The sequence below is a fragment of the Psychrosphaera aestuarii genome, assembly GCF_017948405.1.
GTDB lineage: Bacteria > Pseudomonadota > Gammaproteobacteria > Enterobacterales > Alteromonadaceae > Psychrosphaera > Psychrosphaera aestuarii.
Map to the genome: position 1 here is coordinate 2,191,519 of NZ_CP072844.1, position 57,671 is coordinate 2,249,189.

Below are 57,671 nucleotides of genomic sequence, written 5' to 3' on the forward strand. Positions count from 1 at the left end.
AAGATTCAAATTGCGCAAATGGATTTGAGTTTACATCTGACTCGCTGAGCTTGCCTTGACAATACTCGCGTCGAAGGTTGGATAATTCCACCTGTAATTCCCCTATAACAATAACTTAGCTACAGTATACGAATATTTTTCGAATAAACGTCAGCGAATTTTAACTTTTATCCAAAAACAGCCACTACTTGTCGGCACAACGCGACTAACCTGCCGTTCTGATCCCAAAAATTTGCTTCTTCATGACCATATCCCTGATTCACATGTGATGCTTTAACAACGCAAGCCAGCCAATCGGTTGGAGATATTTCACTAATTGGGTGTAAAAACTCAATGTCCCAACTCATTGTACTTGCTGGCGCTGGTAGTTTCATCATTTGAAACATGGTTGGTGGCCAAGCATCCATCAACGCTATTAAATAGGCCATACGCATTTTCTCAGGCGCTTGGCTTAATCTGCACCAACCGTGCATTTCAGGATCTTTGCGTGTCCCAACTGAAAAGCTACCTTTATCCAACGCTAAATCAAAGTGACGAATAAACTTAGGTACAATTTTTGGAATTTGTGGAATATATTTGGCTTTTTTAGGTACTTCCATGTCATGACGCGGATGATCTACATGATTGAGTTTTGAGTCGCGACTAATTCCAAAACAAACTTGTGCCATGACGCCGACTTGTCCATTTTGAACTACTTTTGCCAAAATTTGAGTAACATTTTTACCGGTCCTTAATACTTCTGCAGTCACCTCAATCGGCTCTTCCACATTAACCGGACCAATAAAGTTACAATGGAACGCTCTAAGTTCTCGTTGATCTTCAATCAAGTTTTCTGCTGCCTGATATGCTAACGCAGCCGATAAACCGCCGAACACCGTTCGTCCTTGAGACCAATGATCGGGAATAACTAATTGATAGTTTTCTTTTTTGTTTTGAAAGACTTCAAATATTTTATCGATATTCATTATTAACTATCCTTAATGACACTACACTGGTCGGATCTCAAATCTTAATGAGACAAGTCTAGCCAATAATATTGGCATTGAAAACAAAACTTTATTGCTATTTGTTTATTAATCGGCCAAAATAGACAAAACACTGTTATTTGTACTTAGGGGTTAATAGTGAAAAACTTTATCAAAAATAGCGCTAAAAACTGTGCTATCGCAACAACACTTTTGCTATCTAGCACCGCATTTGCAGGACCAATTACCTACGAATTCGATATAAGCTATACTGGCGACACACTGATAAATGGTGAAGAGTACCAAGTAAGTGGTACTGGTTTTTTCAGCCTTTTTGGCGAATTAGATTTCGGCATAAATACAATTAATGCCACTAACTTTTCTAATTTTAATTACCAAGTAAGCTTTGATTTTTTTAACATAAACTCACCAGGCAATAATCTGCTGAACTTCGCTTCAATCTCATTAGATACTTTTTCACCACAAATGCTTGATTTTAGTCTTTTTGTTGAAAACAATTTAAATACCGCGTTTTGGGGCAATGGTGGTGCTGGAGAAGGTTCTTTTGTAGTAAGTGGCGCCAACAATTCAGGTAGCAATAACTTAGTCACTATATACCATGAGCCAACGACGGATTTAGATAACGCCGGAGCTTTCTTACTTATTTCGATATTTGATGGCCTTATAATTGATGGGAATAATCGTAATTATGCAATGACGATGCGAAATAGCTCGTTAGGCAATCCACTTCCAGCTCCGTCAAATGACGTTCCAGAACCATCTTCATGGATGTTGTTAATGGCTGGCTTAGCCCTGAGTGCTCGTAGATTTAAGTCAAAGTAAAACGACTCAATCCTAAAAGAGAACCGTAATAGTCTCTGTTCTTTTAATAAAAAAAACGCCTAAATAGGCGTTTTTTTTATTATTAATTAACCTTGTAAATCTTTAAAAACCAAAGTCTTTGAGCTTGCCTTTTAACTTATCTTTTAACTTATCTTTTACGCTGTCTTCGTATTGCGACTTTTTCTCATCAATGAATTTATCAAGTTGTTGTTGACCAAACTTTTTCAAATTTGACTCGGCATTTTCATATTGAGCTTTTATCTCATTAAACTTTTGCAGTTGATCATTATTCAAATTCAATTCGGTTTGAACCCGCTCGTTTAGTTTTTCTTTTGTCTCTGCTTTAACGCTAACCCAACGATCTGACACTTGCTGTTTAAATGCCGTATTAATTTGATTATCAAGATCAGACTTGATGGACACATCAGGTGAAGTAATATTGCCATCCACACCAACGTTAAGATTAAACGTAGATACCTTGCTTAACGTATCTAACGTTAATTTTGCTAGGTTTGTATTTGCATCACCAGAAAGACTGACGTCATTGAACTTGATGCTGTGTGAGCTGCTGAGTTGTTCTTGCCACTTAAACTGACCACCGCCCTTTAACTCGGCGTTACTCATAACAATAGACAAGTCATCGCTATTTGATAAAGACTTATTTTTAATAGCAATGCCATTCGCAACCCAGTCACCCTCTGTCGTTATTTCAGCTTGATTATTGATAAAGTATTGGCCATTTAAAGTAAATGACTCACCTTGTAGCTCCGATACTAAATCCACTGCATAACGGCTTGCGATATTACGAACATAGTTTTCACTCGTTATTTCTTCGCCAGTTACTTTATAAGTCTGCTGATTCGGCGCGATAACATTTAACATTAATTGCTTTATCATCCAGCTCGGCCACTGTTCATCGAGCTTAAACTCAACAAATACACCCGTTTCATTCTCGTTTGCTTTGAGTTTATCCTGGGCTTTTACTTCTTTGTTGGCATCAATAATGGGTTTGATTATTTGATACAACTCTTCTGCTTTAACAAGGTAAGCAGTGACTTCATCACCAAATATCAACTTTGATATTGCAACGGCACTTGGATCATCAATCGGTAATGTCGATTTAATTTTGTCCCAGTCTTGATCGGGCGCTGCTTTTAATTCTGAATATGCTTGATCAACATTATTCTTGCTTAATTTGTATTGTGACTTTAACTCGTCAACTGCGCTTTTATCTTTCTTAATGTCTGCTTTAAGTTGATTAACCTTTTGCTTAAGCGCTTCAAAGTCTTCTAACGACGTTATTTTCGTATTTTCTATTTCTTTCCAGCGCTGCTCGTAACTTTTTAATGAGTCTTTGCTTGGCAGTGCTGCCAACTTCGTTTTTAACGCCTCATTTTCTTCGCCCCAAACGGCTTTAAGTTGCTGCGCTTTTTTCTCAGTAATGAGGTCCGCTTTTGCCAATAGCTCTTTTGCCGAAGGAACTTCTAATCCGCCTTCCGCTGACGGCTCATCCCCCGCTTTTTCATCGTCAGGGCCATCAGACGCAATTGCCTCACCCATTTGTGCTCGTTTGGTATTAAACGCCAATTTGTCGACTGTAAGCTCATCAACTAGCACATTGCCTAACAATAACTCCCACAAATTCACACTGGCTGATGCCGTGTTAAATTCAAATAAATTTTGTGATAGTTTGTCTGGATCAGCTTGTTGTAACTGGTTGATTGCAATACCAAATGGTTGCCAGTTTAAATCAACCGATTCAATATTTGTTTCCGCGCCAAAGGCCTCTTCCATACTGCTCGTAATAATACTCTTAGCAAATGGCTCTGCCAAAAAGTAACCCAAAGCCCCAAGCGTACCTGCTGTTATAAATAACGCGGCAATACCACCTGTACGAATAGGTCCAGGAGCTTTTTTAGTTGTGTTATTTTCCATAAACTTTATCTCTCCTTAGCTTTGCGTTGCCGCATAAATACGATAGAACTTCGATGCTTTTAAAGTTTGCACAACCTTAAATTTATTAACAAATTGCATCAGTGAATTACGATATTTAATTACTAAAAATAGGCTAAGTAGGTACACCGGAATAAACAAAACAATAGAAAGTGCAAACTCTCCCATTTGAACCGTATTATTAAGCTCATCTAATCTGAACCAATATGTTTGGTAAAGCGCTGTTAACGTATCTTGTAAGGCACCACTATTAAGGATTGCAGAGCCTAAGCGGTGAGAAATAGAACTCAACAATACGGATACAACACCGAATACTGCAGAAAATGCTAAAAATATCGTTAAATTACATCGAATGATAAATAACAATAAAATAACTACCAAACCAACTACACTAATAAAGCCGTTAAATCCTACAAGCATAGCCAGAGCGATAGCCAGCGCAATCTGACTGGGTTTTGTATCTGAATTTAATACATTGAGCAATTTAGCCAATAAACTGATCACATAAACTCCTTGTTTACTTTAAATTTTGCTTACTTTCTTAATATTACTTAACAAGATCATCAACTTGAGATTCCAGCTTGTCGTCATCTACATTGCCAAGCAACAAGCCAAGCCATTTACTATCGTCATTTGCTTCCAATGCAATCTTAACAATCATAGTCAATGGAACCGACAATAACATACCTACGGTACCTAATAACCAACCCCAGAATATTAACGACAAAAACACAACTAACGTAGACAAGCCTAATCCGCGGCCCATAAACTTCGGCTCTACAATATTACCCATTACGGTATTGATGCCGATATAACCAATTGCAACTAAGCCAGCAACAGCCGGGCTTTGAACCACAACAGCCAGTAATACGGCCGGAACCGCTGCTATTATCGAACCTATGTTAGGAATAAAATTAAATAGGAAAGCAAGTACAGCCCAAAGCAATACATAATCGACATCAAGTACCCATAACAATAGTGCAACCAGTAAGGCAGTACCTAAACTAACTAACGCTTTAATCGCCAAATAGCTGTTTACCGAGTCTAAAAAGCGATCAATATGGTGTAATTTCATCTTTGGATCGTGCAAGGCTATATGAATCTTTTTGTTAACATCCGGTGCCTCAAACAACATAAATACAACCGTTAAAACAATCAAAAACAGATTGGCCATAACGCCACCAAATCCGCTTAATAGATTGCCAACCATTTGCATAGCAACACCAGGATTAAAGTATTCGGTTAACTGCGACTTATCGACATTGATATCGAATAAGGCCAACTGCCCTACTAACCAATGTAATTCTGAAGCTAGTTTTTCTTGATATTCAGGTAATGACTTCGAAAAATCGTTAAATGATTGACCAACTACGCCAGCTAGACTTAAGCCAGCCACGAGTAGCAAAGAAAGTACGATTAAAACAGCAACAACTCTTGGGACTCGCCATGAAACAAGTCTGGTTACAATTGGGTTAGTGATAATTGCGATGAAAATAGAGAGTAAAAACGGGACTAATATCGCACTCGAAGCTTTAATTCCGGCTAACAAAATGACCAAACAGGCCATTACGAACAGAAATTTTGTCGCAAAATTAATTTCTAGCTTTGGCATCTAAAATCCTTTAAATCTTTTTAATAATTAATGACCGTTTTTCAGCTAAATACCGTAAAAGAACTATGATTAATTAACAAGTTAAATCCTTTTAATACGGCATTTTATTATGAATTATTTTATCTCGGGCGGTACAGGTTTGATTGGTCGTTCATTTATCGAACAACATCACGAAAAACACCCTGACGATCAGTTTACTGTGCTTACTCGAAATAAGGAATCTGCAAAAAACATTTTGCCGCCTTACGTCACCATAATTGAGGATTTAGCGGAGGTAAGCTTCTGTGATTTTGACGTTATTTTAAATCTTGCAGGCGAACCGATCGTTGCTAAGCGTTGGAGTGACAATCAAAAACAGAAACTTTGCAACAGTCGTTGGACATTAACGGACCAAATAGTTAACAAAATCAGTAAAGAGCGCAGCGAGGATAATCCTATCCGTTTTATTAGCGGCAGCGCCGTTGGTATTTACGGCCGACAAGGTAACGCGGTTGTAACAGAGCAATTCACTCGTTATTTCCCAGAGTTTAGTCACAAACTTTGCCAACACTGGGAAGACATTGCGATGAATGCTAAATATGCCAATGTTGCTCTGTTACGAACCGGCATCGTATTAAGTCATCGCGGTGGCGCACTTGATAAAATGTTATTACCTTTCAAATTGGGACTTGGCGGTCACATTGCATCAGGTGCGCAGTACATGCCTTGGATTCACATTGAAGACATGGTGGCAGGAATCGAATTTTTAATCGAACATCCCGTACTTACTGGGCCATTTAACTTCACCGCACCAAATCCTGTTACGAATAAAACGTTTAGTAAAACTTTGGCGAAAACATTGAACCGCCCCTGTTTGTTCCCCGTACCAGAGTTTGTAATTCGAACTTTAATGGGTGAAATGGCTGACTTAGTTATTTACGGTCAAAATGCCGTACCACAAGCGTTGCTCGATGCTGGTTTTTCATTTAAGTACAACGAGTTAAATGAAGCTCTCGACGAGGTCGTTAATCAACATTAATGCACTGTTAAACTGTTATTTTCGGCGGTTCATGTTGTTAGCCGTTTACGTAAAGTAGCTTCATTTAGGTTTAGGTTAATCAGAGGTGTAATGTGAAAAAACAGACAAATAGTAATAAATTTCTGCTGTTTTACGATGGCTGTTGTCCTTTGTGCGTTGCTGAAATGAGCAAATTAGCTAAAGTTGATCACAATAAAAAAATCGAATTTATAAACACTCAAAACTCATCTCAAATGGAGTTATACCCTCAAGTTGATGTTGCGCAGGCCAATAAGATCCTCCACGCTATTGATCAAAGTGGAAGATTACTACTAGGTTTAGACGTAACTTATAAAGCGTGGGAAATCGTCGGCAAGGGTTGGTTATTCAAACCTCTAACTTGGCGATGGTTGCGATTTTTTGCTGATCCTATATACCTTTGGTTTGCTAAAAATCGCTATTCCATCTCTGCGTTTCTAACTGGAAATGCTCGATGCGAGTCTTGCCAAATCGGCCGACCTGGAGAAAAATAAGTATGTCAAAGGCTCACTCGTGTTATTTAATATTTGGCGCATCCAGCGCAATTGCGAACGCTGTAATCCAAAAGCTGATTGAACAACCAAACAACGACGTTTACACATTTAGTCGCAATGCCATCGACGTTTCATCAAATCAAGTTCATTCAATTACGGTTGAGGACTACTCTGCAATAAATCTTAAAGCAGCTCTGAAACCATTAGAAATTAGCAAAAAAAATATTGCTGGTGTTTATATTTTTAACGGCATACTCCACTCAGATAAATTCAGGCCTGAAAAAGCGCTAAGCCAATTTGACCCTGACACTTTTTCCGCTGTTATTGCAGCAAATACAATCACACCAATATCAATTATTCAGGCAGTTTTAAGCCTTTGCGATAAATCTCAACGGTTTAAAATAGCAGCATTATCAGCACGCATTGGCAGCATATCTGACAATGGACTCGGCGGATGGCATAGCTATCGCGCCAGCAAAGCCGCATTAAATATGTTATTGCAAAACATTACCATCGAATGTGCCAGAAGCTACAAAGGTATAAAGTTAATTAGCTATCACCCTGGTACAACGGACAGCCCGTTATCAAAGCCTTTTCAAGCAAATGTGCCTAACGAGCAGTTGTTCTCCGCCGAAAAATCGGCTGACTTTTTTATAAATGTGGTTGAAAAACAACCTTATAATAATCAATTAAGCTATGTTGATTGGCAAGGCAACACTATTAAATGGTAATGACATAAAAACGCCAATTTACCGTCGCAATATTAGACGCAATTAGCTGTAAAAAGGATTCAAGATGAAAATAGCAATTATAGGCGCAGGTCTAACCGGGGCCGTTGTCGCAGATAAGTTATCAAGGCTAGGACACAATGTCACTGTGATTGAAAAATCTCGTGGTCGCGGAGGCCGTATGAATACCAAACGGCTGTCGTGGGCAAATTGTGACATGGGCGCACAATATTTTACCGCCAGAGATCCCCAATTTATTAATGAAATAGAACAGTGGCAAACTGATGGACTTGTTGAACCATGGGCGTTCTCACCATCACTTTTAAGGGCAAAGGTACTTGCCGCCTCCCCTGACGCCGAGCTTAGATATGTTGCCACGCCTGAGATGAATTCAATTGCTAAGCATCTTTTAAAAGATAAAAAGTTAGAACTTAATACAAAAATAAACCACATTACTAATGACGACGGTAAGTGGCTGTTGTGGCGAGATAACATGGAGTTAGTGGGTATCTATGACTGGCTGATTTCTACAATTCCTGCCGAACAAGCCTTTGAACTTTTTGCCGATATTCCTTCAATCCAAAATCAAATTCCACACGATGTTCACGAGCCGTGTTGGGCCGTCACGCTAGCAACCCAAGGTGAGGTGAGTGATGTATTGCAAGGGGTGTTTAGTCGAGAAAAGGTATCTTGGCTAGCAAGGCAAAACCACAAACCACAACGACAAATAGAAAAACGATTAACTTCTGAAGATAAATCAGGTGCAAAACCTCAACAAAAAATAGACGATCTTTGGAATATTCACTTTGATGCCGCATTTACCAAACAACACATTGGTGTCGATTCCAAAAACATACAAAACATTGCTCTAGATTGGCTTAATGAGCTAATAATCAATAATAATCTTGGTGATGGCGTTCGTCTTGTTGATGGTTACGCTCATTTCTGGCGATATGCTCGTCCTGCAGAAAGTTATATAGCAGAGTATGAGAAAAACAAGCCGACAATAATATTTGACGCCGAACAACAATACGCAATAATCGGAGACTGGGCAAAAGGTGGGCGCGTAGAAGGCGCGTATCTGAGTGCTGTTGAGTGTGTTGATGCTTTTAAATCGAACAGCTGGACATAACTTTACTGCATCGGCCGCTCAAGTTCTTCCCAAATTGCAGATACAAAAAAGCCCAGTCAAATGACTGGGCTTCGTTGTTTGGCGGAAAGCGAGGGATTCGAACCCCCGGAAGGTTTAACCCTTCGCCTGATTTCAAGTCAGGTGCATTCGACCGAACTCTGCCAGCTTTCCTAAGTCGATCTCATTAAGTTTTAAATAATAAAACTCAATGTTTGTATAAGTGGCGGAGAGGGAGGGATTCGAACCCCCGGAAGGTTTAACCCTTCGCCTGATTTCAAGTCAGGTGCATTCGACCGAACTCTGCCACCTCTCCACTTGATGAAGCGCATATTAGAGACCTTGATTCGCCTTGTAAAGTCTAAACGTTAAAAAAAACCAGTTTTTTAGTTTGTATGGCTATTTTTAAAACAAAGTGGGGCTTTTTTAATTCGAAATTTCAAAAAATATTAAAATTTAGAGCAAACCTTCAATATTAAATTGAACCTTTGCAAACTTAATTTATCAAATAAACATAAAGCGAAGTAGAGAAGTAGCCAAGAATAATAGTAGTTAACTTCAATTGTGGTAATAATTAGCACAAAGCCCTAACGCAAAACATTTGGGCGTTTATAAGAAGATTGATTTAATCGCTTTTAATTTAATCAAAATGCGTATTAATGTCGTATAAATATCTTGAAACTAAATTGTTTACCTATATATATTGACCAGTAATACAATTTAATGAAAACTATCGAAAGTTTTTAAACAACGTTTTATTTTATGAAACAACAGGAGTTCAAAATGGACAGCAGAATGGCGTATCAAGGTACTCAAACCTCTGTATTAGCGCAGAACAAGGTACTAAGAAACACTTATTCATTATTAGCTATGACTTTAGCGTTTGCCGCTATGGTTGCTGGCGGTGCAATGGCATTAAACTTACCTCACCCGGGGTTAATTGTGACGTTGGTTGGTTTTTATGGCTTACTATTCTTTGTCCATAAAGCTGCTAACTCATCAATGGGTTTAGTTGCAGTGTTTGCATTCACAGGTTTCCTTGGTTACACACTAGGGCCTATTTTAAATATGGTAATTGGCGCAGGTGGCGGTGAAATCGTAATGATGGCACTTGGTGGCACAGCGTTAACGTTCTTTGGTGTTTCTGCTTATGCATTAACAACTAAGCGTGACATGTCATTCCTAGGTGGAATGATGGTAGCTGGTTTCTGGGTATTAATTGTTGCGGTTGTAGCAAACATCTTCCTACAATTACCTGCACTGTCACTGGCTATTAGTGCAATGTTTATCTTGTTCTCGTCTGGTGCAATCCTTATGCAAACGCAAGCGATTGTTAAAGGCGGCGAGACTAACTACATTCTTGCAACGGTGACGTTATTTGTATCTATATACAATATTTTCATCAGCTTGATTAATATCTTAATGGCATTCGCCGGCAACGACGATTAATTGCCAATATTACTAAGAGCGCTGCCTTGTGCGGCGCTTTTTTTTGCCTCGACTTTTTACTTTAATTCTTACAAAGCTTTACTTTAGCCCATACAAAACGTTACTTAAATCCATAGTGGTAGCTTAAATACTAAGTACAGTTTCATCTTTGATGTTATTTATTCTTTTCATTTTTATAAATTTTCTGATGCTTACGTGGGTTATCTAGTTAATATGTTTTAAACTATACCTATCGGAATACAAAAATGAGAAATTCATGCGTTACTTATTGATGTTGCAAGGCAAAGCGTGGTCGGAACAATCTGTCTTATCAGCTTGCCAATTTTGTGAAGCTGCCATCGCTCAGGGACACACAATTGATGCGATTTTTTTGTATCAAGATGGAATAACGAATGCCCTTCCAAACTTAGACATTAGTTCAGATGAGCTTAATGGTCAGCAAGCCTTATCTGATCTTCACATTACCTATGGAGTACCACTTTGGTTGTGCGTAACTGCTGCAGTAAAACGAGGCGTAAATGAAGATAATGTGATGCCAGGCTTTAAGATAGCTGGTCTTGCTGAGTTTGCTGAGCGCTGTACCCTTGCCGATAAAGTTATCCAATTTAAGTAGAACGATTATGAATATTAAATCAGTGTTAGTCATTCACACTACACCTACCTTTAATGACTTGCAGGGTAAAGAGGCGCTCGATTTGAGCTTGATACTTGGCTCTTATGAGCAAGATGTTGCGGTCGTTTTCTATAAGCAAGGTGTATTTCAAACACTCGCTCATCAAGATGCTGAGTCTATATCGCAAAAAGACTACATAAGTACGATTAAAGCATTGGATATTTACGATATTGATAAGGTTTATGCTCATAGTGACAGTTTGAATCAGTTTGGCTTAACCGATAATGAGCGATTATCAAATATAGAGACTATTGAACATAGCGATTTTATAAAACTAAAAAGCAACGCTGACCATATTTTTGTAATTTAACCAGGAGTCTAATATGCCTTTTTCATCACATAGTTATAGTCTCCACTTGATTTTCAGTCCAAACGGCTGGCAACAAGCACAACCTATGATTGAACCCAATGATCGGGTTCTATTTCTACAAGACGCTGTGTATTTGTTGCAAAGCGACCTTAATAGCCCTTCTCCGCTACTTTATGCCCGAGCCTTAGACATCAACGCTAGACACATAAACTTATCGGCACAAGCTGACAAGGGCGTTGATATTGAGGCTATTGAAGATGAGCTTTGGATTCAGCTCACTGAACATGCTAAGAATATAATATCTTGGTAATAAGAATTAAGAATTAAGAATTAAGAATTAAGAATTAAGAATAATGATTGAATTTAACGGTACACAGTACGCAACAGATAAACACGAATATTTAGCGAATATTGACGACTGGAGTATGCCACTCGCTGAACATATTGCTGAACTAGAAAATATAACAATGACCGAAAATCATTGGGAAGTTGTCAACTTTGTTCGTGACTTTTATAAAGAATACAAAACATCACCTGCTATCAGAATGTTAGTGAAAGCAATGGCAAAACAGCTTGGAGCAGACAAAGGCAACAGCATCTATTTATACAAGCTATTTCCAAAAGGCCCAGCAAAACAAGCAACTCGTATCGCCGGCTTGCCAAAGCCCGCGAAGTGTATATAACAGGCACAAAAAAGCCCGCTCAGGTAAACAAAAATATCACCTGTCGGGCTTAACTTTTTACTTAGTTAATAACTTTCACTTTCGAGGCTTAAGGGTATTTTTTAAACCAAGCTAAGATATTTTCAATTTTCGCCACCATTCTTGATGGACGACCGGCAATACCGTGCGGTGAGCCAGGTACGCGAACCATTATCGTATCAACTTTACGAAGCTTTAGCGCTTGATAAAATTGCTCGGTTTCGGACATTGGCGTGCGACGATCGTTCTCACCGGTAATTAACATAGTTGGCGTAGTCACGTTGCCCACCAACGACAGTGGCGAACGCTCCCAATAGTGTTCAAAGTTATCCCACGGCATACCTGGAAATTGAAATGGTATCTGACCTAAATAACTATCAGCGGTCAATACTTTTGATATCCAGTTTATCACTGGCTTTGCAACTACAGCAGCTTTAAATCTGTCGGTTAAACCAATTGCATAAGCAGAGGCAATACCACCAGCTGAACCACCCGTTATATATAGTTTGTCTGGATCAACAAAACCTTTGTTAATCATCGCATCAACGCCCGACATATGGTCTGCAAAGTCCCATTTACTCGAGTACTTATTTTGTAATAACAACGCAAAGCGTTCACCATAACCGGTTGAACCACGGTGATTATCATAAAAAACAACATAACCTTCTGCAGCAAAACGTTGCATCTCAGCTGAGAAGTGAGGACCGTATGCTAAATGAGGACCACCGTGGATCTCAAGAATTAATGGGTACTTCTTAGCTGGATCAAAGTTTGGAGGCAACAAATACCAACCTTGAATTTCCTCGCCATCAATAGACGAGTTGTATACGACTTCCTTTACTTCAGCTAAGTTTTTGTGCCCAAGTAAGTCTTCATTCAATTGTGTGATCTGAAAGTCTTTGCCCTTTCTTCGCACAAAAATATCTGCCGGACGTTGAGCGCTGCCTTTTGTGTAAGCTATAACATCGTTATCAACATCAAAATTTGCAAATGCATAAGGACGACCAATCGTGGTTCCGCCTAAACCTTCAACAATTTTCATATGACGGCTTTCTAATGTCGAAAAACCAACCGTAATAAGTCCGCGTTCGGTCATTTGATAATACAAGCCTGTGTTGTTTTCACTCCACTTTATGCCACTTACAGAGTTATCTATGTCAGCAGTCACCGCACTTACTTTTTTACTCGATAAGTCCATCACTTCTAATATTCTATTTCGATATGCAAGTGGTTTATTATCAATTGAAACAAACGCTAATTTTTTCCCGTCTGGAGATACTACTGGCGAGTATTCACCACCTGGCCTATCAGTAACTTGAGTGAGCTCACCTGCCTGTTCGCCATTAACTACAACGGAGTAAATATCTGATTCACGTGTTTGGTATTCCCAGTCTGCATTGCGATAAGCTGAAAAATATATTCGACTGCCATCTTGAGCCCAAGATAAGCTGCCACCGTGATTATAATTACCACTAGTAAGTTGTCGAGGTGTGCCCCCGTCGGCAGGTATAACAAAAATATGACTGAATTTTGGATCTAAAATACCCGCGCCATCAGCTTGATATCGAGCTTTTGTTACATAGGTAACTGGTTCCGACCATTTTGCGCCCTTAGGACGTTTTGGCATTTTGACCGATAAAGGTTTAGTGGTGTCGTCAACTGACATAGTAAACGCAATTTGCTGGCCATTAGGTGACCACGAAACATTACTGATACCCGATTGCACATTAGTTACTAGCGCAGTTTGCCCAGTATCCATCCAACGAACATAAAGCTGTGTGCGCCCCTCTTCGTTCGATAAATAAGCAACTCTATCGCCTTTGGGTGACCATGATGCTCCAAAGTAGGCTTTTTTCCCAGATAAGAGTGGACGATGCAATGAACCGTCTGTTCTAGATATCCAAAGATTAGAACGAGTCCCGTCGGTCATAACATCATGACTACGTCTGGTATAAATAACCCACTTGCCGTCAGGAGAGACTTGCGGCGCACTGGCATATTCGAGCTCAAATATATCTTCAGCTTCAAACTTTTTACTCGTTACTGCCTCTTCAGTTGTCAATGAATCTACGGTTGGCTTTTTACTTTCCAGCGCATGGCTGTAAGCAGAAAGTTGAGTACCGAGAAAAAGCAGCGCTAAAGAAACGTACGTTCGTTTCATGTTAGTTCGTTTCATGGTCGTTCCTATCATTCTAATTTCTTTTATTTATCCGTTTATAACACCAGTGTAATCACTTTTATGGCGGAAAAACAAACAAGTAAGTATTTTTATCGGCCATAAAACAAAAAAGCGCGACAGAGTTAACTGCCACGCTTCGTTATATAAACGCAATGTCACATATAGTCTTTAAACTATTTGTTAACTTTAGCCCAGTCACCAGCAGCAAAGATATTTAACTCTTGCTGTGCAATGTACTTGGCAAAAGCCGCATTCACCTGTTCAACCGTTACCGTTGGTAATTTTTCTTGGTAATCAGAGAACCATTTGATATCACGGCCCATTTGCTTGTTTTCGTTTAGCATACGAGCAATATACGCTTCACTTGACCATGTTACTCGAAGTGATTTAAGTGCACCGTTAATAGCGTCAGTCACCTCTTTATCAGAGAAACCTTCGTCTAATACTTTTTGCACTTCTTCTTTATAAGCTTCAACTACTTTTTTCATGTTCTCAGGAGCCGCAATTGCAGACATGATGAACATACCCTTCTCTTCATCAAACTCCATTTGTAACCAAGAGCCCGTACCGTAGCTGTAACCCTCTTTAACACGGATACGCTGCATTAAACGAGAAGCGAAACCACTGCCACCAAAGATTTGGTTTGCAATGTAAGTCGCATAGTAATCATCTTCTTGTGGGTTTAGGTCAACTACATGCGCAATATATAACTGAGCATTTGCTTTGTCTGGCGTTTCAATCCAATTCTCTTGACCCGTTACCGCGTTGATTTCATCTTCAAGTTTTGCGTACTTTGCCTTACCAGCTAATTCGCTTAAGCGCATTTCTAATTGAGTAGAAACAATCTTAGGCTCTACATCACCAACAACGGCTACGTAGCCATTACTTACATTGAAGTGTGTTGAATGCAGCTTTTTAAGACGCTCAGATGATACCGCTTTTAAACCGGCAATTTGCTCATCAATCGTTTGAAACGCTGATGGGTGACCGGCTTCATGACCATTAAAAGTTTTACTTAGAACTGAAACCGCGACTGCTTGAGGCTCACTACGGTTCATCTCAAGACCTGTGATCATTGCTTTACGATCAATTTCAACTTCAGACTGTTTAAACGTTGGGTTAACTAATAGCTCTTGAATAAAGTCTAACGTTTTATCTAAGTTTTCTTTTACAGCTTTAACTGAAACATTGATTTCACCTAAAGTACGCGTAGAAATATTAATGCTCGCTTTTAATTCATCTAACTTAGAAGCAATTTGCTCTTTGCTATACTTTTCAGTACCGCTCATGATCAAACCACCTAACATCTTAAAGTCAGCCTCATAACCTTTTAGTGATTTTTCAGAGCCAACAGGGAAAGTCATTGCCATGTTCACTTCGCCAGCGCGCAACTTCTTAGGGTAAATACTGACTTGTGTGCCGGTTGCCCAAGTAAACTCCTGCAAACGAGCTAATACATTCTCTACGTTGTTGTCATAAACTTCGCCATTAGCAACCGCTTTACGGCCTTTATAGTCTGCTAATAGTTCTGAAATGTCTTTGGCTTCAGAAATTTCCGCACGCACTGGCTCTTTAGTTGGGATAAAGCGTCCTAGCGTACGGTTACTTTCTACAAAATATTGCTCTGCTACTCGCTGAACGTCAGCCGCTGTTACTTTTTCTACTAAGTCACGGAAATAGAAAATATAACGATAGTCACCCATCGCAATGTATTCTGATAATTCCATACCTACCGACGTTACATTACGTAACGCTTCTTCTGTTTCTTTTAAAATAGCAGCTTTCGCAACCGCTACTTCCGACTCTGAAATTGTATTATTTTTAATACCTTCAACCATCGCCAATAATGCTTTTTCCATCTCAGCAGTATCTTTACCCTTTGAACCTTGAGCTAATATGGTAAATGTTGATGGATCTTTTAGTAGGTAAGAGTAGGCATAGGCACCTGTTGCTAAACCAGGCTCAACCATTTTCTTCTGCATTCGACCACGAGCATTATCAGATAAGATCTGCGCTAACACTTGTACCGCTGGCGTATCTTCATGAAGTGCTGATGGAACATGATATACAGCCGCAATCATTGGTACGTCACCTGTACGACGAAGATTCACTTCACGTTCGCCGTCTTGAGTCGGTTCAACGGTATACAGCTTTTCAATTGGTGTTTCTGGTTGCTTTAACTTACCAAAGGTCTTTTCAATCATTTCGATTGTTTTTTCTTTATCAAAACGACCTGCTACTGTTAACACGGCGTTATCAGGACGGTAATGACGCTTATAAAAATCACGTAAAACTTGGAAAGGAAAGTTTTCAACGTCTGAACGTGCGCCAATCGTTGAGTTTGCATAGTTATGCCATAAATATGCGGTTGATGCTAAGCGCGAAGATAACATGCGGAACGGGCTATTTTCACCGCGTTCCATCTCGTTACGTACAACGGTCATTTCTGACTCAAGCTGGTCTTTGGTAAAGGTAGCGTTCACCATACGGTCCGCTTCCATGCCTAAAGCCCACTCTAAGTTAGCTTCATCATATTCAAACAATTCAAAATAGTTGGTACGATCTAACCACGTTGTCGCATTTACGCGCATACCGCGTTTATTAAATTCGGTGTCGATTGCTTTGTAGCTTGTAGAGCCTTTAAATAACATGTGCTCCAAAAGGTGGGCCATACCAGTCTCACCATATTTTTCGTGAACTGAACCTACTTTATAAGTGATGTTAACCAGAGTTTTTGGTTGCGCTTCGTCTGGGTACATCAGTACTTTCATACCATTTGACAAGGTATACTCATTGATACCTTCTACATTACGAACGAATTCCATTTTAGCGTTAGTCGCAACAACTTCTGGCGCGACACTTTGCTGAGTCGCTGAACACCCTGCTAGAGCAAAAAAGACGGCAGATGCCAGAACCGTTTTTGTAAACTTTGACTTGTTACTGCTGTTAAAAATCTTCATTCAATGAAGCTCCCTGAATTTATTATAATATGTCGACTTTCTATTACGCGTTTTATACCAAATATGGCGGCTAAAACTAACTTTTAACTTGTAACACTTTGTTAACAATTTAGGACCATATAAGTGTTTAGACGTCTAGGCGTAAAAAGTAATATGCAAAACCGAAAAACTTAGCTAAAATTACCGCAAAATTTACGTAATAAAAGAGATAGGTTAAATGGCACAACATTTATTCACATCGGAATCAGTATCTGAAGGTCACCCAGATAAAATCGCAGATCAGATTTCTGACGCAGTATTAGACGCTATTTTAGAGCAAGACCCAAAGGCTCGTGTTGCGTGTGAGACATACGTTAAGACAGGTATGGTTATGGTTGGTGGTGAAATCACCACTTCAGCTTGGGTTGATATTGAAGAGTTAACTCGTAGCACTGTACGTGAAATTGGTTACACTCATTCAGATATGGGCTTTGATGCTGACTCTTGTGCAATTTTAAATACAATTGGCAAACAGTCTCCAGACATCAACCAAGGTGTTGATCGTAAAGACCCTAGCGAACAGGGTGCCGGCGACCAAGGTCTAATGTTTGGTTATGCATGTAACGAAACTGAAGTACTAATGCCAGCTCCAATTGAGTACTCGCACCGTTTAGTTAAACGTCAAGCGCAAGTGCGCAAAGATGGTACATTACCTTGGTTACGTCCAGACGCTAAGTCTCAGGTTACTTTTGCCTACGAAAATGGCAAGCCAGTTGGCATCGATGCAGTAGTACTTTCTACTCAACACTGTGACACTATAAGTCAAAAAGACTTAGTTGAAGCGGTAATGGAAACGATTGTTAAGCCTACTCTGCCTGCAGAATGGTTATCAGCGAATACTAAATACTTTATCAACCCAACAGGTCGCTTTGTAATTGGTGGACCAATGGGTGACTGTGGTTTAACAGGCCGTAAGATCATCGTTGATACATATGGCGGCATGGCTCGTCACGGTGGCGGTGCGTTCTCTGGTAAAGATCCTTCAAAAGTTGACCGTTCAGGCGCATACGCTGCACGTTACGTAGCTAAAAACCTAGTAGCTGCTGGTCTTGCTGACAAAGCTGAACTTCAAGTTTCTTATGCGATTGGTGTTGCTGAACCAACGTCTATCAGCGTTGAAACATTTGGCACAGGCAAGCTTGAAGAAGACAAACTAATCGAATTAGTACGTCGTCACTTCGATCTACGTCCATACGGCCTAACACAAATGTTAGACCTAGAACGCCCTATTTATAAAGGCACAGCTGCATACGGTCACTTTGGTCGCGAAGAGTTCCCATGGGAACGTACTGACAAAGTTGAAGCATTGCGCGCTGACGCTGGATTGTAAAAAAGCTTTTGCAGCAAATGAGTTGAGACAAGCGCTGCTATAAAAAAAGGACCTTCGGGTCCTTTTTTTATGTCTACTGCATCGGCCGCTCAAGTTCTTCCCTGAAACGCTCAACCAAGGCATCCATGCCTTGGAGGTCTCTTGTGTAAAGTAATGTTCATCTGTTCTTTAGCGGAGTGAGTCTATGCGGTATGAACGGCGCTGGCATTTGATTATCAGCGACGGCGAAACAAAAAAAGGACCCGAAGGTCCTCTTAAATAATGTCGCCTTGCGGCGGCGGTCGAGCTCGTCTGATTTAAGCCTTAGAAGTTAAACTTTCAAAATTCAACCGCTAAAACTCGACTATTAAAGTTTTATAACATTGTCAGAACTGTCTCGGTCAATCAACTTAACGAATGGATCAACACCAGCATATTTAGGTTTTGAGTCCACTGTAAGCGTGAAGGTATTTTCACCCTCAATGACTAGATGTTTGTTTTCATACAAAACAATGTTGTCCGCATTTAAATCTTCTGGATCTTCGCTAAATAGCACAATATCAACATACTCTTTAAGCTCAGCAGGTGTTTCAGCACCCTTTCCATCTGCAGTATAACGTCTGCCTTCTACGATGAAGGTCACTTCAAACTTGCCGTTATCTAGTTCAACAATATCGGCTGTTTTTGCTTGTAGGTCATAAAGTGTAATTTCCTCAAACAAGTCTTTGATAAACGACTGTTCTTCGCTATTACTTACCCCGTTTAAACTAGCAATCAGATCCAAAGTCGTTGGATACGGATCGCTCTTAAACTTAAACTTCTGCAGTAAGTTTCTCAACGCTTGATTTAAACGTTCTTCGCCTAGCCTATCTTTAATCGCCATCATAACCACAGAACCTTTTTGGTAATGAATATACCCTTGGTTTTCAGCTCGCATTAGTGGCATCTCTTCAAGCGATTCTGCAGCTCGACCACGCAAGTAACGGTCTAGTTCATACTTTAAGAAACTACGTAATTTATTATCTCCGTACTTTTTCGCCATGACCATAATCGCACTGTATTGTGACAACGACTCAGATAGTATTGCACTACCCTGTACGTCTGCACTGCCAACCTGATGTGCCCACCATTGGTGTGCCAGTTCATGCGCCGTTACATAATAAACAGGGTCAATATTGTCCTGATCACGTAGGTCTGTAGTGAAACCAATGTTTTCCGAGTAAGGCACAGTATTAGCAAAGCTTTGAGCAAAACTTCGATATCCAGGAAACTCAATGATGCGCATTTGTTTATGCTGATATGGGCCAAATGCTTCAGTGAAGTAGTCAATAGAATCTTTAGTCGACTCAATCATGACACCCACATTCATAAAGTGTTTAGGATGGTAGTAAACCTCAATGTTAATACCTTTGTGAACGTCTTTTTTCACATCTAATCGAGCTGATAAAATCGAATAGAAGTTAATCATCGGCGAGTCCATTTTATAATGGAAATAGCGCTTATCACCTTCCACCCACTCTTTCTGTAAGTAACCAGGCGCTATAGCCACTTGGTCTAGCTCAGTAGAAATCGTCGTTTCAAAATCTATAAAGTCGTTTCCTTTACCAAAGAAGCTTTGATTATAAAACTCTTCATCCTCTAACTTGTTCGCCCTTTTCGGCGGCGGCAAATCTCGTTTTCTGCGCTCATGTCGATCGGATAAATAACCTTGTGTATTTACACCAAAAATTGGGAATAACTCAAAGTTATTAATGAAGGTACCATTTTTAACTAACTGCACATCAAAGCCTTTATCTTTAAAGCCTTTAACCGTTCGAGTTACGGTAATTTCACCTTCCAAAGTCTCGCCAGGCTGTAAAGGCTGATCAAATACAAACCAAGCTGCGCCTAAACGCGAATCCACTTCCTGCATTGAGCCATTTGGAAGCTGCACACCCCAAGTCTCTGCGAAACGAGGTGCGTTCACTAAGAAACGAGATATTGGCTTATCAAACTTATTTTTAACCGTTATTTCAGCGGTAGCAACAATCGTTCTTTCACTTGGCGTGATATCAACTTTTGCATTAACGCGAGTAATAACAGGAATTGGATCGTTTACATACTGATCAAACTGCTTCTCATAGTCAGTACGGATTTCCATCATCTCATCACTAGAGTAATACTCGTTAACAACCGTAGTGTTGTAGTAAATGTAACTACCCGAAAGTACAAACACCAAAGCCGCTGAAGCAATTGTAATTTTTCCACCGGTCTGCATTTGATAACCCATTTGCTTGAAACGATGTTTTAATGCAACTTGAGGGCCTCGCTGCCAAAGGGCATAGCTAATTGTACTTAAAATGACACACATAGCGCCCCAATAAATGAGATACCAAGCCTGTGTTTCTAAGTACCACCCGTAACCATTTAAGTCCGAATACTGCATCATTGGATGTGAAGCAAAGTTGAGTAAATTATGCTCTAGTCCTAATTGGTAAAAGCTTAAGCTGGCTAAAAAATAGCTAAGGAATAAAAGCATTCCAACAAACTTGTTTGGACTTAATACTTGAAGGAAAAATGCTAAAACCACCATCATCAACAAGCTTGGTGCTTGAAAAAAGAACAGACTGATAAAATACTGGCCTAGTTCAATATCATTCACACCAGCAATCAATTGATAAGTAATAGTGACACACATACCTATAACAAATAGTGATAAAAGAGTTAGCCAAACCGCAATCAGTTTAGACAACCAAAATGTCATATTAAAAACAGGCATGCTATCAACAATATCGCCCATTCCAGAACTACGTTCACGCCAAACTACTTCACCACTGTAATAAGTGATGATGACAATCATCATTAAACTAAAGCTACCAGATATTTGAGTGACCATGGATTTAGTTAATGCCCACTCGGAGGTGCCGTAGAAAGGACCGTTTCCGAAAAACGAAGAGATAATAGTAAAACCAGAGAATATCAATAGGATATAAAACGGTGGGCTAAACATAATTTGTTTGATTTCAAACAAGGTTCTCGTTTTGAATTTTGTCCAAGTACCTGACGCTGCACTTTTATATTTGATATTTGCGTTAACCGGTGCAACTTCTTCTTTTTTAGCTTTTTTCTTCTTAGGATTTGGTTTTGGCGCTAATGTTAATGGTGAAGCAATCTTTCCAAATAGAGCAATAATAGCAACACTAATACCAATCCAAATTAGGCGGTTATATAACAATACGCCCTCTAAATAGATTACTTGGCTGTCTCGTTCAACCGGCGTCCAGTAACGAGTAATATCGGCAAAGGTTCTAATACCAAACGGATCAGTTAACGCTCCGATATATCGATATTCGGGTTCACTAATGAAGTTGCCGCTAACGATGTACAAGATAAACATTGCCACTGCAGCCAAGTAAACCGACATCATCGATTTAAACTTTTGCGCGACCGAATAAAATATAGCCGAGAAAACAAATAACGTTGGTACAGAAAAATAGAAGTACGTTGTTAAATAGAAAGTAAGATCCGTTGGGCCTAGTCGTTCTGAATCCAGCCAAGGCATCCAAGAGCCTATCAGAATGCCAAGTGGCACCATGGCAAACACGACCAAGATCACTAGGTAAGTCCCACAAAAGCGACCCAATTGATATGTTAACGGGTTCATCGGTTTGGTATAAAGTAACTCAGCCATGTGAGACGAGTCATTTTTAGTCGCGGTAGTGGCCATAAAATTAACCACTAAAAACATGGAGAAAATCCCTAAGATCAACATGGTTTGTGCAACTGCGTAAGAGCCGTTAAACGTGGTATTCTGACCACCTATTATGACCGAATCGCTAACCATCGCTAAAAATGGCAATAAGAAAAACGTTAAGCAGGTTACATAAAACGACGGTTGACGAACGTAATATCGCCACTCAAATTTAAGCATATTTAAAAACATACGACGCCCCTAAGCTGCAGTGCTGTTAGATGGAGCTGATTGACGAGAATTATAAAGTGTCGAGAAATAGACATCTTCTAAATTCGCTGGCGCCGCTTCAAAACCTTCAGGTTGAGTATCGGCATATACATGCACAATAGTTTTACCGGCAAACAGTCGCTGCGAAATCACTGGCAGATTAGCTTCAATCTCAGCAAACTCTTGCTGTGAAACTGTTTTTCTCCAAATCTTTTGGCCTAGCTGATTAGTTAACTCTATCGGATTTCCTTCCAACAGAATTTGACCTGCGCCTAATACCGCCATGTTTGGACACAATTCAGTGACGTCATCAACAATATGCGTAGAAAGAATAATGGCTTTTTCTTCACCTAAACTAACTAACAAATTGTGAAAACGATTGCGTTCCTCTGGATCTAGTCCAGCAGTTGGCTCATCAACAATTAATAAATCTGGGTCGCCTAATAAAGCTTGAGCAATACCAAAACGTTGACGCATACCGCCTGAAAATCCGCTTACTGCATTGTCTTTATGTTGGAATAAGTTCGTATGAGCTAACAAGCCCTCTACCGCCTCTTTACGTTCAGCTTTATTTTCAAGACCTTTCAAAATAGCTAAATGATCCAACAGGTCATATGCGCTAACACGCGGATAAACACCAAAATCTTGCGGTAAATAACCTAAGCGCTTACGCAGCTCATTTGGGTTATTTAAGACGTCGATACCATCAAAAGTAATGCTACCTGAGTCTGGCATTTGTAATGTAGAGATGGTTCTCATTAAAGATGATTTGCCCGCACCGTTTGGTCCAAGTAGTCCGTACATACCTTTAGGTACCGTCAAGTTGACGTTGTTTAGTGCTTTCACGCCATTGTTGTAAGTTTTTGAAAGATTTGAAATTGATAACATTGGAATTCCGTTTAGTTATTTTGCCTTTTCCTAGAATGGCATAACTTGACTAATAAAAACACACCCCGGATTAACTATTAGTCTCTAATTTGTAACAAGATTTTGGGATTTTTAATAGCTGAATGTAATTTTACTGCGTCAGGGGGCGTCGGGGCACCGGGGCATAGAACCGCTGAACATAACTTTACTGCATCGGCCGCTCAAGTTCTTCCATGAAACGCTTAACCAAGGCATCCATGCCTTGGAGACCTATTGCGTAAAGTTATGTTCAGCGGTTCTTTGGCGAAGTGAGTCTTGCGGTATGAGCGGCGCTGGCATTTGATTATCAGCGACGGGGGCGCGATTCAGGGATGAATCGCTATCGTCCATCCCCTTCCCATCTAAACATCACAGTCCCAGCCGTTAAAAACACGACTATCATGCCTATTAGCGTCAACACATGATGTTTTATGTCCATCAGGCTAGCGCCTTCAGTCATAATAGCTCGAGCCCCTTCCACCAAATGCGTCAACGGAAGGAACTGGGAAATTGTTTGAATAAACTCTGGGCTGCCTTCAAGTGAGAACCACACTCCAGACAAAATCATCATCGGCCAGGTCGCTAGGTTTAGAAGGCCCCCGGTGAGCTCTTCACTTCTCGATCGAGAGGCGATCATTAGGCCCAAAGATATAAGTGAAAATGCGCCAAGTGCAGCAACAACAATAAGGTCTAAATAGCTACCCAACATATAAAAGTCGAACAATAGGTCGCAACCAATAAATACCATCGAGGACAAAAACATGACAATCATTAAACGAGAAACGACTTGCGCTGTTAAAAACTCTAGCGCCGTGACCGGCGTTGCATTTAAACGTTTTAATACCATGTTTTTACGATAACGAACAATGACATAGCCAACTCCGAACAAGCAGCTGAACATCATATTCATACCTAAAATACCAGGTAAAACCCAATCTAAATAACGAATTTGTCGCCCATCAACCGTTTGTTGCTGCCAGTTCGTGTTGGTTTGTTGATTCGAAGCCAAGCCGTTTTTATCAAATTGACCTTCAACCGTAGCGTCAGAGTTACTTTCTTGCACATTAAGCGACGATGCCAACAGCAACTTCTCGACAAAATAGCCATTTGGTGATGACTCATTTAACCAGTATTGCTTCTTTTTAAAATCTACTAAAAGATCAAGTCTATGCTGATGGAGCTTTGATAATGCCTTTTTAGAGTCTTTATAATCGACAAATTCAATGTATTTTGTTTGTAAAAACGGATGAGGTTGCAGCTGAACAGACGATGCTGATTCAGAAGGTAACAAAGACTCTGAGTTTAAAACCCCCACCTTGTATACATCTTTACCATCACCAGAAAAAACTACGGCAAAACCGACCAACAAAAGAACAGGAAAGATCACACTCCAAGCGAGCGATGAGCGATCTCGAAAAAACTCTAAATTACGAGCTTTTAAGATGGCATAAAATCGAGTGAAAAAGACCTTCATGGCTTCTGAGCCTCCGTTAATTGGTGTCCGGTCAACTTAATGAATAAATCATCAAGGTTTGCTGATTTAACCTGCAAGCCGTCTAATTTAACGCCTTTTTTGAGTAAATCTGAGATAGAAAGCTCAACATCTTGTGCATCAATATCAACATGATGGTGGCCAAATGGTCGGCCAATTTGCTCAACGTCATAGTCGCCCAAGTTCTCTACCGGCAAACGAATTATCGCACCGGAAAAATGCTGATTTAATAAGCGCGATGGCGTGTCTTGCGCAATAATAGCGCCTTGGTCCATGATCACGATGTCATCACATAAATATTCAGCCTCATCCATATAATGTGTTGTTAAGATCACCGTTTTGCCTTGCTGTTTAATCTTGGTGATCAAATCCCAGAAATTTCGGCGAGCATGCGGATCTAAACCTGTCGTCGGTTCATCCAAGAACAAAATTTTAGGATCGTTTATAAGTGCAAGAGCCAATAGCAAACGTTGTTTTTGACCTCCTGATAATTTTTGATGACGGCGTTTTTCAATTTCGACAAGATTGCACATCTCCATCACCGCTTGTTTGCTGGCTGCATTTGGATAAAACGCACCAAACAGATCTAACGTTTCCCCAACGGTTAAAAAATCTTGCAATGCGGTATGCTGAAACTGAATACCGATTTCTTTCAGTGATTCCTTATCAAGCGGCTGTCCGAAAAACGAGATTTCACCACTAGAAGGTTGAATCAAGCCTTCCATCATTTCAATAGTCGTTGTTTTACCAGCGCCGTTTGGGCCTAACAAACCAAAACATCGCCCTTGCTCAACGCTAAATGACACACCTTTAACGGCTTCAACGTCATCGTATTTTTTACTGAGGCTTTTGACCTCGACCACTGCTGGCATGTTAATTTCTCCACATGGCGTGATTAATTTTATTTGTTAGCGACTTGCCAACATCATTAACACGATTAGACACCAATTCTTCATTTCTATCTAGCGCTTTGATTGCTAGAATAAAGCGATTAAAACTCAACTATTTGCAAAAGTATGCGGATCCCAAGAATATATCACCCTTCTCAAATTGAATTAGACACGCCTTTTGAACTCGACGCCGATGCGGCGAATCATGTTGGTCGTGTACTGCGAATGACAGCCGAACAAGAGCTGGCCTTGTTTTGTGGCGATGGTTTTGATTATCAAACCGTTATTACCAACGTGACCAAAAAGCATGTGGAAGTCGTTGCAAAAAACAAAATATCCGTACAAAACGAAAGTCCTCTTTCAATTCATCTTGCCCAAGGTATTTCACGCGGTGACAAAATGGACTTTACCATTCAAAAGTCAGTAGAACTTGGAATTACCGACATCACACCTATCTTTACGGAGCGATGTGGCGTTAAGCTCAAAGGTGAGCGACTAGATAAAAAACATCAGCAGTGGCAAAAAATAGCTATTGCAGCCTGTGAGCAGTCAGGTCGAGCGTTTGTGCCTACCATCCATAGGCCAATTGAGTTTAAAGAATTTATTGAACAAAAAACTGAACAGCTAAAGTTGAATTTGCACCCTCGTGCCTCCATTTCCGTATCATCACTTACAATGCCTGAAACCGGTGTAAGATTTGTAATCGGTCCGGAAGGCGGTCTTAACGACCAAGAAATTGAAGCTGCAAACAGCGCAGGATATCAAGACATTCTAATGGGGCCTCGAATTCTGCGTACAGAAACAGCCGCATTAACTTTGTTAACCGCGCTGCAAGTTAAGTTTGGTGACTTGGCTTAGGTAAAACTCGGTGACTTAGCTTAGGTAAGCTTGGTGACTTGACTTAGGTAAAACTCGGTGACTTAACATCGATGAAGTTTGACGACGTGTTACATCGGTACAATACGCATTTCAAAATGAACTAAAAACGGAACAACTATGACAATTAAACTCGGTATCGTGATGGATCCCATCAAAGACATTAACATCAAAAAAGACTCTAGTTTTGCGATGTTACTTGAAGCTCAATCTCGGGGTTATGAGTTGTTCTATTTAGAAATGAAAGACTTATATCTGCGTGACGGGCGTGCGTTTGGTAAATGTAAACCGTTAACCGTTCGTTACGACTTTGACGACTATTACTCTCTTGGTGATGTTAAAACGATGCCACTGGGCGATCTTGACGTCATTTTAATGCGCAAAGATCCTCCGTTTGATACAGAGTTTGTTTATGCAACCTACATGTTAGAGCGAGCAGAAGACGAAGGCACGTTAGTTGTCAACAAACCACAAAGCCTGCGTGATGCCAACGAAAAGTTATACACCAGCTGGTTTGCCGAGTTTATTCCACCAACACTAGTTACTCGCGATGCCAGTTTAATAAAAGATTTTTATCAAGAGCACGGCGATATTATCTTAAAGCCATTAGATGGTATGGGCGGCGCATCAATATTTAGAGTTAAAAAAGGCGATCCTAATCTCTCTGTGATCATAGAGACGTTAACCGCGCACAGTGAACAATATGCCATGATACAGGCCTTCATTCCTGATATTAGCAATGGCGACAAACGTATTTTAATTGTTGATGGCGAACCGATGCCATATACCCTCGCCCGCATTCCGGCCAAAGGTGAAACCCGCGGTAATTTAGCTGCAGGAGGCCGCGGTGAAGCGCGACCATTAAGCGATACCGATTGGAAAATTGCCAATGCTATTGGACCTAAATTAAAAGAAAAAGGGTTGATTTTTGTTGGTCTTGACGTGATTGGTGACTGCGTTACTGAAATTAACGTCACTAGCCCTACGTGTATCCGAGAAATTGAAGGCGCGTTTGATATAAGCATTACCGGCCACTTATTTGATGCAATAGAAAAGCGCATCACCGAAAAATAGTCACACAATTAACAGTGAATTAAATATAGGCGTATTGAATTTCAATGAGTTTAAAAATTAACAGTAGTCTTAGTCTTACTAATCAATTTCTTATCGCCATGCCGTCGATGGACGATGGTTACTTTGAGCGTACACTAACTTACATTTGTGAGCATGACGAAAATGGCGCAATGGGTTTGGTGGTTAATAAGCAAACCGACATGTCGGTTCGACACCTACTATCCGAGATTCAAATTGATTTACCAGAGTCTTCACCACTACAAGAGCAAAAAGTCCTTTCTGGCGGACCTGTGCAAGTAGACCGTGGTTTTGTATTACATAACGGCAACCGCCTTTGGTCATCCAGCCTACAACTCAAGAATAACTTTGTGGTCACTACCTCAAAGGACATATTAGAGAACTTGGGTACAGATGAAGGGCCGCTGGACTTTGTTGTCACCCTTGGTTATGCCGGTTGGGGTGCAGGCCAGCTAGAAGATGAAATCGCCAACAACTCATGGCTTACTGTTAATGCCGATCCTGAACTTATCTTTAATGCACCAATCGAACAGCGTTGGGAATTGGCGGTACAAAAGCTTGGTATCGACAGCAGTCAATTATCCCACTTTGCAGGGCACGCATAATGTCAGAGCAATCAACTCAGCCACAAACGATTATGGGTATCGACTTTGGTACAGGTAGTATCGGTTTTGCCATTGGCCAGTCATTAACCGGCACCGGCTCACCAATCAAAGCGCTAAAAGCCAAAGAAGGCGTTCCAAACTGGGACGAAGTAGAAAAGCTGCTGAAAGAGTGGCAACCCGACTTAGTGGTAGTGGGATTGCCTTTGAATATGGACGGTACAGAGCAGTTGGTGACGCAGAAGGCGAAAAAATTTGCCAACCGCGTTCATGGCCGATTTGGTGTTCAAATACATATGCACGACGAACGCCTTAGCACCACAGATGCCAAGGCCAGCTTATTTGCCAGTGGCGGCTATAAAAACCTTAAAAAAGGTAATGTCGATGCTCAATCTGCCGTTGTTATTTTAGAAAGCTATTTCGAGTCGCTTTATTAACAACTAATCTATCTCGTCCAGTAATGCATCGTCTAACTGAAACTCTTCTTTGATTGGCGGATTACCATCGTAAATTTTGTAGTTCACGTTTTGAAAATAGGCCTCTTTCACGAAGATGTAAGAGTCTGTTGAGTTATTGATCATTTGCTCTTGTTGGATCAAGTCAGCACGAGTGTAAACTGCTTTAATACCCGTCTTCACCAAGTTCCAAGGCCAATCAATTAAATACATCGGGAAAATTTGGCCGTCAACAAAGTCACCTACACCATCTCGAACGGTTGTTGGACCATAACCAGGCAACATCAAAAATGGACCATCGCCTACGTTAGCCGTCACCGCTAATGTTTGGCCAAAATCCTCTTTGTGCTGAACTAAGCCCATATGATTAGCAACATCAAAAAATCCAAGTAAGCCAACGGTCGAATTAATTAAAAAGCGCCCTGTTGCAACGCCTGTCTTTTTAAGTTTTCCCTGCAATAAGCTATTCAATGCGTAACCCGGCTCTTCTAGGTTAGTCACGAAACTACGAACGCTTGTTTGCGCACCTTGAGGTAGAGATGTGTATCCAACCGCTAGTGGTCGAAGTAAATATTTATCAAGTATTTCCCAGTTAAAGTGCCATAAATCACGGTTAATACTCTCTAGCGGGTCTCGCTCATCGGCATAAGTCGGGATCGACGCCGTTAGTGGCGCATCTTCTATTTGCGCATCTACAGGCACAGCCGCTATTTTAGGTGACTCATTGACAGTAGATTGCGCATCTTGCTGGGCTTGGGTGTTAGTCGGTTGTTGTGCACATGCTGTTGTTAGCGCCAATAAGGCTGCTATAAAAAAACCTTTTAAAGAGGTACTCATTTACCTTCCTTTTTAATATTCAGTACTACTGTGTCATCGCTTGGTAACATCAAATTAGCAAGTGTCGCTTCTAAGTCGCCGGTTTGAAGAGGCGCTTCATCATCTATCGACAAACGAGCAAATAGCTCGACGCTAGGCTGGTTTGCTAAGGACATTGACGGCACCATTACATCACTTTCAGTCAACGTAATGTTGAATGTGTTATTTGTAAACATGTCCTTTGTAACAGGAATTTTCTTAACCGCTAAAGGCATAGGCAAACCTGGCTTTTTAGCAAAAACAAACAAAGTCTTAAACTCGTTCAAATTAACACTAGCGGAAATAACAACGTCTATATTGATAGACACATCAATTCGGTTTGCAACGTCAACAGGGGTCGTATCTGCATTGTTTGTATCCACCGCGTTTAACGACAAATAGTCGATTCGTTGCTGAACGGCTTGATATCGATTGTCATTTGGCGACATCACTCGCGAGACCAGCTTAAATCCGGTTAGCGACTCAGTAAACTGCTCGTCTAACATTTGCCCTTCTGCAACGAGTATCAACGCAGTTAGATTTTGTGGATCAAGCGTTAACACATTATTTAACACACGAATTGAGCGCTTATAATCGCCCGGTTCACCGTTTTGCTGCAATGCCGTCGCTAAGCTAACCATATTGCCAATACTGTTTGGATCCATCCGATAAGACTTATCAAACGCATCAATGGCGCCATTTAAATCACCTAACAGTTGCAAATTTCGACCGAGTAACATCCAGCCGATAGCTTTTGGATCATGTTGCAATTTAGTTCGTAAACCTAGCGCAAAATCACGTAAATCCTCATCAGACGGTGTTGCGTTTTGGTCGTTTAATACTTGAGACGTTAACACTGGCATACGCTCTAACGCGGCTTGCCATTGTACTAGCTTATCTTGCTCACCGTAGTAGTGATAAGCAGGAAAAACGACTGCAGCAACAATAACAATCGCTGCAATTAAGTACGTACGCATTAAACCTGCGCTCGACGCCTCTGATGGAACGGAATGTTTATCGCCGGCATCATCGTCGGCAACACCATCACTGGTTTGTTCTAGCTTTAATTCTGCTGTGGCCGTTAATTTAAGTTCAGTTACCGCAGCATCAAACTCCTGTTGGCTAAATTGACCGCGCTGTAACTCGCCTTCAAGTTCAGTTAAGCGACTTTTATACCAGTCAGACTTTAAGCCTTTCGCGCTTTGTGCACGGTTAAACTTCACAAATGGGATCACAACAAACAAACACGCGACCGCAAACATTAAAATAGTTAAGGTCCAAAACATCGAAAAATTTAAACTCATGATTTAACGGTTCTCTTGACGGTCAGAAGATTGATTTGATTTGCTCGCATCATCTAACAATTGTTCTAATTCAGCATCAATTGCACTTTTATTGACTGCAGATACGTTGTTCGACGTCTCACTGGCAGAATGCAGATCAGTTGAAGAATGACGATAATTTTCATCGGCGTCGTTTTGTGTCATCCCTTCGTTTTGTGTACGACGTAATAACACCACAACACCAAATAAAATAAATGCAGCAGGCACCAACCACAGCATACTGGTTGCCAGCGTCATTGGCGGTTGATAGTGGGCAAATTGGCCATAACGGTCCACCATATAACCTATCACTTCATCTTTAGTGTAACCTTGATCGAGCAATTCTTTGGTTTTTACTCGCATATCACGAGCAATCACGGCATTACTATCAGCAATATTCTGGTTTTGGCATTTAGGACAACGTAATTCGACAATCAGCTCCTGATATTGCGCTTTTTGAACATCATCTTTAAACACAATCGTTTCTTCAGCATGTGCATTCAAACTAGCACCAAGTAACAAAACAAACGCCATAGCTGCGCTAATTACTTTAATCATAGTGACACCTCGTTCCAAGCTGGCGCTATTTTATCTCGCCAAACACGCTCGTTTATATCCCCCATGTGATGCAGAACAATCACACCATTGGCATCAATAACAAAAGATTCAGGCGCACCACTTATACCTAAATTTAACGACAAGCTGCGATCCAAATCTAAAATATTAAACTCGTACGGATTACCTAACTGGCCCACCATGTTAGTTACATCTCGACGAATTTCGTTTACATCGGCAAACTCACCAAACGCAGGAGCATGATTTTGATCGTAATAAACACCAACGATGCGGACACCGTATTCTTGACGTAACTTGGTTAAATAAGGCAACTCGTATTTACAAGTTGTACACCAGGTACCCCAAACATTAATAATCATCGGCTTACCAATGACACTCTGGCGAGTATGAATTAAGGATTCATCGTACAAGTCTGGTAACGAAAACTCAGGCATAGGTCGATTAATTAAGGCCGACTCACGCTCATTAGGATCGCTAAATAAGCCTTTTAATAAAAACACACATAGCACTGCAAAAATGGCCAAAGGTAAAAACGCGAGCTTGTTTTTAAACAAACCGGAAGACTGCTTATCCGACATGATTATGCTCCTTTTACTTTGCCGCGATAACGACGATCAAACAAAGTTAAAAAGCCGCCAAGCGCCACTAGAATACCGCCAAGCCATAACCAGCGAACGTAAGGTTTTACATGAATACGAATTGCCCACGCATCATCTGGTAATAACTCACCTAACGACACATACAAATCGCGAGTAAAGCCATCATCAATCGCTGCCTCTGTCATAGTATTGCGTTGCACCGGATAATAACGTTTCTCGGCCAACAAATTTGCCTCTAAATAATTACCTTTGTATACCGACATATCCGCGGCCCACCCTTCGTAATTTGGGCCAATCACGTCGGTAATTGCATTAAACTTATAGGTATAACCCATCAACTCAGCTGAATCACCTGGCCACAACTTCACGTCTTTTTCTTGCGTGTATTGTGACGTTAAACCAGCACCCGCAATTACAAAGGCAATACCAATATGACCTAGCGACATCGCATAATGACTAAGCGGAACATTACCAAAACCAAGTTTTAAGCGAGTATTGTTATATTCAACAAGCGTAAACATGACAATCCACAAACCTAAAACGGCGCCCAACCAGCCATAAAATAGCACTTCACCAAATTCTGCATATAACCAAACCGCAGACAACAACATAGCAATTAGCGCGATGACGATAGGCTGCTTAACAAATTTATTAAGCTTGTCTTGTTTCCAACGCACCAGCGGCGCAATACCAAGAAGTAACGCAAATGGCACAGTTATATAGGTAAACATTTGGTTAAAGAATGGCGCACCAATCGAAATAGAACCTAAACCAATTTCTTTGTGAACCAAAGGCAGTAACGTTCCAAGCAGAACAATAATTGTAGCGGCCACTAAAAAGATATTGTTCGCCCACAACATAGTCTCACGAGAGAAAGCAGAAAAGCGTCCAACACTTTTAATTGAGCCCGAACGAACAGCGTACAGAGTTAAACTGCCACCAATCACCAAGGCTAATAAAATAAGAATAAACACACCACGCGATGGGTCGGTCGCAAAAGCGTGAACCGATACGATAACGCCCGAACGCACCAAAAACGTACCCAATAAACTCAAAGAAAAACCAGCGATAGCTAAAAATACCGTCCAACTTTTAAAAGCATTACGCTTTTCAGATACCGCTAAACTATGCAGCAACGCGGTGGCAACTAACCAAGGCATAAAAGAAGCGTTTTCTACTGGATCCCAGAACCACCAGCCGCCCCAGCCTAATTCTGAATAAGCCCACCAGCTACCAATTGTGATGCCTAACGTTAAAAAGGCCCACGCAGCAGCCGTCCACGGGCGCGACCATTTAGCCCAAGTAGAATCTAATTTTCCACTTAACAAAGCCGCAATAGCAAAAGCAAAACTTATAGATAAGCCAACATAACCCATATATAGCAAAGGTGGATGAATGATCATACCCACGTCTTGCAGTAACGGATTTAAGTCGCGGCCATCAACAGGAAAGTAAGGTAAAGTGCGCTCAAACGGATTTGAAGCAGTGATAATGTAAGCGTAAAAACCGACGCATATCCATCCTAGTACCATTAGAACTCGTGTTCGCATTTCCGCCGGTAACGTTTTAGACTTTAATACAACGGCAAAAGCCCAACCGGACTGCATCACCAGCCACAACAAAAATGAGCCTTCGTGACTGCCAAAACTGGCAGCAAACTTATATTGAACAGGAAGTAAGGAATTAGAGTTTTGCGCGACATTTAATACGCTAAAGTCGTCGGTTAAAAAGGCAAATACCAAACAACCAAAAGAGAATAACGTAAAGGCAAACAAGCCAATTGTTAAGTTGGGCGCTAACTGCATCAATTTTAGATTATTTGTTCTTAAGCCAATCGCAGGAAAGATTGACAGCAACAAACTAAATGCAAACGCAATAAATAGAGCAAAATTACCAAGTTCAGGGATCATACTTCTTCTTATCCAAAATTTAAGCGGCAAAATTGTAACATAGCGAAAACAGCTTGCCTATTTACCAAGGGCGCTCTAGCATTGTTTTTATTATGGAATCTAAAACTTTTCCGATTGTCTCGACACAGGCAAACGCCAACAGCAATTCAAGCACTAGTCAGCAAGCTTCGGTGCTGTTTACCTATTTGGTCCAACACTTACAATCTAAATCGAATCAGACGACACAGCAAGCCTTTGTTATTCCTAGCGATCTTAAAGCATCGTTAAGTCAATGGCTTAGTCTAAAGCCGCAACCCAATGTTGATACCATGCCAGCCGCAATCAAAAACTGGTTAGTGACATCGCTTAATAAATTCCAAAACCAACAAGGGCTAACAACACTTACGGCCTCTCAGTGGTTGCCACTCATTAGCAAAATGCAATTGTTGTCAGGAACCATTAACAATGCAAACCACACCGTACCCGACGCATTACGCCTATCCTGGCTAATTGGTTCATCTAGCCTTGCAAGTAAAAGCAGCGCAATTCAACAGTCTGGACAAGCCATGATTGGTGGATTGTTAAAGTTACTAATCCCTATAGCCATGCAAGATAAAGCCAGCCTCATTATAAGAGAACTGCCCGGTAGCGACACTTCTAGAAATGCCCAGAGCGAACAAACCTCAGTAAATCCTCTCCACCAGGAGGATAAACATGCAAAACAACAAAAAGTCTCGGAAAAACAGCATGAGCAACAATCTAATAACAAAGTGCAACACGGCATTTCACAAACTTTACGTTTTACTCTTACCTTTGACCTTGATCAGCAAGGAATACTTTCAATCGACGTTGACTTAAATGAGCTCAATTTAACCTCGGTTTGTCATTGCAGCCATCCATCACTCGTTACTAGTGTTGACAAGCACTGGCCATTATTAGCGAGTCGACTTGAAATGTTTGGTTTCAAAATAGAAAACAGTGTGCAATTAGATGAGCAGCTTACTGAAACGCAAAACAGTAGCAGCCACCGACTGATTGATATAAAAGTTTAACCAATTAACAATTAAAAGGAGGGAACATGGAAAATGAATTAGGTGCCTTATCGTTATTATACGATGGTAAAAATGCACCGAACGTCGCAATTAAAGGCTATCATCATTTAGCCGAACAAATTATCGCAAACGCAAAACAAAACGATTTGCTCGTTCACCAAGACCCTGAACTTTTTAAACGCCTTGAACACTTACAAGCTGGCCAGTCTATTCCACCTAATCTTTATGTGGTCATCGCCGAATTGATCGCCTTTAGTTACGTCTTACGCGGTAAGTTTCCAGAAAGTTGGAAATAAGCCTTTTTTCACTGCACTCGCTCGTTTAGAATACAAAACAACTGCTCAATGAAGAGCCCGTATTTTGCCAGGAATTTTCAATACTATGACGCGAAACTTGTTACGTGCAGCCTCTGCCTTTATCGCTTTCTCTAGTTTTGCCACGACAGCCGCAAGCGTGTCGGGCTACACTCCTTTAAATCAAGACCCTTTGCTCGAATCTCATATCGATCGCATTATGATAGCCGCAGAACGTGGCACAGTAAAAAAGCCCCTAGCAATAAACTCGCTAAAGCCGGCTTATCATAAAGTCTGTAATGTACAACAGCGACGCGCCCCAGCAGTACTTCGAGCATGTTTAGAAGTCAAAAAATACCTAAAAAAGGTCGACAGTGGCCGTTATATTAATCATGCAAGTATCGATTTAAAACTACGCAAAAGCTCAGATCTCTATGAGATGCAGCCGGCTATGACGTTAGCAAATCGTCGCGGTGAATCCTTTGACTCAAGCTGGTCAGTTCAAGGCCAAATGGTGTTAAATTTTGGCGAATACCTGGCATTTAGTGGTGGCGTTAAAGGATGGCAAGGCGAAACCAACTTAGAAGATACTTATATTTCAATTGGTGTACCCCAAGCTCAACTCGATATCGGCTACAAACCACATTGGTTATCACCATTTAAGCAGTCAGCAATGTTATTAAGCACTCATGCCCCTAGCTTTGCCAATATCTCACTTGCCAACAATGTCCCACTTACTAGCTGGAACATTAATTACGAATTGTTTGCAGGTCAGCTTTCAAATTCCGATAAAATTAGATTTGAAGGCCAATACACCAGTGGCAAGCCACTTATTACAGGCATGCACTTATCCATAGCACCTTTTGATGGTTTTACGCTTGCGGTAAATCGCGTTTTACAATCTGGCGGTGATCAGCGCGGTACTCCTAGCATTAGTGAAATTATTGATGCTTTTTTAGACCCTAGCGGTGCCGACAATACAAGCGATGACTTAAGCATTGACGAACAGTTTGGCAATCAAGCAGCTTCGATTGTTTCACGCTTTGACTTTAACGCCGCCGTGCCCTTCTCTATTTATTTAGAGTATGCCGGCGAAGATACGAGCCGAGGGACTAATTACCGCCTTGGCAATACCTCACTGTCGGCCGGACTCGTCATCCCATTTGTGTTTAACAGCCTGTCGTTAAATTATGAGTACAGTCAATGGCAAAATGCCTGGTATGGTCACCATGTGTATGTAGATGGGCTGCAAAACGAAGGTAGCCTCATTGGCCACTTTGCCGCGGAACAAAGACGCCGTTTAAGCTCAATTGCTGGTGAAAGTGTTGGCGCAACGCACCATAATCTTACTTTAGGCTGGCAAGTTTCACCTTCAAATCGTTTTGAATTCAATTATAACCAGACAAAAAATGAGCCTCTGGCCAGTTATGACTACGTCACTGGACGCCAATTTGAAGTAAACTGGTTTGGTGTAATAGATGATTGGGACACGCGTATCATACTATTTACCGGAAAAAATACTCTGGCAGAAAAACACTCTGGCCTAACTCTATCAGTTGCGTGGTAAATCAATGCGCTTATCTACAGGAATAAAAATGAATAATAGTCATCCGTTTCGCCGCTTTGCAATTTTACTGGCGTTAAGTTCATTTGCCTTTGTCACAAATAGTCATGCTATTGATCTTAGTAAAGTAAATACTATAAACGGTCGTATTGACTTTGGTTTTAGTGTGCTTAAAACCAAGGTGCTTGAAGATCACAGTAATGCACCCGACAGCTACGGCGATGCAACTACTTCACCTCTAGTTGGTTTTGCACTCAACAAACGAGTTGGCGAGCAATCCCTGTTAGGAACAAAAATTGAGTTTCAACATGTAGACGGTAGCTTGTTAACGGCATTTAGAGCAATTGATTATCGCTATATCATTGATGGGCAATGGCAAGTCGGTGCTTATATTGGTGCCGCACGTTACGACTTCCGATCACCCGCATACGGATACACTCTTGGTTTTGGTGCGTTTTATCAACCTACACACTGGCAAAACTGGTCGCTAGGAACTGAAGTGCAATTTATGGACAAGATGGCACGCGATAAAATCCATCCAGATGATATTCCTGCTAATGCAGAAACTGGGCCTGACACTTTCACTAATATGGCAGGTCTAAGTTTTACCCTTTCATATCATTTTTAAGTGTGCTCTCTGAGTAATACTGCTCAACGGCGTCAATAAGCTCGTATACACGAGCTTTTGATAGCTTATTAATGCCTCCGGCAGCCGCTCTGCCCCCACCAGTCTCAAACTGAGCACAAATATCACCGGCCCCTTTTTTGCGATTTCGTGGCGCTCTTAAACTCACAAGATAATGCTCGGCATCAAGGGTAGTTAAAATTATATGCGCGCGAGTCGGAAACTCATTGGCAAGCTCATTGCCATAAGAGCCACTGATGCGCCTGCTTGGCCCGTTATTTTCAAGCAATAAGCAATAACAATTTGACGACTGATGAAGTATTTCCGCTTTTGATGCGCGCCGATAATCCTCTTCATACAAATCTTTTAACCTGTGATAGGGAGAGTCGGCGTCTGCAATACATTCAAAGGGGCAGTTGTATGACAGCAATAGTTCAAACAATACAGCTGGATGATAGGCAAGCTCATCGGTGTTGGCGCCATAACCATTGTAATTAATCAAAGTACCAAGCTCTTCTAGCAATTCTTTTTGCTGCTTGTTCAGGCCCGCGTCCGAGGCTAACTCATTCGCCACTTGTGTTAAGTTATCACCATAAGCCGCTGTTATAGCCCAGTTATGAAACTTTCCTTCAAGTAAGTCATCGATAATAAGCGCGGTGCACTTTCGAGCCGACTGCTCGATATGTGTGGTTAAATTAGCTGTATTTGGAATGGGCCCAGGCTTGTGGTGGTCAATGTACAACACCTTAGCCTCAGTTTTAAGCAAAGCAACAAGCGCTTCTTTGTTTTTACGAAGTGAGATATCTAAAATAGTTATCTGAGAATTCGGGTTTACAGCGTCTAACGGGATGTTTTTTACTAGGCTAATGTCACGCTTAATTCCGGTAATTAATTGCGCCGGCCTAGGCTCATGCAAACGTAATTGCAATAACGAAATAATACCGTCGGCATCGCCATTAAATACATCAAAGTTCATATTGCGCCCAAATCACATTATTCAAACCGTTGCATCACACCTATAAATCGTTAATTTTAGTAAACATAACAACTATAAACTTGAGCTATATTTTTTGCATGGCAAAGCTCTATTATTTCGTTGTTATGACGCTTGAGTGTAGTTTGCCGATGGCAATGTGTCATAATACGACTCTGCTATCGCTCGTTCTAATTCTCTATTACTTTCACGCCAGACTAAATCACAAATATCGTCTTTTGGTCTAAAAGCCGTTGGTGCTTCCAACAGAATATGACGCAACATAATTTGATCGCTGTTCAAACATGCTTCTTTTAACTTATTAATTAATATTTCCAACTCCGACCAAGGCAACATCACTTCTTGCGCGGTTAAAATTCGTTTGTGCTCGGTTCCTGAAACATTATCGCCAATGAGCAATTCTTCATAGAGCTTTTCACCCGGCCTTAGACCTGTGCATTTAATTTCAATATCACCATTTGGGTTTTTAAAGTCTTTTACCTCTAAGCCACTAAAACGAATCATCTTTTTAGCTAGATCGACAATTTTAACCGAGTCGCCCATATCCAAAACAAATACATCGCCACCGACAGCCATCGCTCCCGCTTGAATAACTAACTGCGATGCTTCAGGAATCGTCATAAAATATCGAGTAATATCCATATGAGTAATGGTCACTGGGCCACCATTGCGTATTTGTTGTCTAAACAACGGGACTACCGAGCCCGATGAGCCTAATACGTTTCCAAAACGCACCATACAAAACACAGTGCTTGACTGGTCATGAGCAAGAGCTTGTAAAACTAGTTCAGCCATTCGCTTACTCGCACCCATTACATTGGTTGGGCGTACCGCTTTATCAGTAGATATTAATACAAAGTTTTGCACCTTGTAGGTGATGGCCGCAGAAGCAAGATTTAACGTACCAAATACATTATTTCTTATACCTTCCGTGACATTGTGCTCAACAATAGGAACATGTTTATATGCAGCAGCATGATATATCGTGTCCACAGTGAACGTCGACAAAATGGAGTCCACTCTATCTTTATCCTGCACACTGCCAATAAGCGATATGATTTCAACCTCAGGCAATCCCAAACCTTTTAATTCTTTGTCGATTTCGTACAAAGAAAACTCATTTAACTCAAACAACAATAACTTTTCTGGTTTTTGACTTATGATTTGTCTACATAATTCAGAGCCTATTGAGCCGCCTGCTCCTGACACCAATACTACTTTTTTATATATATTTTTCGACATCAAGTCTTGCTGAGGTGCGACTGGATCTCGGCCCAACAAATCTTCAATATCAACATCTTTGAATTCATTCAAACTGGCTTTGCCGGCGATAATGTCAGACATCGGAGGAACCGTTTTTATTTCTACCGGCAGTGACTCTAATTGCGACAACACTTCCCTTCTATAGCTTCTATCTACACTCGGAAGCGCTAATAAAATAACCTTGGCACTATAGGCTTCAATAACCTCATCAATTTCGCTAGGCTTGTATACTTTTATTCCTTGAATAAAGTTATTCTGCTTTGATACATCGTCATCCAAATAAGCACAGACAGCATAGGTAGGATCATTTTCTAAAGATAGGGCTAACTGCCTTCCTGCAGAACCAGCTCCATAAACAATAACAGAGGTTTTATTGTCAACATTTCGCCGAGTTACTACCGACTTAACTAGCATTCTCGATCCACCCACAAGCAATAAACATAAAATAACGTAAATGAATGGAACTGTTCTAGGTACCCCAACTTTCGACAAAAACTCTATCGTCACTAAGGTAGCAAATGATAAAAAACAGCCTGTTAAAATCGCCCACATAGCTTGCACATTTACGTATCGCAAAATAGCTCGGTACAAGCCAAGTTTAGTAAAAATAATTAGGCTAACTGGTAATAAAATCGAAAAGACCAACCACATTTCAATATCATAAATAGTATCAAAATGCTCAAGACGCGTTGCAAAAGCGCCAAAAAATGCGAGGAATATAAACAAAGCGTCAAGGAAAACAGTGATCAGTCGTTTAATGGTTCTGGTGGAATTAAATATATTGCTCCAAAACGAATCCATTATCTTACCCCTGAGCCAATGAAAATATAGTCTCTATCACGGCACAAGTTTGTTCCATTTCTTGATTCGTTAATGTCGGGTGCACTAAAAACATCAAGGACGTTTGACCTAATTCAACGGCCCCCTTCAGTCTAGTCGGTGGCGCAAAAGGAGTGTTTTCAAACGCCTTTTCTAAATAAACTTCAGAACAACTTCCTTGATAGCACGGTACTCCCTTTGCGACTATCTCGTCGACAATTCTGTCTCGAGACCAACCTTCTGCGAGTCGCTCAGGATTAACAAACAAATAATGTTTATAAGCGCCATGAGTGATATATTCTGGAACATCAACGACACGAACTAATGGAAATTTTGCAGCGACTTTATTAATTTTTATTGCATTTTCATTTCTAGCCTTGGTCCACGTCGGCATTCTGCTCAGTTGAATTCTGCCAATAGCAGCCTGCATTTCAGTCATCCGCCAGTTTGTTCCAAAGCTTTCATGAAACCATCTAAAACCAGCAGGGTGAGACTTATTAAAGACGGCATCGTAACTTTTACCGTGATCTTTATAACTCCACATTTTAGACCACAGAGCTTTGTCATTCGTAGTCACCATTCCACCTTCACCACCAGTAGACATTATTTTATCTTGGCAAAATGACCACGCACCTATATGTCCTATTGAACCAACTGGCCGATTTTTATAAACAGCACCGTGCGCCTGTGCACAATCTTCAATGACATAAAATCCGTGCTTTTCACTTAAAGCCATAATGTCATCCATTTCAGCTGGCATTCCCGCTAAATGCACAACAATAACTGCTTTGGTATTTTTAGTGAGAACCGCTTCTATCGACTTCGCTGTAATAGCTTGAGAATTAAGGTCAACATCTGCAAATACTGGTGCAGCGCCGACACTTACAATACTACTTGCTGAGGCTATAAAGGTGCGGGGAGTAGTAATTACTTCATCACCCGGCAGAATATTGAGCGCTTTGAGGGCTAAGTCTAATGCAAGTGTGCCATTAGCAACGGCCACTGCATAATTTGTTTGACAATATTGGGCAAATTCTAGTTCAAAAGCTTTAATTTCTGAGCCTGTCCAATAATTAACTTTGTTTGATAATAATACGTTTTGAACCGCAGTCGCCTCTTCAGCCGTAAAACTTGGCCATGGCGAAAAATTCGTATTTAACATTTAAGAGTCTACAGCCTTTATTATTTTTGTTGGTGTGCCGTATGCAATAACATAATTCGGTACATTCGATACTACAGTAGAGCCCGCTCCTATGACAACAGACTCTCCTATCTCAATTAGCTGCTTTGTAACAGAACCAATCCCTATCCAAGACTTACTACCAATCCTTGTACCACCACCCAAAGCAACATTAGGACTAATATGACAAAATTTTCCTAAATTACAATCATGTTCTATTACAGAATTAGAGTTTATTATGCACCCGGCACCAATTTTAGAAAAACTGTTTATTATTGCACCAGGAAAGACAACCGTGCCATGGTCTATTTGCGCATAACGACTCACAACAGCCGATGGATGTATTAGTGAGGTCGATATTAATCCATGCGTCTGAAGAACAGCCTGTTTTGCTGCTCTTATCGTATTATCTCCTATTGCTACAAAAGCGCAGTCAAATTGATTTTTTACCCTAATAAGATCGGCGGTATTGCCGTTAACAGTCCAATGCTCAATCCCTTTCATTTCTGGATATCTATCATCAAAAAAGGTTACCTGGAAACCACATGATTCCGCGATATCTGCAACAACTTTACCGTGACCACTAGCGCCTAACACTGCAACCCTCACTTTATATTACCTCTGAAAGGTAAAATAGTAGCGTGGCCTTCAGCACTAATCCCGTCTCTGATCAGCACCTTTTTTACTGTTAAAAATAGTATTTTTATATCTAACCAAAAGCTCTGGTTGTCGACGTACCAAACATCAAGAGCAAACTTTGTTTCCCAATCAATCGCATTTCGCCCATTAACTTGCGCCCAACCAGTTATACCCGGTTTAACATCATGCCGACGAGCTTGTTGTTCACTATACAAAGGTAAATACTCAACAAGCAAAGGCCTTGGTCCAACTAAGCTCATATTGCCATTCAACACATTAAACAGACCTGGCAACTCATCTAAACTTGTCGAACGCAGAAAGCGACCAAACTTTGTTAATCGCTCTTCATCGGCCTTTAAGTTACCAAGTGCATCCGTTTCGTCAGTCATAGAGCGAAACTTAACCATTTTAAATACTTTGCCATGAAGCCCTGGACGACTTTGTGTAAATAAAATTGGAGAACCAAGCTTAAAACGAATTAATAGGGCCAGAACCAACAATAAAGGCATAGTTACAATTAGTACACTACATGCACAAACAACATCAAATACCCTTTTCATTGCACACCTCGTGATTTATAAGAGATTGATAAAAGTTGATTTGGCAAGCCGTTAACACATCTGGATTAAAAAGATGTTCAACACGCTCTCTTCCAGCCTTGCCATGACGCTCTTTTAAGCCGGAATTGGAATAGTAAGACCAAACCGCTCTCACCGCTGCGTCTATTTTTTGGTATTTCACAAGAGTCGCACTTTCGCCATCGGCAACCGCATCTTCTAAACCAGGAATTTGATAACACACAACTGGGATTTCTAACGCATTTGCTTCGGCAGCAACCAAACCAAAACCTTCCCGCTTTGAAAGTAACACCAATACATCAAAACTCGCTATATACTCATTTACATTACTAACATACCCAATGTGGACAATATTAGGTATGTCATTAAGGTTATTGTATTTAGCATCTTCTATTGGGCCAACAATCAAGCCAGTAAAAACGTCCGCTTGACTATTTAAGATGCTTAGCAATTCTAAAAAGTCGTCAATTCCCTTGTCTACACATACCCTACCGGCATAACCAACAATAAATCGTTGTGCTGGCGCGTCGTTAGCAACAGGCCATATAGGTTTTACCTTGCTAACGTTATATTTTTCTGTGGTATCTACACCACAAATGGAGCCATGCGCTAGGGTCGAAATCTTCGAGCTTTGACAATAACCATGATCGACAACCCACTTTTGAAGACTCGCACTCACACACAAAATATGGGTTGAAAGTTTAAACGGTAACCGTTCTACAAAGCTCACCACAGACTTTTTTTCTAGGCCAGCTTCCATAGCAACTAAGCCATGCAAATGATAAATAATGGCTTTTACCTTACATAAGCGCGCAGCAAAACACCCCAACAATGATGCTTTTGGTGTGTGAGTATGTACGATATCGGGTTTAATCTTTTTGATTAAGCGAATAAGCTTAAATAAAGACTTAATGTCTTTTGATAAACTAATTTCCCGTTTAAACCCCATATCATGAACCGTAACTCCTCTTGGAAGTGCACGGCGAACAGTTGCAGTATTAACCGCTAAATGCACGTCGATACCACTTTTTACAAAAGCGTTAAACTGGCCTTCTAAAAAACTTTCAACACTTAACGCTGAGGTTACTACAACCAACACTTTCATTTATGACGTAGCCACCTTAGAAACAACCGTCTTTATAGCCGAACTATAATTTAAGGCATTATCATTTTTAACAACCTTAATAAAATCCGCTTTTTCCATAAGTTGACTCAAAAGTGCCTGCTCTGTATTTAGAGCCGACTGAATATTCGCCTCTGGATTAAAGTACTCATAAGCTATAATGGCAGGTGCTCTCATGTAGTTAAATTCGTATCTATCTAAGTTTAAACACATATTAAAAGCCGTTTGGGCGTCGATATCAGCAACACTGTCAGAGCCTCGCTCTAATATAAAGATTCCCTTAACATCAGCAACTTGTGCTATTTTAGCCTCATCAACATACTTAGTAATTGGTTCTATCTTGCCAAACCCAAACAGCTCAATAACCGCAACCTTTTCGGTAAGCCAATTCAGAAAACGGCTAAATTTGCTATTATCGACATCACTGTAATACCTAAAAGTACTAGTCCAAGGTACTGCGTGACTTTGCGTACCATCGGTTACCGCTAAATCTTCAGCTACAAAACGATAGCCATCTTCCATACAGAGCTTCATGCTCGATAACGTTTTACCCGTATTTGGTGGAGCAAATATTAAATAAGAACCTGTTTCATCGGCGATGCCAGAACAGTGAAGCGGAGCCAATTTATTATGCAGAAGTTTTAAATTAACTATGTCTGTTAAAATATACCCTACCGAATGAACATTCATAAAACGATGAGTCACGAACCTAAGGTAGTCTTTATTTACTTTGATTTTTATCTCATTTGTTTCCAATCCAGAAAGTTCATATTGAAGTTTTCTACCAAAGAAAAAGTTACGATTATAAAATATTTTCCCAGCCTTTTTATTACCCGAAAAATAGTGAAACTTACCTGTTTCTTCATCACTTGGTGGGGTTTCCCACAAACGACCACCGACTACTTCTATCTCTATTTTAATTAGTGCGTTATCAAACTTCTCACTCGTAGATTGTGGCATGCATAGTCCATAAGACCATTTAAAGTCTTTCAGATTGGTTTTAACCGCAAGAATGTTGTCAATAGGTACAAAATAATTCATTTAGCTCATTGCCCTTCTATAGTTCTGTAAAATTCATTTCGCCTTTTTTGTAGGAGGCTGTTTTTATATTTTTGTGCATGTTCAAAATTTAATTGGGACTGTTCATTTCTCAGTGGGTACTGCTCTAATACTGTTAATAGGCGGCTTGCCAAATCATCCACATTATCTGGCGGGGCAATAAGTTTGTTCGTTATTAACTCTGCTACTCCACCAACATCAGTGCCTACACAACACATTGAACTTGCCATGGCTTCGATCATGGCTCTTGGTAAGCCTTCCTGTCGTGAAGCCAATACAAATACATCAGATGTTTTGTGCCATGTCTTTATTTCGTTAAAATCACAAAAACCAACAAAATTAACTGCATTACTCAGCCCAAGCTCATTAGCTAACCCTTTAACCTCTTCTAGCTTTATCCCTGCGCCAACCCAAACTAAATTAACGTCTAGACCTTTCTCTCTTACTTTTTTTAACGCATGTAATAATACATCTGGACCTTTGTAATAATGCTCTAAACTTCCAACGCTTAATATTTGATAAGAGTTTTTGTTTGCCGATTCAGGTTCTCGTAAAAAGTAGTCCGTATCCAACAACGCTAAACTTGAATAATTGGTGGAAAAGGTCCCTCTCTTAGGAGGGTAAGTTTTTTGTAGACTATGCTCAGTAACAAAAGAACTTGCGTAGGCGCCTTTAACTTCCCATTTCATTTTAACCTTCAACAACCAGGCAATCATTTTAGAACTAACTGTTCGTCCTGCCACAGCATCGTAAGGGTCGCCAACAACCTCTACAGAGTACTTGTTAAAAATCATTGGAATTACTGCGGTTAATGACAAAGGTAGCCGAAACACTAACGTCGCATTTTGTTTTTTTATTCGCCTAGAGAGTGACCACCCTTTTTTCACCATCTTAAGGATATTGCGAACAAAACCACCTATGCCTCGATAGTTGCACAAATGTTCAAAAGTTACGCCTTCACAATCCGCTTTTTTATATTCTGAGCTGACTTCACTCACTTCAGCCACTCTTGAAACTACCACCACTTTATCGAACTCTGATAAATAACGTTGCCAGAAAAAGGCATCCGCTTTTGAACGGGTGTAATATTCACCATTTGGCAGTACGACAAACCTGGCATCATGAAAAACAAAAATTACCTTTCCCAACTAATTTTCCTTATTATAAAACGGCCATAGGTAATGCTATAAAAGAAAAACCAAGCTAAAACACCATATACAATGCCTTTAAGCATCATGTTGAAGTCGCCACGAATTGCGTAAATTGCAATGTATGACGCGTAGACAGAAATAAATAACGCTAAAGAGTCTCCTGCTATCGCTCTTAACCAGAAGACTCTAAACAAACTTCCCACACAAAAGAAAAAAGCAAACACCCCAATGTAACCAAAGTTCATGAATGCCTCAGCTTCTATTGAAAAACCAAATGCACCCGGTCGTACGTTCGCCCCATACATTTCGGTAAACCAAATTGTTAATCGGCCTATAGTTTCAAATTGCTTTAGCTGGACAAGTGATAAAACAGAATCTACGTATGTTACTCCATAGTAAAAATCAAAATAACCAACCTCTATCCACCTCAACACGTTAGTTACAATCATAAGGTTACTACCTTGGCTTAAAATGGCTTTTAAGGCTTCCAGCACACTGTCACCCTCTAGATTAGCTCTCAGTAAACTCAGTGCGGTAAATAATATCGAACAAACGAGCAATAATAGACCTAACTTGGTTAAGCTTATTTTTCGATAAAGGGAATAAGTCAAAATACATGGGATAATAATGAGAACAAAGTCGCGTTCGCCAATTAACAAGCAATACCAAGTGAATGCCATAAAAATAACAGCATCATACTTAGTAAAGGATCTTTTAATCGATAGGCGAATACACACCAATAAAGGAGCTATATACATAACGATGTAATGTAGCGCCCCTATTTTATCTAAAATGTCAGACTTTTTTGATGCACCACCAATTTTCATCATTAAATTTAAGTAGGCTAAACCCAATACTAAACTCAATGCGATAAGAACAAGCTGAACATGCCATTTACTTCGGCTAGATTCACCGACTAAAATTTTGCTCGGTCGACTTTGCACAATTTTACTAACAAACAAACCTAGTAAAGCAATACAAAATACGGTGACGGCGTCAGCTATATAGGTTTCTTTAATGCCTGAATATATTCCAAAACCAAGGTAGTAAGCTAAAACAGGTCCTAACGTAAAATAGATATAAAACAATATATAAAACATTAGTGGTGAAATAAGCCGGTTGTTATTTGTCACTCCGGCCTCCCAATAATAGGATGTAAGCTCCAAATACTCCTTTTAAAGCAAAAATAATCAGTAGCAACAAACTTGCGCTAAAGAATGCCTGCCCATTTGGTAAAAATAGACATGCCAACAAACCTATACCTAGTATTAAAATGGTTGTTCGAGCTAATATCTTTTCTCGTTTTAACATAATATTTAATGCATTTAACAAGTGAGAATAAAAATTTAACGCAAAAGCAACATTAATAATTAACCATTCAAAAAAATAAGATTGCGCATTTATATTAAATACAAAAGAAACAAGCTGAATTGAAACAAAAGAAAAGCATATGACTGCCAGGGACACTGCAGATATTAATAAGACTAGTTTTTTAATATCTGCGTTACCTAAGTGAGAAATAGTGGGCGTTAAATTTTGAGCGACGCTAATCTTAATTTTACCCCATTGATAATTTACTAAATTAATCACTAACATATTAACAAAAGACATAGCTTGAAAAAAAATCGTAAAAAAAGCTAACTGTTCAATAGTCGAAAATGTCATTAAGTAATATTTAGGCAAATTAGCCAACACAGCCGTAAAAAGCGCAATAAAGACTAGATGGGAAGAACGTTTAAAAACATACCGGCCCAATACCTTATGTTGTGTTTCACTGTTACATAACTGCAATGGCCGCAAAACACTAAAGTAATGAATGAATAAAATAAGGCTACCAAATGCAAACAACAACGATAGTTCTAAATCGGACAGCATTACTAACAACGAAATTAAAACGTAAACAGAAAACTTAAAGGCATTCAATTTATCAATAGCGTGAGTTAGATTTTGATTTTGATACTTGCCTAACTCAAGCTCGTGGTGAGACTCAATAAACTTAAATAAACATAAGGCAACAAGAAGCGGAATTGAAACATTGACGGAAAATTTGGTTATTAAATAGGTAGCAACAACTAAAAAAGTTAAAAACAAAGCCGAATGAAAAATAAAACGCATTTTTAACACGTTATCAAATGCGCTAGCGACGTTTACTTCCGACGCCAATAATTGTTTAAAACCAAACAGCCCCAACACATTGAGTGGCACGCATATGGCTAATATATAGGAGTATTCTCCAATTTCTTGTAAGCCACGAAACTGTGCGATCACCACAATAAGGAATACTTGTGCCAATGCAACTAAGATACCGCTCGCTCCAAGGCTTTTTATTCTTTTTATCAATGGAGTCTCTAAACTACTTTGTACTGCTATTTTTTATAGTTTCTATACTATATTTATAACGAGTAACTTACACCTATAAACTGCAATAAAATACAAATAATTTCTAAGTCGGGTTAGTCATAATTATTTCATGAACTCCTTCCGATATATTGCTATAGTGTGAATGCTAACCATACGTCGTAGTGAAGAACTAACTTCAGCGACTTACACATAAGCATTAGCATAAACAAAAGATTTTCATTGAATCAAAGGACACATAGGAGTTTTCAATGAGTACAAATGCAAAAACATTATCAAAAGTTAAAAAGGCCATTATTCCCGTTGCTGGACTTGGCACTCGCATGTTACCGGCATCAAAAGCCATTCCAAAAGAAATGCTGCCGATTGCAGACAAACCTATTATTCAATATGTTGTTAACGAGATCATTGCTGCCGGCATTAAAGAAATTATCTTAGTTACGCACTCTTCAAAAAACAGCATAGAAAACCATTTTGATAAAAGCTTTGAGCTTGAGTCTATTTTGGAAAAACGCGTAAAACGTCAGTTATTAGACGAAGTACAGGCTATTTGCCCAAAAGACGTTACCATAATGCACGTTCGTCAAGGCGAAGCTAAAGGTTTAGGCCACGCCATTGCTTGTGCGCGACCATTGGTAGGTAATCACCCATTTGCCGTTGTATTGCCCGATGTAATGATCAACGATTACGACTCAAACTTAAAACAAGACAACTTAGCCGACATGATCAAGCTTTATGACGAGAGTAGAGCGAGTCAAATCATGGTGGATGCAGTGCCAAATGAAGACGTGAATAAATACGGTATTGCTGATGTAGACGGCGTTAAAATAAAAGCCGGCGAATCAAAAGCCATGGTAGGCATGGTTGAAAAGCCTGATGTCGATGACGCACCGTCAAACCTAGCTGTTGTTGGCCGTTATGTTTTATCTGCAGAAATCTGGGATATTCTTGAGAAAACGCCAGTCGGCGCAGGCGATGAAATTCAGCTCACCGATGCCATCGCTACGTTAATGGACTGGGAACAAGTCAATGCTTATGTATTAAAAGGCAGCTACCATGACTGTGGTGACAAACTTGGTTACATGAAAGCGTTTGTAGAATACAGCAAGCGTCATCCGGTATTAGGCGAAGCCTTTAGTGAGTACTTAAGTCAATAACAATGAACTAGGCCAGAGAGCAAACTAAATATCAGTGAGCTCTTCTATCGCTGAGTGCCACACAAAACGCTGCACCGTCATACGGTTATTAACGCAGCGTTTTTTTATGCCTGACTAAAATGGAAACACCAGAGGTATCACGGTTAGCGCAGTAACAGCATAAGTGAGCGACACCGGCCAGCCAAACCGAATAAAGTCTTTTAACTCATAACTGCCCGCATTAAAAATCATTAAGTTAGTTTGATAACCGTAAGGGCTAATAAAACTGCCACTAGCACCAAAAGCCACCGCCATTACAAAGGGCATGACATTCACATTTAAACCAAGCGCAACAGAATACGCCAAGGGCAACATAAGCGCAGCTGCGGCATTATTGGTAATTAGCTCTGTCATTAAAACTGTTAGAATAAAGATGCCAACAAAGGCCCACCACACGCTGTAATCGCTTAACGTTTCTTGTATCCAGTTGGCAAACATTAAACTGGCGCCGACGTTATCCAACGACGAGGCAATCGTTAACGCGCCCACTACAACGAGCCATAACTCCAGCGGAAAGCGTTGTTTAATTTGATGGATACCTAAACTGCCAATCGCGGTAAGCAAAGCAAGATAAAATACAAAACACTTAAGCAAGCTAATCGAAAAGATCACCGAAATACTGATGCTACCAATAAAGCCCCAAAGCGCCGTTTTTTCGCGCCAGCCAGACAAGGCATTATCAACGCGCTTACCTTTTAACAAAAAGAAGTTTTTCATAAAGCTATGACGGCCTTCAATATCACCCTCAACGGCCAGCACCAAAAAATCCCCAGGCTTAATACGAATGTTGCTTAGCTTGCCCGACAGTCGACCACCTTGACGTCTAATTGCTACCACGCCGGCATTAAATCGAGAGCTAAAACCCGACGACTTTAACGTTTTGCCAATCAACGAACTCGATGGGCGAACCATCACCTCGGCGAGTTTACGACTGATCTCCCCTTCTGAGTCAGCGTACATGCTCAAACCGTCAAACTGCTGCAATACCGACACCTTTTTAACATCACCAGAAAAAATAAGTCGGTCGCCACCTTTAATTACTTCATCTTGCTCCACTGGCGATATCACGAGTCCGTAACGAACGATTTCTACAAGCTCTAGCTGGTCTAAATTTAATAAGCCGCTGTCTTCCATACTGGTATCGATTAAGGTTGAAGCCTCTTGCACCACCGCCTCAACTAAATAGCCTTCACTACTATCGCTGGTTTCTAATTCACCTTTTAAACGCGGAATCTGAATTAGTATGACAATTAAGCAACAAAACGACACGGCAAGACCAATATATAAAAAATCAAAAAAGGCAAAACCAGGATGGCCTTTTTCAATCAACATAGAGTCAACAATCAAATTGGTTGAGGTGCCGACTAAGGTCATAGTGCCGCCAAGAATGGCCGCATAAGAAAGAGGAAGCAGCAGTTTATTAGGAGGAATGATTTTGTTAGATTTGATAGGGTTAATCAGTGTTGCAACCACAGCGGTATTATTTAAAAACGCCGACGAAAACAAAGTGGTAGTGAGTGTTTTAATATAAGTGAGTGAGGAAACTCGGCTCAATAAAAGTTGAGACAAGCGGCGCAAATAACTCGTTTGCTCCAAAACAGAAGCACAAATAATTAATAAAATGAGGGTCATTAAGCCGTTATTAACAGCATTAGAAAGGACATTTTCGGTAGAAACAAAGCCACACAAATAGCAGGCTAAAATGGCGACACCAAAAACACGCTCCGGCACTTGCTGATATCGAATGAGGCCACCAATGGTAGCCACCAATATAACAACTGGACCAAACGGCTCGAGCACTAGATACTACCTTGTTGATTATTTATACTAAATCAACTGTAGAGTAAAAGTGCTCTTTTTAAAACAAAAAAACGAAACCTAAGTTTCGTTTTTTTGTTTTTTAGCTTTCACTATGTCAATAGTTTAGCTATTACGATGGTTCGTTTGCCGGTGTTTGCTGGTGCATCTTTTTCAGTGCCTTTTGTAGCACATAGTCGTAACCTAAAAACACCAGGATGAAGGAATAGAACATTACGTATTCAGGAACCTCAAATACCTCGCCCAAAATACCAACGGCTGCAAAACACGACGCAACAAAGCAAATAGCTATTAGCGTTTGAATAGAGCTTAGTCCCATTTTTTCAAAGATGTGATGTAAATGCTCACGGTCTGGTTTAAATGGCGATCGGCCTTTGCGTAAACGACGTATCATAATAGACGTCATATCCATTAGCGGTATCGCGATTAACCACAAACAAGTTACCGAACGTAAGTGCGCTTCCTCAGTACCAATTTGGCTTGCGCTTAACAATAACCAAATTACTGTAAAACCAATCATCATGCTACCGGCATCGCCCATAAACACCTTACGCTCTTTGCCGACCAAGCCTAAGTTCATCAATATGTAAGGCACCATGGATACAACAAATAACAAACAAATGTACACTTTATTGTCTTGACCATACATGGCCATAATAATGGCAAAACCCGAGAAGGTTACAATAGACAAACCACCGAGCAAGCCGTCGATACCATCAACCATATTAAAAGCATTAATAGCACCCACAACCGCTAAAACAGTTAACGGTATACCAAAATAAGCAATGGATATATTGCCGCCGCCAAACATGTCACCTAACTCAGAAATTTGTATCCCTGAGTAGTTTATCATCAACAAAGAAACGCCTATTTGGATAACAATGCGAATCTTAAAGCTCACGTCAAACTTATCATCTAACGCGCCAACTAAAGTTAACAGCGCAATCGACAACATATATACGGTATTGTTTTCAGGGAAAATAGGATTTAAGTACAAATAGTGGATAACGGTAAAACAAATAGCAACGCCACCCACCAAAGGGACCTCGCCAACGTGAGTTTTACGGCCATTTGCTTTATCAACAAGACCTACTCTGTAGGCTACTTTTCGCAAAATAAATAATAATGCAAATGATATGCAAAATACAAAAACCAAATCTATGGCTAATTTTTCCATAACTAAAATTTAAATTCCTTATTGCAAGCTCTCTCATTATCGCTTGCAAACTAACTAGAACCGCGTTCAATAATAATGTATTCGATTATAACAAGGCTTTTAGCATTTGCGCCAAGTTTAATTGCCAATGTTTGGCTTGATAAACGTGACTGCTACTTAAATGATCCAATAAACTAAACTTTGGTCGTTTGGCTGGCGTCGGATAATCTTCTGTAGCTATCGGTGAGATCGGTATGCGTTTGCTTAATAATCCTTGTTCCAACGCTTCACTTTGAATAGCTATTGCAAAGTCATACCAGCTCGCAACACCTAAGTCTGACCAATTATAGATAGATTCAACTTTATTTTCTGACGATAGCACCCACAAGAACTCCGCTAACCCCCTCGCATAAGTAGGGCAACCAATTTGGTCTGCAACTACGCTTAGTTGCTCTTTTTCTTCCATTAACCGTAACATGGTTTTAACAAAGTTATTACCGTGTGAAGAATACACCCATGACGTACGAACTACTACCGTATTGTGCCTATACTCATCGAATGCAGCCTGTTCGCCAGCTAACTTTGAAGCACCATAAACACTGACAGGGTTAGTCATATCCGTTGTTTTGTAGGCTTGGTTATGCTCGCCATCAAATACAAAGTCTGTTGATATATGAATAAATCGCGCTTGTTTGTTTTTGGCAACAACAGCCAAGTTCCTAACCGCTTGTTCATTGATAAGAAAAGCGTTTTCTTTATCAGTTTCAGCTTTGTCGACAGCTGTATAAGCGGACGCATTGATAATTACGTCTACCTCATGCTCAGCTAGTGCATTAGTGAGATCAGATAAATCTGTAATATCAACATCCTGACTGCCTAATACCAATATATTTGTGTTTTTAGGAACTGTCTGTTGCAGTTCCCAAGCAACTTGACCGTTACGGCCAATTATTACTGCATTCATTTTTTAACTCTTAATTTATTCGCTGCCTAGTCGCTCACGCTGATAACTGCCATCTTGCACGTTTTTACACCAAACTTGATTATCCAAGTACCACTGTACCGTTTTACGAATACCAGACTCGAAAGTTTCTTCAGGGTGCCAACCTAACTCTTTATTGATTTTTGACGCGTCTATTGCGTAGCGAACGTCATGACCTGGACGATCCTTAACGTAGGTAATTAACTCTTCAAAGCTTTCAACACCGGCCGGCTTATCGGCTACCAGTTCATTTAAAATACTGCAAATAGTTCGCACTACTTCAATATTTTGCTTCTCATTAAAACCGCCTATGTTGTAAGTTTCACCTAAGGCTCCGTCGCTAACGACTTTATATAAAGCCCGAGCGTGATCTTCAACAAACAACCAATCACGAACCTGCTTGCCGTCACCGTAAATAGGTAGAGCCTTGCCCTCAAGAGCATTTAAAATCACTAAAGGAATTAGTTTTTCCGGGAAGTGGTATGGGCCATAATTATTTGAACAGTTAGTAACAACAATCGGTAAGTTATAAGTTCTTCCCCATGCACGCACTAAATGATCAGATGCTGCCTTGCTCGCAGAATATGGAGAGCTAGGTTCATATGACGTTTCTTCGGTAAACAAACCAGTTTCACCTAAATCGCCATAAACTTCGTCTGTCGATATATGATGAAATCTAAATCTGGCTTTTTGTTCATCATCCATTTTTGAATAATAAATACGCGATGCTTCTAAAAGTGCATAAGTTCCAACTATATTAGTTTCAATGAATTCACCTGGTCCATCAATTGAACGATCAACGTGGCTCTCTGCCGCCAAATGCATAATAAAATCAGGTTGGTATTGCTTGAACGTCGCTTCTACCAGCGCCTTGTCACATATATCACCTTTTACAAAGTGGTAACGAGGCGACTGCTCTACAGAAACAAGCGACTCTAAGTTACCGGCATAGGTCAACTTATCAAAATTGATAACTGTATGAGTTGTTTCGTTAATTAAATAACGAACTAAAGCGGAGCCTATAAAGCCTGCACCACCCGTAATAAAAATTGTTTTGTTCATAATGTGTTATTCTTTTATATACATACTAGAAGCTCGGGGCTTCTGAAAAGGGTAATCCATTCTTATCCTTATCTGATAACAATGGCGCTTGGCCGTTTACGAGAGGCCAATCAATTTCTAATTGAGGATCATTCCAAAGTACACTTTGTTCGAATTGGGGTGCGTAATAGTCTGTGCACTTATAGACGAACTCTGCGCTTTCTGAAGTTACATAAAAGCCATGTGCAAAACCAGCAGGAACCCACAGTTGACGTTTATTTTCTGCTGACAATAATGTTCCAAAACTTTGCCCATAAGTTGCACTACCTGCTCTCATGTCTACCGCAACATCATACACTTCACCAGATACAACACGAACCAACTTACCTTGCGTTTGTTCAGTTTGGTAATGTAATCCGCGTAATATACCTTGTGCAGATTTACTGTGGTTATCTTGGACAAAATCAACATCCGCAATGTTAGCTTTAAACCAGTCAGTTCGAAATGTCTCTAGAAAAAATCCGCGTTCGTCCCCGAACACTTTAGGCTCTAGAATCTTGACATCGGGAATAGTGGTTTCAATAATGTTCACGAAAATACCTTTTCATCTATTAGTTTAAGCAAGTACTCACCGTAGCCACTTTTTCGAAGAGGCTGCGCTATTTCTTTTAATTTCTCAGCAGATAACCAGCCGTTTCTAAATGCTACTTCTTCTGGGCAGTTAACCTTTAATCCTTGCCTTTTGTCGATGGTGGCAATAAATTGAGCAGCAGCCAATAAATCATCGTGTGTACCGGTGTCCAGCCATGCCGTTCCACGGCCCATGATCTCGACTTTTAATTCGCCAGCATCTAGATATTGCTGAATTACATCAGTTATTTCTAATTCACCACGAGCTGAAGGTTTTACATTTTTTGCAAACTCTACCACTCGACTATCGAAAAAATACAAACCCGGCACCGCATAATTTGACTTTGGTTGAGCTGGCTTTTCTTCAATACTTATTGCATTCCCCGCATCATCAAACTCAACAACACCATAAGACTTTGGATTTGAAACATGGTATCCAAAGACCGTACCACCAACCTCTTGTTCATTTGCAGCTTTTAAAGACTTAACAAGGTCGTGGCCATAAAACATATTATCCCCGAGCACGAGCGCAGCTGCTGCACCATCAAGAAACTCTTCCGCCAGAATAAATGCTTGCGCTAAGCCATCAGGGCTTGGCTGAACTTGGTATTCAATCTTAACGCCAAAATTATCGCCATTACCTAATAACTCTTCAAAGCGCCCAACCTCTTCAGGTGTAGCAATAACTAGTATTTCCTGTATTCCAGCTTGCATTAACGTTGCAAGTGGATAATAAACCATTGGTTTATCGTATACTGGCATTAATTGTTTACTTACAACTTTGGTCAGCGGGTATAATCGAGTGCCGCTGCCACCGGCTAAAATAATTCCTTTTCTATTCATCAAATAAATCCAAGTATTGTTGTTTTACTATATCCCACGTGTACTTTCGTTGGGCTATTTCTTTCATATCTTTGCCATTGCTTGCTTTTTCTGGAGATTTTATAAGCTTAATCAAATCATTACAATCAGAAAAGTAATACGCCTTCTCTTCAGTAGATGCCCGATTATAATTACAATCAAACGCTAAAATCGGCTTTTTAAAATGCATCATTTCAACTAGAGAGGGATTTGTTCCGCCGGCTGAATGCCCATGAACATAAAATTTACACGCTTCGCGTATTAAGAAAAGTTTATGTACGTCATAAATTGGGTCAATTATTTCAATATTCGAAAATTGACTGTAGTAACTCTTCAGTGATTTACCGTACTCGCTATTATCCCAATTACCAATAAATTTTAAATTCCTACTTGTTCTACTAAAGCTTTCAAGAATAAGTTCTACGTTATTCTCGGGTTCAATTCTGCATAACGCTAAAGCATAATCTTCATCACAATCATTCAACTCTTGTACGATTGCATGATCACCGCCATATGCGATTACTTCGGATTTTATTTCGTATTCAGAAGTAACATAGTCGGCAATGCCTCTATTGTCAGCAACGATAATGTCAGAGTGTTTCACGGCTAGATTTTCTGAAAACTTGAGAAAACGTTTGGCCCATGCCCCCCACTTATCGCGCTTCCATTCAAGACCATCAATATTTGTCACTATTTTAGCTTTACTAAACAAACGAACAAACGGAAGACAGATAGCCCCAGAAACACCTAGAATTAGTATCTTTTTTGACTTTCGTATAAATACCGAGTGCAAAATAGACCAAATATCGTAGGGCACGCTTTGTATTCCATTTGCTTTTAAAGGCAAATAAACTAGCTCTGCATTTTTATAATTTTTTATTTTCTCATCGTAACTTTTTGCCGAACAGTAAATGGTAAATTCATTTGATTTGGAATTATCATCTAGTAAGTTTTCCACTAGAGTTTCAAAACCACCATAACAGGCTGGCACACCAACGGTACCGATTATCGAAATATTCATTTTATTTATTTTTTGATGTCCCAGAGCCAATGAGTTTTGATTTTAATTTCACCAACCTAGGCATATGTTTACCTAAAAGTTTTCGTAAAAAGCCGCCTTTTTCAGGGTACCAAACGGTCGTCCTAACAACTCCTTCATGGTCTTGTTGAGTGTAACCATAAGCAGCAATAGACCTGCGATATTCCCCATCAGGGAATTTAATTGGAGCATATCCATGTAATGTATAATCACGTGTAAACATTATAACGGCTCGATTAAATAAAGGTTCTATTAAATGAAGATTTGCATCTTCAACTCTACCATCAAGCAACTTTAACTCACCTCCATAATCCTTTTTCCAATCTTTATTTAAATACAGAAGAATATTCACATTTCTAAACCAACTCGGTTCATT

Annotated in this window: 54 protein-coding genes and 2 tRNA genes (2 of these 56 only partly in view); 20 read left to right on the top strand and 36 right to left on the bottom strand. The window is 40.2% G+C overall.

Going from position 1 to position 57,671, the window contains the following annotated elements; all coding sequences use genetic code 11:
* Window positions 1–91 carry the beginning of a pyridoxamine 5'-phosphate oxidase gene (gene pdxH / locus J9318_RS09960; protein ID WP_210559778.1) on the bottom strand. Its footprint begins 545 nt before the window's first position, so only the first 91 of its 636 coding nucleotides appear in the window; the start codon lies at window positions 89–91; its stop codon lies off the left edge, out of view.
* 76 nt (window positions 92–167) lie between these two features.
* The gene (locus tag J9318_RS09965) at window positions 168–965 is read right to left on the bottom strand and encodes an acyl-CoA thioesterase (protein WP_210559779.1); all 798 of its coding nucleotides are present in this window, start codon (window positions 963–965) and stop codon (window positions 168–170) included.
* A 159-nt stretch (window positions 966–1,124) separates the two neighbouring features.
* Between J9318_RS09965 and J9318_RS09970 the strand changes: the two genes are divergently transcribed.
* A complete protein-coding gene (locus J9318_RS09970) occupies window positions 1,125–1,808 on the top strand; it encodes a PEP-CTERM sorting domain-containing protein (RefSeq protein WP_210559780.1) in 684 nt (227 codons plus the stop codon).
* Between the two features lie 102 nt (window positions 1,809–1,910).
* Here J9318_RS09970 and J9318_RS09975 read toward each other — a convergent pair whose 3' ends face one another.
* The 3 genes from J9318_RS09975 to J9318_RS09985 are packed head-to-tail and all read right to left on the bottom strand — an operon-like array spanning window position 1,911 to window position 5,373.
* Entirely contained in the window at window positions 1,911–3,743 is a 1,833-nt protein-coding gene (locus J9318_RS09975; RefSeq protein ID WP_210559781.1) for a TIGR03545 family protein, read from the bottom strand.
* 15 nt (window positions 3,744–3,758) lie between these two features.
* A complete protein-coding gene (locus J9318_RS09980; RefSeq protein ID WP_210559782.1) occupies window positions 3,759–4,265 on the bottom strand; it encodes a TIGR03546 family protein in 507 nt (168 codons plus the stop codon).
* Window positions 4,266–4,308: 43 nt separating this feature from the next.
* Window positions 4,309–5,373 (bottom strand): AI-2E family transporter, encoded by a 1,065-nt coding sequence (locus tag J9318_RS09985; RefSeq protein WP_210559783.1) that lies wholly within the window; start codon window positions 5,371–5,373, stop codon window positions 4,309–4,311.
* A 109-nt stretch (window positions 5,374–5,482) separates the two neighbouring features.
* Here J9318_RS09985 and J9318_RS09990 point away from each other — a divergent pair, with 109 nt between their 5' ends.
* From J9318_RS09990 to J9318_RS10005, 4 genes are all read left to right on the top strand, one after another.
* Window positions 5,483–6,391 (top strand): TIGR01777 family oxidoreductase, encoded by a 909-nt coding sequence (locus J9318_RS09990; protein ID WP_210559784.1) that lies wholly within the window; start codon window positions 5,483–5,485, stop codon window positions 6,389–6,391.
* 92 nt (window positions 6,392–6,483) lie between these two features.
* A complete protein-coding gene (locus J9318_RS09995; protein WP_244731623.1) occupies window positions 6,484–6,903 on the top strand; it encodes a thiol-disulfide oxidoreductase DCC family protein in 420 nt (139 codons plus the stop codon).
* A gap of 2 nt (window positions 6,904–6,905) precedes the next feature.
* Window positions 6,906–7,634, top strand: a complete 729-nt coding sequence (locus J9318_RS10000; RefSeq protein ID WP_210559785.1) for an SDR family NAD(P)-dependent oxidoreductase — start codon at window positions 6,906–6,908, stop codon at window positions 7,632–7,634.
* 64 nt (window positions 7,635–7,698) lie between these two features.
* Window positions 7,699–8,763 carry an NAD(P)/FAD-dependent oxidoreductase gene (locus J9318_RS10005; RefSeq protein ID WP_210559786.1) on the top strand — a complete coding sequence of 355 codons (1,065 nt, stop codon included), beginning with the start codon at window positions 7,699–7,701 and terminating at the stop codon, window positions 8,761–8,763.
* 79 nt (window positions 8,764–8,842) lie between these two features.
* Here J9318_RS10005 and J9318_RS10010 read toward each other — a convergent pair.
* Both J9318_RS10010 and J9318_RS10015 read right to left on the bottom strand, forming a co-directional pair.
* Window positions 8,843–8,934: transfer RNA gene (locus J9318_RS10010), tRNA-Ser, on the bottom strand.
* A gap of 50 nt (window positions 8,935–8,984) precedes the next feature.
* A tRNA-Ser gene (locus tag J9318_RS10015) sits at window positions 8,985–9,076 on the bottom strand.
* A 467-nt stretch (window positions 9,077–9,543) separates the two neighbouring features.
* Between J9318_RS10015 and J9318_RS10020 the strand changes: the two genes are divergently transcribed.
* The 5 genes from J9318_RS10020 (at window position 9,544) to J9318_RS10040 (ending at window position 11,875) form a co-directional block, all read left to right on the top strand.
* On the top strand, window positions 9,544–10,209 hold the full coding sequence (locus J9318_RS10020; protein ID WP_210559787.1) for a Bax inhibitor-1/YccA family protein: 666 nt from the start codon (window positions 9,544–9,546) through the stop codon (window positions 10,207–10,209).
* A gap of 256 nt (window positions 10,210–10,465) precedes the next feature.
* The gene (gene tusD / locus J9318_RS10025) at window positions 10,466–10,822 is read left to right on the top strand and encodes a sulfurtransferase complex subunit TusD (protein ID WP_210559788.1); all 357 of its coding nucleotides are present in this window, start codon (window positions 10,466–10,468) and stop codon (window positions 10,820–10,822) included.
* Between the two features lie 7 nt (window positions 10,823–10,829).
* The gene (gene tusC / locus J9318_RS10030) at window positions 10,830–11,192 is read left to right on the top strand and encodes a sulfurtransferase complex subunit TusC (RefSeq protein ID WP_210559789.1); all 363 of its coding nucleotides are present in this window, start codon (window positions 10,830–10,832) and stop codon (window positions 11,190–11,192) included.
* Between the two features lie 13 nt (window positions 11,193–11,205).
* Window positions 11,206–11,502 (top strand): DsrH/TusB family sulfur metabolism protein, encoded by a 297-nt coding sequence (locus J9318_RS10035; RefSeq protein WP_210559790.1) that lies wholly within the window; start codon window positions 11,206–11,208, stop codon window positions 11,500–11,502.
* Between the two features lie 43 nt (window positions 11,503–11,545).
* A complete protein-coding gene (locus J9318_RS10040; protein ID WP_210559791.1) occupies window positions 11,546–11,875 on the top strand; it encodes a TusE/DsrC/DsvC family sulfur relay protein in 330 nt (109 codons plus the stop codon).
* A gap of 88 nt (window positions 11,876–11,963) precedes the next feature.
* On the opposite strand, the gene J9318_RS10045 is transcribed toward J9318_RS10040, so the two are convergent.
* Both J9318_RS10045 and J9318_RS10050 read right to left on the bottom strand, forming a co-directional pair.
* Complete coding sequence (locus tag J9318_RS10045; protein WP_210559792.1) at window positions 11,964–14,069, bottom strand: S9 family peptidase; 2,106 nt, start codon at window positions 14,067–14,069, stop codon at window positions 11,964–11,966.
* 176 nt (window positions 14,070–14,245) lie between these two features.
* Entirely contained in the window at window positions 14,246–17,032 is a 2,787-nt protein-coding gene (locus J9318_RS10050; RefSeq protein ID WP_210559793.1) for a M16 family metallopeptidase, read from the bottom strand.
* A 217-nt stretch (window positions 17,033–17,249) separates the two neighbouring features.
* Here J9318_RS10050 and metK point away from each other — a divergent pair, with 217 nt between their 5' ends.
* Window positions 17,250–18,401: a methionine adenosyltransferase gene (gene metK, locus J9318_RS10055; protein WP_210559794.1), complete on the top strand. Its 1,152-nt coding sequence runs from the start codon at window positions 17,250–17,252 to the stop codon at window positions 18,399–18,401.
* Between the two features lie 346 nt (window positions 18,402–18,747).
* On the opposite strand, the gene J9318_RS10060 is transcribed toward metK, so the two are convergent.
* From J9318_RS10060 to J9318_RS10075, 4 genes are all read right to left on the bottom strand, one after another.
* Window positions 18,748–22,302 (bottom strand): ABC transporter permease/M1 family aminopeptidase, encoded by a 3,555-nt coding sequence (locus J9318_RS10060; protein WP_210559795.1) that lies wholly within the window; start codon window positions 22,300–22,302, stop codon window positions 18,748–18,750.
* 9 nt (window positions 22,303–22,311) lie between these two features.
* On the bottom strand, window positions 22,312–23,208 hold the full coding sequence (locus J9318_RS10065) for an ABC transporter ATP-binding protein (RefSeq protein ID WP_210559796.1): 897 nt from the start codon (window positions 23,206–23,208) through the stop codon (window positions 22,312–22,314).
* A 358-nt stretch (window positions 23,209–23,566) separates the two neighbouring features.
* Window positions 23,567–24,700 carry an ABC transporter permease gene (locus J9318_RS10070; protein ID WP_210559797.1) on the bottom strand — a complete coding sequence of 378 codons (1,134 nt, stop codon included), beginning with the start codon at window positions 24,698–24,700 and terminating at the stop codon, window positions 23,567–23,569.
* Window positions 24,697–25,590 (bottom strand): ABC transporter ATP-binding protein, encoded by an 894-nt coding sequence (locus J9318_RS10075; protein ID WP_210559798.1) that lies wholly within the window; start codon window positions 25,588–25,590, stop codon window positions 24,697–24,699. Before J9318_RS10075 ends, J9318_RS10070 begins: the two co-directional genes overlap by 4 nt.
* 144 nt (window positions 25,591–25,734) lie before the next feature.
* Here J9318_RS10075 and rsmE point away from each other — a divergent pair, with 144 nt between their 5' ends.
* From rsmE to ruvX, 4 genes are all read left to right on the top strand, one after another.
* On the top strand, window positions 25,735–26,466 hold the full coding sequence (gene rsmE, locus J9318_RS10080; protein WP_210559799.1) for a 16S rRNA (uracil(1498)-N(3))-methyltransferase: 732 nt from the start codon (window positions 25,735–25,737) through the stop codon (window positions 26,464–26,466).
* Window positions 26,467–26,604: 138 nt separating this feature from the next.
* Window positions 26,605–27,558: a glutathione synthase gene (gene gshB / locus J9318_RS10085; RefSeq protein WP_210559800.1), complete on the top strand. Its 954-nt coding sequence runs from the start codon at window positions 26,605–26,607 to the stop codon at window positions 27,556–27,558.
* A gap of 44 nt (window positions 27,559–27,602) precedes the next feature.
* On the top strand, window positions 27,603–28,181 hold the full coding sequence (locus tag J9318_RS10090; protein ID WP_210559801.1) for a YqgE/AlgH family protein: 579 nt from the start codon (window positions 27,603–27,605) through the stop codon (window positions 28,179–28,181).
* Window positions 28,181–28,615 carry a Holliday junction resolvase RuvX gene (gene ruvX, locus J9318_RS10095; protein WP_210559802.1) on the top strand — a complete coding sequence of 145 codons (435 nt, stop codon included), beginning with the start codon at window positions 28,181–28,183 and terminating at the stop codon, window positions 28,613–28,615. Before J9318_RS10090 ends, ruvX begins: the two co-directional genes overlap by 1 nt.
* Window positions 28,616–28,618: 3 nt before the next feature.
* Here ruvX and J9318_RS10100 read toward each other — a convergent pair whose 3' ends face one another.
* From J9318_RS10100 to J9318_RS10120, 5 genes are read right to left on the bottom strand one after another with little or no spacing between them, the layout of a single operon-like run.
* Window positions 28,619–29,470: an MlaA family lipoprotein gene (locus J9318_RS10100; protein WP_210559803.1), complete on the bottom strand. Its 852-nt coding sequence runs from the start codon at window positions 29,468–29,470 to the stop codon at window positions 28,619–28,621.
* A complete protein-coding gene (gene ccmI / locus J9318_RS10105) occupies window positions 29,467–30,792 on the bottom strand; it encodes a c-type cytochrome biogenesis protein CcmI (protein WP_210559804.1) in 1,326 nt (441 codons plus the stop codon). Before ccmI ends, J9318_RS10100 begins: the two co-directional genes overlap by 4 nt.
* A 3-nt stretch (window positions 30,793–30,795) precedes the next feature.
* The gene (locus J9318_RS10110) at window positions 30,796–31,368 is read right to left on the bottom strand and encodes a cytochrome c-type biogenesis protein (protein ID WP_210559805.1); all 573 of its coding nucleotides are present in this window, start codon (window positions 31,366–31,368) and stop codon (window positions 30,796–30,798) included.
* A complete protein-coding gene (locus tag J9318_RS10115) occupies window positions 31,365–31,964 on the bottom strand; it encodes a DsbE family thiol:disulfide interchange protein (RefSeq protein WP_210559806.1) in 600 nt (199 codons plus the stop codon). Before J9318_RS10115 ends, J9318_RS10110 begins: the two co-directional genes overlap by 4 nt.
* A gap of 2 nt (window positions 31,965–31,966) precedes the next feature.
* Window positions 31,967–33,895 (bottom strand): heme lyase CcmF/NrfE family subunit, encoded by a 1,929-nt coding sequence (locus J9318_RS10120; protein WP_210559807.1) that lies wholly within the window; start codon window positions 33,893–33,895, stop codon window positions 31,967–31,969.
* A 92-nt stretch (window positions 33,896–33,987) separates the two neighbouring features.
* On the opposite strand from J9318_RS10120, the gene J9318_RS10125 reads away from it, so the two are divergent.
* The 4 genes from J9318_RS10125 to J9318_RS10140 all read left to right on the top strand — a co-directional run bounded on the left by J9318_RS10125 (window position 33,988) and on the right by J9318_RS10140 (window position 37,411).
* A complete protein-coding gene (locus tag J9318_RS10125) occupies window positions 33,988–34,926 on the top strand; it encodes a hypothetical protein (protein WP_210559808.1) in 939 nt (312 codons plus the stop codon).
* A 26-nt stretch (window positions 34,927–34,952) separates the two neighbouring features.
* Window positions 34,953–35,222 carry an EscU/YscU/HrcU family type III secretion system export apparatus switch protein gene (locus J9318_RS10130; protein WP_210559809.1) on the top strand — a complete coding sequence of 90 codons (270 nt, stop codon included), beginning with the start codon at window positions 34,953–34,955 and terminating at the stop codon, window positions 35,220–35,222.
* 85 nt (window positions 35,223–35,307) lie between these two features.
* Entirely contained in the window at window positions 35,308–36,786 is a 1,479-nt protein-coding gene (locus J9318_RS10135; protein WP_210559810.1) for a capsule assembly Wzi family protein, read from the top strand.
* 28 nt (window positions 36,787–36,814) lie between these two features.
* Window positions 36,815–37,411, top strand: coding sequence for a hypothetical protein (locus tag J9318_RS10140; protein ID WP_210559811.1), 597 nt, complete (start codon window positions 36,815–36,817; stop codon window positions 37,409–37,411).
* Here the strand turns inward: J9318_RS10140 and J9318_RS10145 are convergent.
* From J9318_RS10145 to J9318_RS10190, 10 genes are all read right to left on the bottom strand, one after another.
* Window positions 37,389–38,384 (bottom strand): DHH family phosphoesterase, encoded by a 996-nt coding sequence (locus tag J9318_RS10145; RefSeq protein ID WP_210559812.1) that lies wholly within the window; start codon window positions 38,382–38,384, stop codon window positions 37,389–37,391. The two genes, J9318_RS10140 and J9318_RS10145, sit on opposite strands and share 23 nt — an antisense overlap.
* 123 nt (window positions 38,385–38,507) lie before the next feature.
* A complete protein-coding gene (locus J9318_RS10150; RefSeq protein WP_210559813.1) occupies window positions 38,508–40,466 on the bottom strand; it encodes a polysaccharide biosynthesis protein in 1,959 nt (652 codons plus the stop codon).
* Between the two features lie 4 nt (window positions 40,467–40,470).
* Entirely contained in the window at window positions 40,471–41,646 is a 1,176-nt protein-coding gene (locus J9318_RS10155; RefSeq protein WP_210559814.1) for a DegT/DnrJ/EryC1/StrS family aminotransferase, read from the bottom strand.
* Window positions 41,647–42,261, bottom strand: coding sequence for an acetyltransferase (locus J9318_RS10160; RefSeq protein ID WP_244731625.1), 615 nt, complete (start codon window positions 42,259–42,261; stop codon window positions 41,647–41,649).
* An 8-nt stretch (window positions 42,262–42,269) separates the two neighbouring features.
* Window positions 42,270–42,863 carry a sugar transferase gene (locus J9318_RS10165; protein WP_210559816.1) on the bottom strand — a complete coding sequence of 198 codons (594 nt, stop codon included), beginning with the start codon at window positions 42,861–42,863 and terminating at the stop codon, window positions 42,270–42,272.
* Window positions 42,847–43,986: a glycosyltransferase family 4 protein gene (locus J9318_RS10170; RefSeq protein WP_210559817.1), complete on the bottom strand. Its 1,140-nt coding sequence runs from the start codon at window positions 43,984–43,986 to the stop codon at window positions 42,847–42,849. Before J9318_RS10170 ends, J9318_RS10165 begins: the two co-directional genes overlap by 17 nt.
* A complete protein-coding gene (locus tag J9318_RS10175; RefSeq protein ID WP_210559818.1) occupies window positions 43,987–45,045 on the bottom strand; it encodes a hypothetical protein in 1,059 nt (352 codons plus the stop codon).
* A 5-nt stretch (window positions 45,046–45,050) separates the two neighbouring features.
* Entirely contained in the window at window positions 45,051–46,211 is a 1,161-nt protein-coding gene (locus J9318_RS10180; RefSeq protein ID WP_210559819.1) for a glycosyltransferase, read from the bottom strand.
* The gene (locus J9318_RS10185; RefSeq protein ID WP_210559820.1) at window positions 46,199–47,347 is read right to left on the bottom strand and encodes an O-antigen polymerase; all 1,149 of its coding nucleotides are present in this window, start codon (window positions 47,345–47,347) and stop codon (window positions 46,199–46,201) included. The genes J9318_RS10180 and J9318_RS10185 overlap by 13 nt, the downstream gene beginning before the upstream one ends.
* Window positions 47,337–48,554: a polysaccharide biosynthesis protein gene (locus J9318_RS10190; protein WP_210559821.1), complete on the bottom strand. Its 1,218-nt coding sequence runs from the start codon at window positions 48,552–48,554 to the stop codon at window positions 47,337–47,339. Before J9318_RS10190 ends, J9318_RS10185 begins: the two co-directional genes overlap by 11 nt.
* 269 nt (window positions 48,555–48,823) lie before the next feature.
* Between J9318_RS10190 and galU the strand changes: the two genes are divergently transcribed.
* Window positions 48,824–49,729, top strand: coding sequence for a UTP--glucose-1-phosphate uridylyltransferase GalU (gene galU, locus J9318_RS10195; protein ID WP_210559822.1), 906 nt, complete (start codon window positions 48,824–48,826; stop codon window positions 49,727–49,729).
* A 114-nt stretch (window positions 49,730–49,843) separates the two neighbouring features.
* Here the strand turns inward: galU and J9318_RS10200 are convergent, their stop codons facing one another.
* The 8 genes from J9318_RS10200 to J9318_RS10235 form a co-directional block, all read right to left on the bottom strand.
* Complete coding sequence (locus J9318_RS10200; RefSeq protein WP_210559823.1) at window positions 49,844–51,568, bottom strand: SLC13 family permease; 1,725 nt, start codon at window positions 51,566–51,568, stop codon at window positions 49,844–49,846.
* A 130-nt stretch (window positions 51,569–51,698) separates the two neighbouring features.
* Window positions 51,699–52,763 (bottom strand): UDP-N-acetylglucosamine--undecaprenyl-phosphate N-acetylglucosaminephosphotransferase, encoded by a 1,065-nt coding sequence (gene wecA, locus J9318_RS10205; protein ID WP_210559824.1) that lies wholly within the window; start codon window positions 52,761–52,763, stop codon window positions 51,699–51,701.
* A gap of 85 nt (window positions 52,764–52,848) precedes the next feature.
* On the bottom strand, window positions 52,849–53,706 hold the full coding sequence (rfbD, locus tag J9318_RS10210) for a dTDP-4-dehydrorhamnose reductase (RefSeq protein ID WP_210559825.1): 858 nt from the start codon (window positions 53,704–53,706) through the stop codon (window positions 52,849–52,851).
* A gap of 15 nt (window positions 53,707–53,721) precedes the next feature.
* Window positions 53,722–54,786 carry a dTDP-glucose 4,6-dehydratase gene (gene rfbB, locus J9318_RS10215; protein WP_210559826.1) on the bottom strand — a complete coding sequence of 355 codons (1,065 nt, stop codon included), beginning with the start codon at window positions 54,784–54,786 and terminating at the stop codon, window positions 53,722–53,724.
* A gap of 25 nt (window positions 54,787–54,811) precedes the next feature.
* Window positions 54,812–55,357 carry a dTDP-4-dehydrorhamnose 3,5-epimerase gene (gene rfbC / locus J9318_RS10220; protein ID WP_210559827.1) on the bottom strand — a complete coding sequence of 182 codons (546 nt, stop codon included), beginning with the start codon at window positions 55,355–55,357 and terminating at the stop codon, window positions 54,812–54,814.
* Entirely contained in the window at window positions 55,354–56,238 is an 885-nt protein-coding gene (gene rfbA / locus J9318_RS10225) for a glucose-1-phosphate thymidylyltransferase RfbA (protein ID WP_210559828.1), read from the bottom strand. Before rfbA ends, rfbC begins: the two co-directional genes overlap by 4 nt.
* A complete protein-coding gene (locus J9318_RS10230) occupies window positions 56,231–57,277 on the bottom strand; it encodes a DUF1972 domain-containing protein (RefSeq protein ID WP_210559829.1) in 1,047 nt (348 codons plus the stop codon). The genes rfbA and J9318_RS10230 overlap by 8 nt, the downstream gene beginning before the upstream one ends.
* A 1-nt stretch (window position 57,278) precedes the next feature.
* Window positions 57,279–57,671, bottom strand: partial view of a 2OG-Fe(II) oxygenase gene (locus J9318_RS10235; protein WP_210559830.1) — the final stretch only. It continues 396 nt past the right edge of the window; only the last 393 of its 789 coding nucleotides appear in the window; the start codon falls outside the window, past its right edge; its stop codon occupies window positions 57,279–57,281.

Bases quoted from the DNA above. Each gene is read 5' to 3' on its own strand.
- J9318_RS09965 (WP_210559779.1), bottom strand. From the start codon at position 965: ATGAATATCGATAAAATATTTGAAGTCTTTCAAAACAAAAAAGAAAAC.
- J9318_RS09975 (WP_210559781.1), bottom strand. From the start codon at position 3,743: ATGGAAAATAACACAACTAAAAAAGCTCCTGGACCTATTCGTACAGGT.
- J9318_RS09985 (WP_210559783.1), bottom strand. From the start codon at position 5,373: ATGCCAAAGCTAGAAATTAATTTTGCGACAAAATTTCTGTTCGTAATG.
- J9318_RS09990 (WP_210559784.1), top strand. From the start codon at position 5,483: ATGAATTATTTTATCTCGGGCGGTACAGGTTTGATTGGTCGTTCATTT.
- J9318_RS10000 (WP_210559785.1), top strand. From the start codon at position 6,906: ATGTCAAAGGCTCACTCGTGTTATTTAATATTTGGCGCATCCAGCGCA.
- J9318_RS10005 (WP_210559786.1), top strand. From the start codon at position 7,699: ATGAAAATAGCAATTATAGGCGCAGGTCTAACCGGGGCCGTTGTCGCA.
- J9318_RS10020 (WP_210559787.1), top strand. From the start codon at position 9,544: ATGGACAGCAGAATGGCGTATCAAGGTACTCAAACCTCTGTATTAGCG.
- tusD (WP_210559788.1), top strand. From the start codon at position 10,466: ATGCGTTACTTATTGATGTTGCAAGGCAAAGCGTGGTCGGAACAATCT.
- tusC (WP_210559789.1), top strand. From the start codon at position 10,830: ATGAATATTAAATCAGTGTTAGTCATTCACACTACACCTACCTTTAAT.
- J9318_RS10035 (WP_210559790.1), top strand. From the start codon at position 11,206: ATGCCTTTTTCATCACATAGTTATAGTCTCCACTTGATTTTCAGTCCA.
- J9318_RS10040 (WP_210559791.1), top strand. From the start codon at position 11,546: ATGATTGAATTTAACGGTACACAGTACGCAACAGATAAACACGAATAT.
- J9318_RS10045 (WP_210559792.1), bottom strand. From the start codon at position 14,069: ATGAAACGAACTAACATGAAACGAACGTACGTTTCTTTAGCGCTGCTT.
- J9318_RS10050 (WP_210559793.1), bottom strand. From the start codon at position 17,032: ATGAAGATTTTTAACAGCAGTAACAAGTCAAAGTTTACAAAAACGGTT.
- metK (WP_210559794.1), top strand. From the start codon at position 17,250: ATGGCACAACATTTATTCACATCGGAATCAGTATCTGAAGGTCACCCA.
- J9318_RS10060 (WP_210559795.1), bottom strand. From the start codon at position 22,302: ATGTTTTTAAATATGCTTAAATTTGAGTGGCGATATTACGTTCGTCAA.
- J9318_RS10065 (WP_210559796.1), bottom strand. From the start codon at position 23,208: ATGTTATCAATTTCAAATCTTTCAAAAACTTACAACAATGGCGTGAAA.
- J9318_RS10070 (WP_210559797.1), bottom strand. From the start codon at position 24,700: ATGAAGGTCTTTTTCACTCGATTTTATGCCATCTTAAAAGCTCGTAAT.
- J9318_RS10075 (WP_210559798.1), bottom strand. From the start codon at position 25,590: ATGCCAGCAGTGGTCGAGGTCAAAAGCCTCAGTAAAAAATACGATGAC.
- rsmE (WP_210559799.1), top strand. From the start codon at position 25,735: ATGCGGATCCCAAGAATATATCACCCTTCTCAAATTGAATTAGACACG.
- gshB (WP_210559800.1), top strand. From the start codon at position 26,605: ATGACAATTAAACTCGGTATCGTGATGGATCCCATCAAAGACATTAAC.
- J9318_RS10090 (WP_210559801.1), top strand. From the start codon at position 27,603: ATGAGTTTAAAAATTAACAGTAGTCTTAGTCTTACTAATCAATTTCTT.
- ruvX (WP_210559802.1), top strand. From the start codon at position 28,181: ATGTCAGAGCAATCAACTCAGCCACAAACGATTATGGGTATCGACTTT.
- J9318_RS10100 (WP_210559803.1), bottom strand. From the start codon at position 29,470: ATGAGTACCTCTTTAAAAGGTTTTTTTATAGCAGCCTTATTGGCGCTA.
- ccmI (WP_210559804.1), bottom strand. From the start codon at position 30,792: ATGAGTTTAAATTTTTCGATGTTTTGGACCTTAACTATTTTAATGTTT.
- J9318_RS10110 (WP_210559805.1), bottom strand. From the start codon at position 31,368: ATGATTAAAGTAATTAGCGCAGCTATGGCGTTTGTTTTGTTACTTGGT.
- J9318_RS10115 (WP_210559806.1), bottom strand. From the start codon at position 31,964: ATGTCGGATAAGCAGTCTTCCGGTTTGTTTAAAAACAAGCTCGCGTTT.
- J9318_RS10120 (WP_210559807.1), bottom strand. From the start codon at position 33,895: ATGATCCCTGAACTTGGTAATTTTGCTCTATTTATTGCGTTTGCATTT.
- J9318_RS10125 (WP_210559808.1), top strand. From the start codon at position 33,988: ATGGAATCTAAAACTTTTCCGATTGTCTCGACACAGGCAAACGCCAAC.
- J9318_RS10130 (WP_210559809.1), top strand. From the start codon at position 34,953: ATGGAAAATGAATTAGGTGCCTTATCGTTATTATACGATGGTAAAAAT.
- J9318_RS10135 (WP_210559810.1), top strand. From the start codon at position 35,308: ATGACGCGAAACTTGTTACGTGCAGCCTCTGCCTTTATCGCTTTCTCT.
- J9318_RS10140 (WP_210559811.1), top strand. From the start codon at position 36,815: ATGAATAATAGTCATCCGTTTCGCCGCTTTGCAATTTTACTGGCGTTA.
- J9318_RS10145 (WP_210559812.1), bottom strand. From the start codon at position 38,384: ATGAACTTTGATGTATTTAATGGCGATGCCGACGGTATTATTTCGTTA.
- J9318_RS10150 (WP_210559813.1), bottom strand. From the start codon at position 40,466: ATGGATTCGTTTTGGAGCAATATATTTAATTCCACCAGAACCATTAAA.
- J9318_RS10155 (WP_210559814.1), bottom strand. From the start codon at position 41,646: ATGTTAAATACGAATTTTTCGCCATGGCCAAGTTTTACGGCTGAAGAG.
- J9318_RS10165 (WP_210559816.1), bottom strand. From the start codon at position 42,863: ATGAAAAGGGTATTTGATGTTGTTTGTGCATGTAGTGTACTAATTGTA.
- J9318_RS10170 (WP_210559817.1), bottom strand. From the start codon at position 43,986: ATGAAAGTGTTGGTTGTAGTAACCTCAGCGTTAAGTGTTGAAAGTTTT.
- J9318_RS10175 (WP_210559818.1), bottom strand. From the start codon at position 45,045: ATGAATTATTTTGTACCTATTGACAACATTCTTGCGGTTAAAACCAAT.
- galU (WP_210559822.1), top strand. From the start codon at position 48,824: ATGAGTACAAATGCAAAAACATTATCAAAAGTTAAAAAGGCCATTATT.
- wecA (WP_210559824.1), bottom strand. From the start codon at position 52,763: ATGGAAAAATTAGCCATAGATTTGGTTTTTGTATTTTGCATATCATTT.
- rfbD (WP_210559825.1), bottom strand. From the start codon at position 53,706: ATGAATGCAGTAATAATTGGCCGTAACGGTCAAGTTGCTTGGGAACTG.
- rfbB (WP_210559826.1), bottom strand. From the start codon at position 54,786: ATGAACAAAACAATTTTTATTACGGGTGGTGCAGGCTTTATAGGCTCC.
- rfbA (WP_210559828.1), bottom strand. From the start codon at position 56,238: ATGAATAGAAAAGGAATTATTTTAGCCGGTGGCAGCGGCACTCGATTA.
- J9318_RS10230 (WP_210559829.1), bottom strand. From the start codon at position 57,277: ATGAATATTTCGATAATCGGTACCGTTGGTGTGCCAGCCTGTTATGGT.